The organism is Nocardiopsis halotolerans DSM 44410 (genome assembly GCF_000341065.1).
Taxonomy (GTDB): Bacteria; Actinomycetota; Actinomycetes; order Streptosporangiales; family Streptosporangiaceae; genus Nocardiopsis; species Nocardiopsis halotolerans.
This window is the reverse complement of the sequence record NZ_ANAX01000154.1, coordinates 1-43679: the sequence shown is the minus strand read 5'-3', so window position 1 is coordinate 43679 and position 43679 is coordinate 1. Positions and strand designations below refer to the sequence as shown.

Genomic DNA, 43679 nt, shown 5'->3' with positions numbered 1-43679 from the left:
CCCCCCCCAGCCGATCGCGGAGCGCCTGGTAGTGCGCCTGCTCGGTGGCGGCGAGGGCGGCGAGCTGCCCCTTGGAACGCAGGGACGGGGCCAGGACCGCGTCGTCGGCGAGGCGGAAGAAGGAGCCGAGCTCGGCGTAGGCGAGCAGGCCGAGCAGGTCGATCACGCCGGGGTCTGCGGAGGGGCCGTGGGTCATGCCCGTCAGGGTATCGCCCGGCCGCCCGGGGACCGAACCGGGGACTAAACGGCCCTTCGGCACGGTTGCACACGCTGGGAGCGGGTACGGTCCATGCCGTCCACAGCCCGGTGAACTGCTATGTCCACCAGGCGAATCACCAGCTAGACTCTGCGTGATGACCGGCGTGTGCGTCCGACGCGAACTCTCCCTCTCACACGCGGGGATCTCCCACGCACCGGTGCCGCGCAGGCGGCGCCCGCACAGGCGCGGACCCCACCGACGGTGGGCCGGACCGCGCGAGGATAACGACGAACCACGGATGCTCCCCGCCCCGGGCGGGGGCGGTCCCGCTACGCGGCGGACAACTCCTGAGCCGCACGGGTCCTCACGGCAGCGCCACCGCACCGTTCCACGAGCGGAACGAGCGATGAGCCGCGCCCCCGCGACGGCCAGGGGTCGACCGCGAACGCATCCCGCCGCGGCCACGCCAACGTTGCGGCCCGCCAAGATGGAGGCTTGAGCCCTGAGCAGCACAGAAGAGACGACGACACCGAAGACGACCTTCCGCGACCTGGGTGTGCGCACCGAGCTCGCCGACGCCCTGGAGGCGGAGGGGATCATCGAACCCTTCCCCATCCAGGAACTCGCCCTGCCGATCGCGCTGAACGGCAGCGACATCATCGGGCAGGCACGTACAGGCACCGGCAAGACGCTGGCCTTCGGCCTCCCCCTGCTCCAGCGGGCGCTGGAGGCCCCGGGGTCGGCCAAACGGCCGCGCGCCCTGGTCGTGGTCCCCACCCGTGAGCTGGCCATCCAGGTCGCCGCGGACCTGACCACCGCCAGCAAGCGCAGCGGNCGGCCGTTCCTACGAGCCGCAGGTCAACGGCCTCAAGGAGGGCACCGACGTCGTCGTCGGCACCCCGGGCCGCCTGCTGGACCTGGAGAACCAGAAGCACCTGCGCCTGGACGGGGTGTCCGCGGTGGTGCTCGACGAGGCCGACAAGATGCTCGACCTGGGCTTCCTGCCCGACATCGAGCGCATCCTCACCAGGATCCCCGACGAGCGCCAGACCATGCTCTTCTCGGCCACCATGCCGAGCGAGATCGTCTCCCTGTCGCGCAGGTACCTGAACCGCCCCACCCACGTGCGCGCGGGCGACGACAACGAGATCGACGGCTCGACGATCACGGGGCGGATCACGCAGCACGCGTTCCGCACCCACCAGATGGACAAGATCGAGATGCTCGCCCGCCTGCTCCAGGCGGAGGACCACGGTCAGAGCATGGTGTTCTGCCAGACCAAGAGGACCTGCGACCGGGTGGCGGGCGACCTGAAGACGCGCGGCTTCGCCGTCGCGGCCGTCCACGGGGACCTGGGCCAGAGCCAGCGCGAGCGCGCCCTGCGGGCCTTCCGCAACGGCAAGATCAACATCCTGGTCGCCACCGACGTGGCCGCCCGGGGGCTCGACGTGGACGACGTCACGCACGTGGTCAACTACGAGACGCCCGAGGACGAGAAGACCTACACGCACCGCATCGGCCGCACCGGCCGGGCCGGTCGCAGCGGCACCGCCGTCACCTTCGTGGACTGGCAGGAGATGCCGCGCTGGAAGCTGATCAACGGCGCCCTCGACCTCCCCTTCTCCGAACCGGAGGAGACCTACTCCACCTCCGGGCACTTCTTCGAGGCGCTGCGGATCCCGGAGGGGACCAAGGGCAGGCTGGCCGCGGACAAGCGCACCGAGCACGCGGGTCTGGAGGCCGAGGAGGTCGAGGACATCGGCGACACCGGGGCGCCCCGCGGCGACCGGGGCGACCGGCGGGGCCGGGGCCAAGGCCGTAACCGAAGTGAGGGGGGACGCGAGCGCGGACGCGGCCGCTCGCGCCGCCGCACCCGTGGCGGCCGGAACGTGGCCGGCGCCGAGGGTTCGTCGGCCAAGGCCGACGGCGGCGCCTCCGCTCCCGCGGACTCCGCGCGCGAGGGCGCGAAGGCCTCCGACGAGGGCACCCGCAGGGTACGGCGCCGCCGCCGTACCCGGGGCGGTGCCAGCGCGGCCCGCCGGGACCCCGAGAACACCTGACCTCCCTCCGGCGCTCACCCGTGGTGGGCGCCGCGGCCGGTTCCCGTGAGCGGAACCGGCGTGACCGACGCCCGCGCCAGCCGCTGGCCGTCGATCACGGCCCGGGTTCACCCGGCCCGGGCCACCGATCGTCTAGGGTGACCCGACGTGAGTACACCTCAGTTCATCGATCTGCCACCGGGCGTGCGACGCGCCGACCTGAACCTGTCGTACGGTCCGGTGGCCGCCCTGCGGGCACTGCCCACCTCCGGCGGCCCCGAACTGGCCCCCGCTGTCCTGGTGCACGGATTCACCGGCAGCAAGGAGGACTTCATCGCCCTCTTCCAGAGCCTGGCCCAGGCCGGGCGGGAGGTGGTCGCGATCGACCTGCCCGGCACCTACGAGTCGCCGGGTCCCGAATCCCTCACCCCTCCGGCGGGCGTGCACCGACCGGACTACAGTCTCGCCTCCCTGGGCGAGGTCGTCTCCGAGGTCATGGACCAGGTGGGCGACGGCGGCCCCGTCCACCTGCTGGGCCACTCCTTCGGCGGGCTGGTCTCCCGCGAGGCCGCGCTGGTGGAGATGGCGCCGCTGGCCTCCCTCACCCTCATGTGTTCCGGCCCCGGCGCCCTGAGCGGACCGGGCGCGGGTTCGGCGAGCAACCTCATCGCCGCGGTGTCCATGAACCCCACTCCCGAGAGGCTCCGTGAGCTCTGGGACGAGCAGTTCGACGCCATGGCGCGTGCGCGCAGTCCACGGTCCGAGGTCCGCGACTTCCTGCGCGAACGGCTGCTGACGAGCAGCGTCGTGGGCCTGATGCACATGGCGGAGGAGTTGGTGGCCGCGCCGGACCGCGCGGACGAGGTGGCCGGGCTGGACGTGCCCAAGCTGGTCCTGTACGGCGAGAACGACGACGCGTGGCCGCTGGAGGAACAGGACCGGATGGCCGAGCGGCTGGGCGCCAAGCGCCTGGTGGTGCCAGGTGCCGGTCACTCCCCCAACGTGGAGGCTCCCGAGACCACGGCGAGCGCGCTGACCGCCTTCTGGAACGAGGCGGAGTCGGTGGGCCGCCGCTGATCGGGCGCCGCGCCGCCGGGGGTCGGCGGCGCGGCGTCCGCGCACGGAGGCGGCTCCGGACGAAGGCCCTCCGTCGGGGGGCGACGACACGGGCACGGGGCGGTCCACCGTGGGCGCCGCCGTACCTCCCCGAACCACTTCCCGCCGGGCGCGCGGGCGCGGGAGAGGACCGCGCGTGGCGTCCGGTGGGTGGCGGGTGGGAGGACGGAGCCCGGGAAGGCGCCGCTCAGACCCAGGAGTCGAAGTTCTTGCTCTCGGCGGCCGAGGTGGTGGCTGGGCCGCGGTCGGGCAGGATGCGGGTGTCCGGGGGCAGGGACAGCAGCGCCTCGCCGATGGAGGCGAGCTGCGCCGTGTAGTCGATGTAGGTGTTGCCGACCATGCCGGGCTCGCCCTTGAGCAGGGTGTCGCCGCTGAAGACGACGCCGCGCTCGCTGACGTAGTAGCCGACGGTGCCGGGGGAGGAACCGGGCAGCGCCAGGACGTCGATGTGCAGGTCGCCGATGTCGAGGGCGCCCTGGCCCTCCACCTCGATCTCGGGGCGGTGCTCGGCGCCGTGGTGGCGTCGCCAGGAGCGCATCTCGCGGGGGTGCAGCGCGATGGGGGCCTCGAACTCCTCGGCGATCCTGATGGCCGACTCGATGTGGGGGCTGTAGGCGTTGGTGCAGGCCACCAGGTAGACCTCGCGCTTCCCGACGGCCTCCAGGACGGCTTCGGCGTCGTGGCCGGGGTCGATGACGACGACGCCCTCGTCGTCGGCCTCGATGATCCAGGTGTTGCTGACGACGTCGTACTTCTCGCCGTCGAACTCGAAGACGCCGACGGTGCGCACGCGCGTGATCCCGTCGTCGTCGGGGCCGGTCACCCCGGCCTCCTCGCCCTCGTCGTCGAAGACGTCGACGGGCCTGTCCTCCTCGGCCTCCTCGGAGTCCTCCTCAGCGGTCGCGTCCTCGGGCTCGTCCGTCTTCTCGGCCCCGTCCGTCTCCTCGGACTCGTCACCGTCCTCGGCGGTGTCGGCCGCCTCCTCGGTTCCGGCGTCCTCCTCGGCGTCGGCCTTCTTCCCGGCCTTGTCCGCCTCGGCGTCCGCCCTCTCCGTGGTCTCCGCGCCCTCGTCCTCGCTGGCGGAGGCGGTCTCCTCCTTCTCCGCCGCGACCTCCGCAGCGGAATCGGTGGCCTCCTGGCCGTCCTGCTTCTTCGACTTCCGCTTCCAGAACACGGATCAGACCTTTCGACTTCGTCCGGGTGTGGATGGTTGCGTCGCGACCATTGTCGCGCTCCCGCACAGTGGTCGGTACCGTACCGGACGCCGGGGGGACGGCACGCGCTTCACCCCCGGAGAAGGGGCACGCCCGTCGCGGGTTCCACGAGCCGCTCGAACGCCTCCGGAGCGGTGGTCCTGCACCCCAGTCGGTGGCTGGTCAGACTTCCGTGGTCGTCACTGGAACCGGTGACCACCACTCCCAGGTCCGCGGCCACGCCGCGCCACTCGCGGGTCTGCTCCCGGTTGTGTGAGGGGTGATCGGCCTCGATCCCGCCCAGGCCCGCCTCGGCCATGCGCTCCACGAGCTCGACGGGGACCGCGCCGTTGAGGGAGCCCTCCGCCCGCGCCGGGTGGGCCAGCGAGCACACCCCGCCCGCCGCCCGGACCAGCTCCACCGCGCGGACCGGATCGATCGCGTACCGCGAGACGTAGGCCGGGCCGCCCGAGCCGATCCACCGGTCGAAGGCGTCCTGCACGTTCCTGGCCGCGCCCGCCTCCACGATCGCGCGGGCCAGGTGCGGACGGCCGATCGTGTTGGCGTCGGCGTACTCGTCGTGACCCGCGCCGGCGATCTCCAGCACCCGTTCCCAGGTGACGTCCACTCCTCGCTCACGGAGCTTGCTGACCATCTCCTCGGCGCGGGAGGCCCGGTCGGAGCGGACCCGGTGCAGTTCCCCGGCGAGCCCGGGGTCCTCGGGGTCGAACAGGTAGGACACCAGGTGGACGCTGGATCCGGCGTAGGCGCAGGAGAGCTCCATCCCGGGAACGAGGGTGAATCCGGGCGGCAGGTGCTTGGCCGCCTCCCCGATTCCGCCGACCGTGTCGTGGTCGGTGAGGGCGAGCACGTCGAGACCCGCGGCGACCGCGTGCTCGACGACTTCGGCGGGGGTGTCGGTTCCGTCGGAGACCGAGCTGTGTGCGTGCAGGTCGATACGTGTCACCGGGCGATTGTACGTAAGTACGCGCCGCCCGTGCCCGGACGGGACCTAGTCCGTCTCCCGCCGGGGCGCGAGGACGCGGCTGAGGAAGGGGCTGGGAGCGCCGAAGGGCGGCTCCAGGGCGATCCCGCCGTTCCTGATGTCGCGCAGGTCCCGCAGGGAGTTGATCTCGCACATGAGCATGCCGGTGTCGGCGGCCGCGAAGACCAGCCACAGCCAGTGGGCGAGCGCCTCACCGGCGTAAACGGCGCGGTCTGGGCCCACGTCCAGGTTCCACAGGGCGACCTCGTGGCCGTCGAAGCGCACCTTGGCGTCGGCGGCGGAGCTGTCGAAGCCGCCTCCGGGGTCGGGCCCCTCCAACCCGGCGAGGCGGGCGCCGAGTCCGATGCCCGGGTCCTCGGCGACGATGACGATCTCGCCGACACCGCCCATCGGGTCGGGCCCGGACAGGGCGACGGCCGTGGCGAGGGCACCGCTGCGCTCGTCACCGGCCTCGGCGAAGCCGGTGACCACCCAGCTGGTCGGCAGCGGCCAGGGAATCCACACCGGAACGTGCGCCTGGGGCAGGAGCGCCTCCAGGGTGGCCGTTCCGGGGGCGCGCACCGGTTGCAGCGGCGCCACCGGCCCGTGGGCGTCACACTGCCAGGCGCTGGTCCACAGCCCCGGAGGCTGGACCGCGCGCCCGCAGCGGGGACACGTGGGATCGGACTTCATGCTGCTCACGGGTCTACCCGAGCCACACGGACGGAAAACGCGTGTGGGCGGACCGCCGACGCGGCCCGCCCACACGGTGGCGTGTCAGCGCTACCGCTGCTGACGCTTCTTGTTGGCCGCCATCCGGCCGCGCTCCTTCTGGTCGAGGACGACCTTGCGGATGCGCACGTGCTCGGGGGTGACCTCGACGCACTCGTCCTCGCGGCAGAACTCCAGGGCCTGCTCCAGGGAGAGCCTGCGCGGCGGCACCAGGCGCACCAGCTCGTCACCGGTGGCCGAGCGCATGTTGGTGAGCTTCTTCTCCTTGGTGATGTTCACGTCCATGTCGTCGGAACGCGAGTTCTCGCCGACGATCATGCCCTCGTAGACCTCGGTGCCCGGCTCGACGAAGAGCGTGCCGCGCTCCTGGAGGTTGAACATCGCGAACGCGACGGCGGCACCGGAGCGGTCGGCCACCAGGGACCCGTTGGGGCGCGTGCGCAGGTCACCGAACCACGGCTCGAACTTCTCGAAGACGTGGTGGGCGATACCGGTGCCGCGGGTCTCGGTGAGGAACTCGGTACGGAAGCCGATGAGGCCGCGGGAGGGCACCAGCCAGTCCATGCGCACCCAGCCGGTGCCGTGGTTGACCATGTTCTCCATGCGGCCCTTGCGGACGCTGAGCAGCTGGGTGATGGCACCCATGTACTCCTCGGGGGCGTCCACGGTGAGGCGCTCGACCGGCTCGTGCACCTTGCCGTCGATGACCCGGGTGACCACCTGGGGCTTGCCGACGGTCAGCTCGTAGCCCTCGCGTCGCATCTGCTCGACCAGGATGGCCAGCGCCAGCTCGCCGCGGCCCTGGACCTCCCAGGTGTCGGGGCGCTCGGTGGGCAGCACGCGCAGGGAGACGTTGCCGACGAGCTCCTTGTCGAGGCGGTCCTTGACCAGGCGTGCGGTGACCTTGGCGCCCTTGACCTTGCCGACCAGCGGCGAGGTGTTGGTGCCGATGGTCATGGAGATCGCGGGCTCGTCCACCCTGATCAGCGGAAGCGGGATCGGGTTCTCCAGGTCGGCGAGGGTCTCACCGATCATGATGTCCTCGATCCCGGCGATGGCGACGATGTCGCCGGGACCCGCCTTCTCGGCGGGCTTGCGCTGGAGGCCCTCGGTCATGAGCAGCTCGGTGAGCTTGACCTGCTGGACGCTGCCGTCGGTGCGGATCCACGCGACCTGCTGGCCCTTGTGCAGCTCGCCCTGCTGGATGCGGCACAGCGCCAGGCGGCCCAGGAACGGGGAGGCGTCCAGGTTGGTCACGTGGGCCTGGAGGGGCGCGTCGGGAACGTACTCGGGGGCCGGGATGGTGTCCAGGATGGTGCTGAACAGCGGCACGAGGTTGTCGTTGTCGGGCACGGACCCGTTGGCGGGGCGCTCCAGGGAGGCCTTGCCGTCCCGGGCGCAGGCGTAGACGATCGGGAACTCGATCTGCGACTCGTCGGCGTCCAGGTCCATGAACAGCTCGTAGGTGTCGTCCACGACCTCGGCGATGCGGCTGTCGGGCCGGTCGACCTTGTTGATCACGAGGATGACGGGGAGTTTGGCCTGGAGTGCCTTGCGGAGCACGAAGCGGGTCTGCGGGAGCGGGCCCTCACTGGCGTCCACGAGCAGGACCACACCGTCGACCATCGACAGGCCGCGCTCGACCTCGCCGCCGAAGTCGGCGTGGCCGGGGGTGTCGATGATGTTGATGACGACGTCCTCGCCCTCGGGCGTGGTGTAGTGGACGGCCGTGTTCTTGGCGAGAATGGTGATGCCCTTCTCGCGCTCCAGGTCGTTGGAGTCCATCACCCGGTCGTCGACGTCCTGGTTCTCACGGAACACACCGGACTGCCAGAGCATGGCGTCAACGAGGGTCGTCTTGCCGTGGTCCACGTGGGCCACGATGGCGACGTTGCGGAGGTCGCTGCGGCGTGCGGAGCCCTCGACGGGCGTAGCGCTGGACATGGAAAAGTCTCGATCTCCTGGTACTGGGAAGAGACCGCAGAGTGCCACGGCCCGTTGCCAGTTTATGCGGTGATAGGGGCATGGTGACGAAACGTGCAGGTCATGGTCGCTCCACGACCCGCTCGCGGAACCCGTTTCGCACCTCCGTGCGGATGCTCGTGACGCGGCCGGAGCCCGGCGAACGCGCGTCGCCCGTGAGCGGCGGAGGACCCGTACCCTCACCGACCTGGTTGCCCACGGTGGTGCCGCACTTCCGTGCGCGGCGATCCGCGGGCGCCCCTCGGGGAGGGTTGGGCGGTGTCTCCCCGGAACACGGTATCCGTACGGGCGCCCGCGGGCGGCTGCCGCGTCGCGGTGTCCGCGCGGACGCGACACCGGTCGATGGCTCCCGTCCGGCGCGGATCAGGGACGGACGGCGGCGCTCGGGGTGAGCAGCGGTTCGACGGCGTCGAGGAGGGGCACGTCCGCGGGAAGCCAGTCCGGGTCGCGCAGCTCGCCGGCGGCGAGCCAGCGCAGGGACAGGTGCTCCAGGGCCCGGGGTTCCCCGGAGACCAGCTCCGCGCGCCAGAGCCGCAGTACGGCGGGACGCGTGTGACGGCGGGCGGGCGCGGGGAAGGTCGCGTCCACACCGAGCTGGTGCAGGGGACGGATGGTCACGTCGAGTTCCTCGCGGCACTCACGGACCACGGCCTCGGCCGGGGTCTCCCCCGGATCGACCTTGCCCCCGGGGAACTCCCACCGTCCGCGGAGCGGCTCCGGATCGGCGCGTTGGGCGGCCAGGACGCGGCCGTCACGGATGATGGCGGCGCCCACCACGATCAGGGTCTGCTGTTCCACGGTTCCCCAGCGTAGTCACGGCCTACGACATTCGGCGCGAGGTGTCGGAGGGAACGACCGGACGGAGGCGGAACCGGATTCGGGCAGCCGTGGGACGGAACACGGGGCGACCGCCGGGGCTCCTTCACCCCCTCCTCCCGGACGGGCGGTGAGGGAGCACACGATGACCACTCGGGGGACGGCGAACCGCCGGGAGGAGGGCACCCGATGTTCACCCCCTCTTCGTTCCCTCGGCGATGGTGTCCTGGGCGGCGAGCCCCTCCGGAGCCCCCTGGGCGGCGCGGAGCCGGTGGGCCAGGGCGGTGTGCCTGCGCCCTGAGGAGGCGTTGCGGACCGCCTGGGCGAGCGCGCGGCGGGAGCCGACGAGGACGACGAGTTTCTTCGCCCTGGTGACGGCCGTGTACAGCAGGTTCCGCTGGAGCATCATCCACGCGCTGGTGGTGACGGGTATGACCACGGCGGGGTACTCGCTGCCCTGGGAGCGGTGCACGGTGATGGCGTAGGCGTGGGCGAGCTCGTCGAGTTCGGCGAAGTCGTAGGCGATCTCCTCGTCCTCGTCGGTGCGCACCTGGATCTCCTGGGCGACCGGGTCGATCCCCGTGACCACGCCGAGCGTCCCGTTGAAGACCCCGTTCTCACCCTTCTCGTAGTTGTTGCGGATCTGGGTGACCTTGTCGCCGACACGGAAGACGCGACCGCCGAAACGGCGTTCGGGAACGTGTTCCCCCGAGGGCGTCACGGCGGCCTGGAGCGCCGTGTTGAGGTTGGTCGCACCGGCGGGCCCGCCCTTCATGGGGGCGAGCACCTGGACGTCCCGGCGCGGGTCGAGGCCGAACCGGCGCGGGATGCGGTGGGCCACCACGTCCACGGTCATCTCGGCCGCGTCCTCGGACTCCTCGCACGGGAAGAGGAAGAAGTCGGACATGCCCTGGAAGTGCGGCGACTCACCGCCGTTGATCCGGTGCGCGTTGGTGACCACCCCGGAGTGCTGGGCCTGGCGGAAGACGTGGGTCAGGCGCACGCTCGGGATGGGCGAGTCCTCGGAGAGCAGGTCGCGCAGCACCTGGCCCGCGCCGACGGAGGGCAGCTGGTCCACGTCGCCGACGAACAGCAGGTGGGCCCCGGGCGGGACCGCCTTGACCAGCTTGTTGGCCAGGAGCACGTCGAGCATGGAGGCCTCGTCCACCACCAGCAGGTCGCAGTCGAGGGGGTTGTCGCGGTCGTAGGTGGCGTCGCCGCCCGGACGGAGTTCGAGGAGCCGGTGCACCGTGCGGGCCTCGATGCCGGTCATCTCGGTGAGGCGCTTGGCGGCGCGGCCGGTGGGCGCGGCCAGGATGATCTTCGCGTGCTTGGCCATCGCCAGGGTGACGATCGAGGCGACCGTGAAGGACTTGCCGCAGCCGGGCCCTCCGGTGAGCACGCAGACCTTCTCGGAGAGGGCCAGCCGCACGGCCTCGCGCTGGGCCTCGGCGAGGTCGGCGCGGGTCCGGGAGCGCAGCCAGTCCAGGGCCACGTCCCAGTCCACCCCGGCGAACGCGGGCATGCGGTCGGCCGGGTGGTGGAGCAGGGTGCGCAGGCCGGAGGTGAGGCCGATCTCGGCGCGGTGCATGGGCAGCAGGTAGACGGCGCGCACGGGCTCGTCCTCGGGGCCGGGCACGGTCTCGCGGACCACGCCCTCGGTGGCCACGAGTTCGGCGACGCACTCGATCACCAGCCCGGCCTCCACCTGGAGGATCTTCACGGCCGCCGAGATGAGCTTCTCCTCGGGCAGGTAGACGTGCCCGTCGCCGGTGGACTCCGAGAGGGTGAACTGGATGCCCGCCATCACGCGCTGCGGACTGTCGTGCGGGATGCCGACCGCCTGGGCGATGGTGTCGGCGGTCTTGAAGCCGATCCCCCACACGTCGGTGGCCAGCCGGTAGGGCTCCTTCTGCACGACGTCGATGGAGGCGTCGCCGTACTTCTTGTAGATGCGCACGGCCAGGGAGGTGGTGACCTCGACCCCCTGGAGGAAGACCATCACCTCCTTGATGGCCTTCTGCTCCTCCCAGGCGTCCGCGATGAGCCGGGTGCGCTTGGGCCCCAGGCCCGGAACCTCGATGAGCCGGTCGGGCTGCTCCTCGATGACGTCCAGGGCGTCGGTGCCGAAGTGCTCGACGATCCGCTCGGCCATCCTCGGACCGATGCCCTTGATCAGTCCGGAGCCGAGGTAGCGGCGGATGCCCTGGACCGTGGCGGGCAGGACGGTCGTGTAGTCGTCCACGTGGAACTGTCGCCCGTACTGCGGGTGTGACCCCCAGCGACCGCGCATGCGCAGCGCCTCGCCCGGTTGGACGCCCATGAGGGAACCGACGACGGTGAGCAGGTCGTGCGCGCCCCGGCCCGTGTCGACCTTGGCGACGGTGTACCCGTTCTCCTCGTTGGCGTAGGTGATCCGCTCCAGGACTCCCTGGACGACGGCTGGTCGGAAGGTCGTGTCGGACACGCGGGGCTCACACCCTTTCCGGGGTCGGTCCGCCGGTCCGCGGCGCGTCGTCGCCCAGGACCGCGAGCACGCGGTCGCGGTCGGCCCGGCGCAGGCTCCCCGCCACCAGGACGTAGGAGTGTCTGAGCATCTCCAGGATCTCGTCCTCGGGCACCGTTCCGTCCAGGAGCACGGAGTTCCAGTGCCTCTTGTTCATGTGGTAGCCGGGCGTGACGGCGGGGAACTGGTCCCGCAGCTCCAGGGCCAGTTCGGGATCGCACTTGAGGTTGACCGTGGCGGCGCCTCCATCGCCCTCGCCTCCTCCCATGAGCAGGGCGAACATCCTCTGCCCGCTCACCTTGTAGACCAGGGCGCCCGGGCCGAAGGGCTCGGTCTCGGAGGCCTCGGGGAACCACAGGGCGGCGTCGATGAACTGTCCGGGGGTCATGGGAACTCCCTTCCTCTCGTCTTCGACAGTGCCAGAGACGGCCGACGTTCGGGAGGCCCCGCGTCAACCTGTGGAGAATCCGTCCGGGGGCGCGGTCAGTCCTGTTCTCCGTCCTCCGCCAGGGCGGCGACCCGCAGGGCGGTCTCCTGGGCCCGCACCAGGGAGTCGAGCATGGCGTAGCGCTGCTCGTGTACGGCGCCGGGTTCGGCCGCCTCCGCGGCGATCGCGTCGAGCTCCCGGGTCGACCTGCGGTCCTGGTCGTCCAGTTCGGCCGCGCGCACGCGGTCCGCGTAGTCCTCCAGCACCGCGATCCGCGCCGTCACCTCGGCCGTCTCGGCGTCCAGGACGGCACGGGCCCGGGCCGCGGCCTCGCGGCTGCGTTCCCCGGGTGTGGGTGTCCGGTCGATCCGCTCCCTGGCCCCGCTCTGGTGGAGGAGGCTGAGGGCGACGGACCACTCCACGTCGGCCAGCACCACACGGTTGCGCACGGTGTCCAGCAGGAGTCCCCGTTCGTGGAGCGGGGACTCCAGGACCGTGTCGACGGCCCGTTGGGTGCGTTCCAGGAGGGCGCGGGCCTCCTCGTCGAGCACTCCGGGGGACACGAACCTCCCCTCGGAGGACTGGACGATCCACGCCGGGTCGCGTTTCCTCTCCGCCCGCTGGTGGCGCGCGCGGGCCCNNNCCCCGCCACGAGAGCGAGTTGGGCGACGGGGGACAGGTCCATGGCCATCCAGGACATGGTCAGGGCCCAGGCCAGCGCGTAGGACACGAGTATGAGCGCCTTGTTCCGGACGTTCGGACGGTCGGTGCCGCGAGGGAGTCCTCGGCCGCGGACCTTGTCCAGGGCGGCGCGCAGCGCTTGGGCCCGCTCCTCGGGAAGGGAGGGGTCGAGGGTGGGCCTGCCTCGCTGCTCGGGCTCGCCGACCAGGTCGAACAGGGGTATCAGCACAGACCGCGCCTCGACCCCGCGCTCGGTGAGGACGAGCACGCCGTGGGCGTCGCGCTCGGCCAGGCTCTGGGCGATGAGGGGAGTGCCGTCCCCCGTCTCGACGTCGGGGCACCACACGTCCCGGCGGTCGCCGAGGGGCGTGGCACGACTGACGGACCGGATCATGGCGGAGGTGAGGCGGACGGTGTACCCGCCGGAGAGGGTCAGCTCCATCGCGTCCTTCCCGTGGCGGGCACGCGCCGCGCGTGCGCTCCGTGGCCTCCGTGTATCGGAATCCCCTACTGTGACGGGGTTCGCGCCCGTGTGGTTCCCTCGGCGCAGCGCCGGTGACGGGTAGGATCCGGCACAGCAGCGTCCTGACCCCCCGGCGAACCGGAGTCTCCATGAAGGCGCGAGGCGTGCGCAGGCTCGGCCCCCTGGAACCGGACGATCCCCGCGAGATCGGCGGGCACCGGGTGCGGGGGCGGATCGGCTCCGGCGGCATGGGGACGGTCTACGCCGCCGACTCCCCCGGTGTGCACGGCTACCTGGCGGTCAAGGTGGTCCACGCCGAACAGGCCGCCGACCGGCGCTTCCGGGAGCGCTTCGCGCACGAGGCGCGCCTCCTGGCCAGGGTGAACAGCCCGTCCGTGGCGCGGTTCGTGCGCGCCGACGTGGAGGCCGAGCGGCCGTGGATGATCACCGAGTACGTGCCGGGACCCACCCTGCGCAGCCACGTGGAGCGGTACGGCCGCCTGCGCCGGGGGATGCTCCTGGGGCTGGCCGTGGGCACGGCCGAGGCGCTGCGGGCCGTCCACGCGGCCGGTGTGGTCCACCGTGACCTCAAGCCCGGCAACGTGGTGCTCTCCGACCGGGGACCCAAGCTGCTGGACTTCGGGATCGCGCACCCGGTGGAGGACCCCGATCCCACCAAGTGGATCCGTCTGCGGAAGATGCGCCGCGCCTACCGGGACCTCAGGCTGCCCTCCCCGGACACGCTGCCCGACGAGCGGGTCGGCGGGCGGGTCGACAAGCTGGGCACCCCGGGGTGGATCAGTCCCGAGCAGTACCGGCGCGAACCCACCACGCAGGCGGCGGACGTGTTCCTGTGGGGGGCGACGGTGGCCTTCGCGGCGGCGGCGCGTGATCCGTTCGGGCGGGCCGGGACCAAGGAGATGGCCCGGCGGGTGATGTTCGAGGAGCCGGACCTGGAGTACCTGCCGCCCGGCCTGGAGCGGCTGGTGCTGGCCGCGATGGCCAAGGACCCCGGTGAGCGGCCCGACGCCGCGGAGCTGCTGCGTGCCGTCCTGGCGCTGGAGGGCCCCGAGGGTGGTGTGCGCGTTCCCGAGGGGTCCGAAGGGGTCGGTGGGTCCGTCGCGGTGTCGGGGACGGCGGCCGTGCGGCGGTTGCTGGAGCGGCAGTGGACGGAGGTGGCGGTGCGCCCGCCGCAGCCCCCGCGTGCGGGGTTGTTCGGCCGTGGCGCGGACCCCGGACAGGAGTGAGGGGAGCCGCGCGGGGAACGGGCCGCGACGCCGTGAGCGGACCGCCCCGACGTGAGCGATGGGGCGTGTGGTGCGGCGTGCTCGGCACGGGGGCGGCACGAGGTGGGACGGCCCCGGGACCCCCGGTCACCAGGAGACCGAAGAGATCCGGGCGCTGGTGGGGGGCTGTGGACAACCCTCCGGTCAGAGGAGCCCGTAGTGGGCGCGGCCCTCGCGGGAGAGCATGTGCGCCACCATCGTGACCGCGAAGCCCAGCGGGACGATCGCGAGGAGGTCCCCGGAGAACAGGCTCCACAGCAGGAGCGCGCCCGCGGCGCCCTGGAAGACCACGACGCCCCAGAACACGCCGACCGTACGGCGGCGGATCCGGCCCGCCAGGAGCGTGGACAGCAGCCCGTACACACCCGTGATCACCGCCATGACGACCATCATGGAGCGCATCGCCTCGATGCCGAGGGAGAGCTCGACGCCCTGCTCCGCGGCCATGTCGGCCTGCTGCCGGAGGGCCTCGGCCATGGCGTCGGGCGGGGCGCTCAACCCCATGAGGAAGAGGGCGGAGAGCGCCATCCCGCAGACACCGCCGACGAACATCAGCACGCGGACGATCGCCACCTTCCTGGGCAGCGGGGCGTCGGGGTGGAGCGCGTCGAAGTGGGCCCCGAAGTCGGGCATCCCCCGCGGCGGTACGTCGCCTCCGCCCTGAGAGCGGTCGTACGGGTCCTGGCCAGAGGGAAACACGGACGTCCTCCGAGGGATATCGAGCCGACGTGATCCCACCCATGGTAGAGGCCCGGAGCACGGAAGGCGCGGGGCCGGGCGGACCGTTTCGGCGGCCTCCTCCGCCACGGGGCACGGCGGAGCACCGGGCCGGGAGTCACGCAGTGCGACCACAGGGGCCACACGGTCACTCAACGTGTTACGGACAGGCCAGAATTCGCTATGAGAACCGCAGATTCTGCAAATCGTTAGCCCCGGGACACGTGGTTCCCCACCCTCCCGCGTCTATGGTGAACCACCCTGGTCCACGTCCGCCCACGGCGGCACCTCCACCCCCGTGCCCCCGTCCCTCCCCCGAAGGAGTCCCGGAAAGATGTCCAGATTCGTGCGCGCCTCTGCCGCGCTGGTGCTGACGAGCGCCCTGGTGGTGCCGTACGCACCCGCGGCGAGCGCGTCCGCCCCCATGAACCCCGGGGGCGACGCCGACTTCACCCTGACGGTCCTGCACGCCAACGACCCCGAGTCCCAGCTGCTGTCCGCCTCCGGCCAGGAGGACTTCGGCGGCGCCGCCCGGTTCACGACGCTGCTCGAACAGCTGCGCCGGGACGAGCGCGCCGGTGCCGGCGCCGGGGAGGACGAGGCCGACGAGCACGGTGTCGTGACCGTCAACTCCGGCGACATGTACCTGCCGGGTCCCGAGTTCGCCGCCTCCCAGGAGGAGGGCGCCCCCTTCTACGACGCCCTCGCCGCCACCCAGGCGGACTACGACGCGGTGTCCATGGGCAACCACGAGTTCGACTTCGGGCCGGACGTGTACGCGGACTTCCTCGAACAGCTGGGCGGGGACACCACGGTGGTCGCCGCCAACGTGGACGTGTCCGGTGAGCCCCGCCTGGACGCCCTGGCGGACGCGGGCCGGATCGCGCCGAGCACCGTGGTCGAGGTCTCGGGCCACGAGGTCGGCGTCGTCGGCGCTCTGTACCCGCCGTTGGACACCGTCACCAGCCCGCGCGGCGTGGTGGTGGACGAGGTCGTCGCCCCGGTCCAGGCCGAGGTCGACCGGCTGACCGCCGACGGCGTGGACAAGATCATCCTGATCTCGCACCTCCAGGGCATCACCTACGAGCAGCGCGTCGCCCAGGAGCTGACCGGGGTCGACGTCATCGTCGCGGGCGGCGGCCACGAGGTGATGGCCAACCCCGACGACGCCCTGGTGCCCGGTGACGAGGTCACCACGCATCCGGAGACCGGCGAACCGCTGTCCTACCCGCTGCTGGTCACCAACCCCGAGGGCGTTGGGGTGCCCATCGTCACCGCCGGGTCGAACTACAGGTACGTGGGTCGCCTGGTCGTGAACTTCGACGGCGGCGACCTGGTGTCGGTCTCCGACCGCTCCGGCCTGGTCCGCGCCTCCGGCGCCGGTGACGACGCGGTCGCGCCCCACACGGAGGTGGAGGCCCAGGTGACCAAGCCCGTCTCCGAGTACGTCGACGGCCTGGCCGAGACCGAGGTGGCCCGCAGCGAGGTCGACCTGAACGGCGTGCGGGACCCGGGCGTGCGTACCCAGGAGACCAACCTGGGCAACCTGATGGCGGACGCGCTGCTGGACACCGGTGTCCGCAACGCCGAGGAGTACGGGGTTCCCGAGNGGCGGCATCCGCAACTCCTCGGTGATTCCGGCGGGCCCGCTGACCGCGCTGGACACCTACTCGATCGCCCCGTTCGCCAACCAGGTGGCGGTGGTCCCCGACATCCCGCGTTCGCAGGTCAAGGAGCTGCTGGAGCAGGGCGTGGCCGCCGCGCCGGCCGCCAGTGGCGCGTTCATGCAGGTCGCCGGGGTCAACTTCGCCTACGATCCCGAGCGCACCGCGCAGGTGGTCAACGAGGAGGGGGAGGTGCTCACCCCCGGCGAGCGGGTCCGCAACGCGATCCTGCACGACGGCACGGTGATCGTCGAGGACGGCGAGGTCGTGGAGGGCGACCCGATCACGGTCGTGACCAACGACTTCTCCGCGCGGGGCGGCGACATGTACCCGTTCCGTGGTGCGGACTTCACCGTGGTGGGCGCGACCTACCAGGGCGCCCTGGAGGACCTGCTCACCGGAACGCTGGAGGGCCGGGTCACCGAGGCCTCCTACCCGGAGGGCGGGTCCGGTCGCATCGTGGTGGGTGAGCAGGCCACCGTGCCGGACGGCGACGGCGACGGAAACGGGGACGGGGACGGTGAGCCCACCGCCCCGCCCTCCGACGACCCCACGGACCCGGGCGACCCGACGAATCCGCCGAGCACGGACGACCCCGACGACCCCGACGACTCGGACGGCTCCGATGACTCGGGCGACGGATCCGGCAAGCCCGACGGCGGCGCGGACGGTTCCCTGCCCACGACCGGTGGCGCGCTGCTCGGGCTGGTCGTGGCCGCCGTGGTCGCCGTGGGAGCCGGTGGCGCCGCGCTCTACATGGGTCGTAGGCGTGGGAGGACGGCCGGGGAGGACTCCTCGGAGCCGACCGCCTGACTCCGCGTGAAGCGGCCATGACGTCGGGAGCCCGTCCGGAGGGCGGATTCCGGAGGGCTTCGCGACACCGGTGANCGCCCGGCCGGGGGCGCCCCCGGCCGGGCGTTCCGCGTGAGCGCCCGTTGGTCGGGGCCACCCCGGTGACCGTGTCGGCCCGTCCGCGCCCCGCTCGTGCGGCGTACGTCAGGAGCAGCCCGCGATCTCCCGTGTGGCCTCGGCCATGGAGTCACGCTGGGCCTGGTCCAGGCCGTTGTGGTCGAACCACAGCAGCACGAAGTGGCAGGCCTCCTGGACGTCCGCCGCGGTGTTCTCCTCGCTCTCCCGCATGGCGAGCGCGACGATCATGGCGACTCCGGAGTTCTCGAACGCGGCCACCCGCACCAGGTTGGTGTCCATCGAGGAGGTGCACCGGAGGGGATCCTCCTCACCTCCCGCGCCGCAGACCTCCTCGGTGATGTCCTGCCGGGCGTCGATGTCGAAGTCGCGCCGGAGCTCGTTGATCAGCTCCTCGGAGCTGATGGGGTTCTCGGCGGTCGGCTCGTCCACGGGTTCCTCCGACGGCTCCTCCGTGGGCCCGTCGGTGGACGCGGCCGTGGGCTCCTCGGTCGGCGGGGACTCCTCGGCGGTGGTCGGCGCCCCGGTCGGTGTCTCCCGCGTGGGTTCGCCGCTGGGCCCGGCCGAGGGATCGGGGCCGCCGTCCGCCGCGACACGGCCGGTCATCATGCCGCCGAGGGCGATCCCTCCGCCGAGGAAGGAGGCGCCCGCCAGCACGGCGATCACCGAGAGCACGGCCAACAGGCCGGTGCCGTAGCGTCCCGGCGGGGACGGCCGCGGCCGCTGATCGTGGGATCCCCGCCCCGTCCGGACGTCCGGGGGCGGCGGCTGCCCGGGTCCCGCCGTCGGGGGACGCGCGAAGCCCCGGGGATTCTGGAAGGGCTGGGGGTGCCGGGGTTCCCGCGGTCCCTCGAACCGCGGATCGTCTCCGCCGCCCTGCCCGGATGTGGGGTTCACGTACGGTCTCCTCGCTTTCGGGGGCGGCGCGTCGGGCGGACCCGCGCTGGAGGAGACCGATCGGTGGCCGATGACCACCCGCCACGTTCCACCGTCCTCCCCACACCGCCCCATCACATACTTTGTTGCTGACCGTCCCTTTTCTCCATCGCGCCGCCCACCAGGAGGGGCATGCGCATCCGGCCAGGACGATGTCCGCGCGCACGCACCACAAGCTTCCCGGTATCACCATGTAAGTGTAAAGAAAAGGCCTAAGTTAGCCAATTGGACGTTTTGCCCGGTATGTGATTAGCGTATTTTCAGCCAACCTTGGGACATCCGGCGCGCATAATAGGGAAATGCGCGTCCCCGGACCTACGATCGGCAACATGACCTGCGTTTTGCTGGCCGAAGACGATGTCTCGATCTCCGAGCCTCTCGCGCGCGCACTCCGACGCGAGGGCTACACGGTGGACGTGACCGTCAACGGCATTGAGACACTCGACCGTGCCCGTGCGGGAGACATAGACCTCATGGTCCTGGATCTCGGGCTGCCCGAAATGGACGGGCTTGAGGTGGCACGTCGGCTCCGCGCCGAGGGTCACGGAACGCCGATCCTCATCCTGACCGCGCGCGCCGACGAGGTCGACACCGTCGTCGGCCTCGACGCGGGCGCCGACGACTACGTCACCAAGCCCTTCCGGCTGGCCGAGCTGTTGGCCCGCGTCCGCGCCCTGCTGCGCCGGGGCGGCGCCGAGGTGCCCGTCGTGCACGGCGTGCGCATCGACAACGACTCCCGCCGGGCGTGGCTGGGAGAACGCGAACTGCAACTCACCACCAAGGAGTTCGACCTGCTGCGCGTGCTCGTCCGCGACGCGGGCAAGGTGGTCACCCGCGAGCAGATCATGCGCGAGGTGTGGGACACCAACTGGTGGGGGTCCACCAAGACCCTGGACATGCACATCTCCTGGCTGCGCCGCAAGCTGGGGGACGACGCCAACCAGCCGTCGTACATCACGACCGTCCGGGGTGTGGGCTTCCGGTTCGAGCGAGACTGACACGGCCCCGGGTTCGAGGCGCTTCGCGCCGGTCGACCACCTCCGGGTCGAACGGAAGGTGACATGCGCAGGCGGATGGTTTTCTCCACCCTGGTGGTGACCGTCATCGCCGTCATGCTGCTCGGGCTGCCCCTGGGCGCGCTCACGTACAAGCTGGTGTACGACGAGAGCACCCGCCAGCTCCAGGCCGAGGCGGAGCTGATCGGTGCCGAGAGCGACACCATGCTGGAGCTGCACGGCGAGATCAACCTGGACCGGTTCGACCACGAGCACCCGAACCGCTTCATCAGGATCACACCCGCGGGCGAGGCCGCACCCGTGACCGCGGGCGATCCCGCACTGAACCCCGAGGCCCCCGGTTCCCCGGGCATGCTCAAGGCGACGGCCACCACCGGCCGCGGCACACTCGCCGAGGTGTGGATGAGCACCGAGAGCGTGCAGCAGAGCGTGGTCCGCGCCTGGTTGGGGATCGCTTCACTGTCCCTGTTGGCCATCGGCGTCGCCGTCGGGCTGTCGATGTTCCAGGCGCGCAGGCTCACCCTGCCCCTGCTCGACCTGGCGGCCACCGCCGAGCGCCTGGGTTCGGGGGTGACCACACCGTGGGGCCACCGGTACGGGATCCCCGAGGCCGACCGTGTGGCGGAGGTCCTGGACCGCAGCGCCGAGCGCATCGCCGGGCTGATCGCCACCGAGCGCCACTTCGCCACCGACGCCTCCCACCAGCTGCGCACCCCGCTGACCGCGCTGACGATGCGCCTGGAGGAGATCATCGCCGAGGCCGACAACCCCGAGGTGGTCCGCGAGGAGGGCGAGGCGGCGCTGGCACAGACCGAACGCCTGGTGGAGACGGTGGAGAGCCTGCTGGGGCGGGCCCGCAAGAGCCAGAACCCCGAGGTGGAGGCGGTGGAGATCGACCCCGTCCTGAACCACGTCCGGGACGAGTGGCGGCCGGTCCTCCATTCGGAGCGGCGCGAACTGCTGGTCACCGGGGACACGGGGCTGACCGCGATGACCGTCCCCACCGACCTGGCCCAGATCATCGCGACGCTGGTGGAGAACGCCTACAAGCACGGAGCGGGAACGGTCACCATCCGGCGCCTGGACACCGGGCACTCGGTGCGCATCGAGGTGAGCGACGAGGGCGACGGTGTGCCCGAGCACCTGGCGGGGCGGATCTTCGAACGCGAGGTGAGCGGAGGCGGCGGTACCGGACTGGGACTGGCCCTGGCCCGGCACATCGCCGAGTCCGAGGGGGCCCGGGTCGAGCTGGTCCAGAGCAGGCCGACCACCTTCGCGCTGTTCCTGCCCGCCGGGGCGGGCGGTCTGTCGAAGATGACCGGACCGGTCTGAAAACCCCCGGCGAGGGCCTCGTCCACCCCTCACGAGAGGTCGTCCGAGACCTCCGGTCACGGCCGCCGTCGGCCCCGGCCGCCGCGCCGGGGCCGGGTCCCCGGCCCGAACGGCGGACTTCCCCGGGAGTGTTCCGGGGCGTCCCGCGGCCTCCCGGACCGGAGGCGCCCCGCCCCGCTCCCGCCTCAGGTGCTCGCCGCGGCGGGCTGCTGCGCGGGTGTCCGGCCGCGCACCACCAGGTCGCTCCACAGCGACCGCACCCGGTCCAGGCCGTAGGCCGTGGTGACCTCCTCGCGGGCGCGCGCGGCCTCCGCCTCGAACCGGCCCTCGCTCACGGTCGCGTGGATGGCCTCGGCCATCGCCACCGCGTCGTCGTGGATCCAGTGCGGGTCGTAGATGGTGTCCGCGCCCGGCCACGGCAGCAGCGCGGGCACGCCTCCCGACGCGGCGCACTCGGCCGGGGCCAGGTGGAAGGACTCGTCGTCACTGGTGGAGAGCATGAACCCCACACGTCGGAGCCACGTGGCCACGTCCGGGCCGAACGGGTCGAACACCACTCCGGAGGCGAGGAGCCCGTCGCGCTGGATACGCCGGTACACGCGCTCGAAGTAGGCCCGCTCCTCGGGCCGGTTCCAGATCCACCAGTACTCCCACGGCTGCTTGGTCTTCACCGACAGCGTGTACCGCGGGTCCATACGCCGCAGCTCCGCCAGGACGTCCAGGCCCCGGTCCAACCGCTTGCGCGACGGCGCGATCCCGACCATGCCCAGGGAGAACTCGGCCCCGGAGAGCTTGGGGCGGGACAGCTGACCGTCGTCCACCCAGTTGGGGAGCACGACCACCTTCCCGGCGGGCCACCCGGTCATCTCACGGGTCAGGTCGGCGTAGTGGGGGCTCACGCACACCACCGCGTCGACCTTGTCGATGTCCAGCTTGCGGGGCCACTCCGCGTAGAGCTCGAAGCGGTGCAGCCGCACGATGAGCCGCTGGTCGGGGCGCTTCCACTTGGAGTAGAACAGCGCGTTGGGTCCGCACCACTCGCAGATCACCACGTCCGCCCAGGCCGCCAGCTCCCGGGACCGGTACTGGTCGTGGGTGCTCAACCCCTCCCACTCGTCCATGCGCACGTCGAGGCCGGGCAGCGAGTCCAGGTACTCGGCCAGACGGGTGAAGAACTTCATGTCGTGCCCGGCGATGACCACCTTGAGGGGCCGGTCCGGGTTGGCTCCCGCGGGCGCGGGCGGCAGGGCCTCGGTGAGGTAGCCGCGCAACCGCTCGGCCGCGCGTTCCAGGGTGTGGTCGGCCGCGGCGGCGCGGCAGCGCGCGGCGGCGTCCGCGTAGACGGCGCGGTCGCCGTGCGCTCGGGCGACCACCTCCGCGACCGAGGCCACGTCGGCCCCGGCGAACAGCGGATAGTCGGCGCCCAGCATCGTCTCGTGCATGGGCGTGCGGTTGAGCACCACGGGCAGGCCGAGCGCGCCCAGTTCCAGCACCTTGGTGGACAGCTCCAGGCTGGCGTCCATGGACGGGTCCCGCCAGGACAGACCGAAGCCGCACTGGGCGGCCTGGCGGAGCGCGTCGGCGCGCGACATCCCGCCCCGCCAGTCCACCTCGTCGAGGGCCCGGCGCATGCGTTTGGCCCAGTCCGCGGGTTCGGAGTGGATCTTGTCGCCGATCATGACCAGTTCGGCGTCCACCCCGAGCTTGGCCAGCTCGGCGGGCAGCTCGGTCATCTCCAGGGTGTTCCACCGCGGCGCGAACTTGCCGGTGTAGGCGAGGCGGGCGCGGGCGTGCGCCTCACCGTCGGCGCGCGCGTCCTCGGGCACGACCACCACGGGCGGGAACAGGACCGACCGGCCGCAGGCGGCGGGCACCGACGACTCCAGGAAGGCACGCAGTTCCTCGGTCTGGCAGAGCAGGAACCGGGAGGCGAGCGCGATCTCGGTGAGCTCGGCGGTGGCGGTCGCGGACAGCTCCCCCACGCTGTGCGGGAAGTCGGTCAGGTAGGTCCACAGGCGCCCCGCCAGCGCCTCCTCCTGCGCGGCCAGCCCGGCCAGACGGCGCCCGCGCACGACCACCAGGTCGAAGGGCCTGCGCTCGTGCTGCCTGGTCATCAGGGTGACGGCCTGCTCCGGGGTGAGCCCCCGCGGCCCCAGGTCGGGCAGCGCCTTCTCCTCGTAGGGGCGCAGCAGCCGGACCCCGGGCACCCTGGTGAGGGGCTCGGTGAGCCGGTCGGTGCGCACGGGCGCCTTCAACAACAGGGTGACCTCGCATCCGGCGGCTGCGAGGGCCTGCGCCATCGACTGCGCCCAGATCGCGGAACCGTCGATGATGTTGAGGTCCACGTCCCCGTACAGGAGTGCGCGCGGTGGCGGTGTGCTCACGTTCTTCCCTTCGGATGCTTTCTCGTTGCCCGTGCGGCTCAGCCGACGGCGGAGGCGTTGGACACGGAATCCTCCGCGTCGGAGTCGTCGCCCGTCCCGTGGTCCGGCCCCAGTGCCAGGAGCCTCGTGCCACGGCGGTTCCACTCCGCCGGGTCCCAGCCGCGCCGCAGCAGTGCGGTGCGGACCAGTTCGGGGGCGACCGCGTCGACGAAGACATACTGCCGTCCGTCGGTGCCCCGGTCGAAGAACCCACGCGCGGTGGTCTCCGAGGGCTCGTCCTCCTCGTCCGCGGTGCCGACCGCGTCGGCGTCCGAGCACTCGACGGCGCACACCAGGTCGGCGAGGCGCCTGCGGCCGACCGGTGCGGTCCACAGGTGCGACCAGGGCGAGGTGGCGCGTTCGGCCAGGGCCGCCCAGCGCTCGGGTTCGAGCCCGCCGATCCGGACGTGCCCGTCCCGGGTGAGCTCCTCGGGCGTGTCCGGGGCGCTGAAGCGCACGGTGCGCACGGTGACGCCCTCGGCACGCAGTCGCTGGATGCCCGGCAGCTGGGAGGCCGTGCCGGGCACGACCACCTCGGCGGGCCTCAGGGCGGCGGTCAGGAGGTCGTCGGCGAGCCGTTCGGCGTCGGCCTCCCCCGCGGGGTCGGCGAGGACGGCGACGGAGCGCCCGCGCAGCGGGAGCTCCGGCCCTGGGGTGCCGGACGGGAAGTCCAGGCCGTCCAGGATCTCGGCGAGGCGGACCGGGGTGGCCTCCCGTTGGAAGACCTGCCGGAGCATGCCCCTCTGCTCGGCCGGGGTGGGCCCCTCGGCGCGCATGCGCGGCACCGTGACCGCGAGCCCCTCGGTGTCCGCGACCGCCGTGTGGGTGACCACCCGGGTACCGCACGCCCAGGCGCGGCGGCGCAGCCGGGTGTCGTCGGAGGCCGGGACGACCGCGACGTTGGCGGCGCGCAGGGCGTCGGCCAGGCCGGGCGAGTCGGCCTCCACCACCCCGGAGTCCAGTTCGGCGAGGGCCTGGGGGACGGCCTCCTCGTGGTGGCCGCGCACGAACACCGCCTTGGGCCCGGGGGCCAGTTCGGCGGCCACCGGGTTGAACAGGTGCAGCGGGACCCCGGCGTCGCCCCGGTGGATCCTGTCGAAGCCCAGGTCCCGCAGCGCGGGCGGCGCGGTGGCGTCGTCGAGCAGGACGGTGGGTATACCGCGGGCCGCGGCGGACTCCAGCACCCAGTGCAGGGCGCGGGTGCGGTCGGCGACCGCGGGGTCGCCCACGTGCGCCCACGGGGACCCCGGGGCGGCGGCGGAGGCGGAGACCAGGACCAGGTCCACGTCGACGCCGTCCATGACGATCTGGGCGTCGTGCGGGCGCAGGGGCACCGAGCGCACGTACGGGCCGATCGCCTCCGCGATGGAGGGGCCGACGGCGGTGGCGGCGATCAGCAGGTCCTCCCTGCCACCCGTCAGGCCCGTGAGCAGACGGGCCTCCTGCCGGTNCGCCACGGCGGCGTGCGGTGTGCCGGGTGGTCCCGCTGCGCCGCCAGAGCCGGTAGAGGTCACGAGGGAGCCGGACCAGGGAGCGGCCGGGCCGCTTCGCCGCCGCCGTGAGCGCCTTGCCCACCTGGAGCGATGTGGAACCCTCCAGGGCCGCGAGCCGGGCGCGCGCCTCCTGGAGCTGGGCCTCGCGCTCGGCCAGCGCCTGGCGGAGCTGTTCGGTCTGGCTCTGTTCACGCCGTTTCACGGTCTGCCACCTTGTGTTCGGGTCGGTTGGGCGCAACCACCGTCGGGTCCGACGGATGTGCCCGGCGCGTGCCCGGCCGGGTCCGGATGCCCTTGGCGAGGCGTGTGGCGGGCCCGGCGGGGCCTCTCTGCGGGGGCGGGGCGAGTGGATGGACGTGTGCCATGGTGGATCACCTGGACCGCTGCGGGGGAATCGGGTTCCGGCGTGTCTGTACCGGGACGGCGTGCCTCCCTGCGCCCTCGTGCCTGGGCGCGGGGACGGGTGTGCGGGGTTCGTGCGTCATCGGTTTCACCTCGACCACTGGGTGAGGACGGAGGCGATGCGTTCCCCCGCGCGGCCGTCCCACAGGGGCGGGGTGCGGTCGCCGGTCCTCTCGGGGCTCTGCCCGTGCAGGACCTTGGTGACGGCCTGGAGGAGGTCGGCCTCCGTGACGAGCTGGTTGGTGCCGTGGGTGATGGTGACGGGGCGTTCGGTGTTGGGGCGCAGGGTCAGGCAGGGGACCCCGAGGATGGTGGTCTCCTCCTGCACGCCGCCGGAGTCGGTGACCACGGCGGCGGCGCCGCGGGTGAGCGCGACGAAGTCCAGGTAGCCCAGGGGTTCGAGGAGCCGTACGCGCGGGTGGTCCCCGAGCCCGGCGCGGTCGAAGGCGGCCTTCCCGCGCGGGTGTACGGGCATGACCACGTCGGCGAGGTCGGCGATCTCGTGTAGGCGCGCGGCGAGGCGCGCGACGGTGTCGGGGTCGTCGACGTTGGCGGGCCGGTGCAGGGTGGCGGCGACGTAGCGCTCGGGCAGGTCGAGCCGGGCGCGCAGGGCGTCGGCGTCGAAGCGGTCGAGGTTGCCCAGGAGGGTGTCGATCATGGGGTTGCCGACCAGGTGGACGCGGTCGGGCGACACGCCCTCGGCGGCCAGGTGGCCGATGGCCTCCGGGCTGGTGGCGAAGCACAGGTCGCTGAGCTGGTCGGTGACCCTGCGGTTGATCTCCTCGGGCATGGTGTCGTCGAAGGAGCGCAGGCCCGCCTCCACGTGGGCGACGGGGACGTGCAGCTTGGCGGCGACCAGGGCGGCGGCCACGGTGGAGTTGACGTCACCGTAGACGACCACCATGCCGGGCTGGCGCGAGGTGAACTCCTGTTCCAGACCCACCATGAGCGCGGCGGTCTGCGCGGCGTGGGAGCCCGAGCCGACGCCGAGGTCGACGTCGGGTGTGGGCAGGCCCAGGTCGCGGAAGAAGACGGCGGACATGCGGTCGTCGTAGTGCTGGCCGGTGTGCACGACCGACTGGTGGGCGCCGCGCCCGCGCAGGGCGGAGACGACGGGCGCGGCCTTGACGAAGTTGGGGCGCGCGCCGACGACGTGCACGATCCCGGTGTCCTGGCTCCCCGCGGGGGCGCTCGTTGCCACGGCTCTCACGTTTCCTTCTGTTGGGATGGTGTTCCCGCCGTGATCGGCGGGACTGGTGTGGTTCGGCGGCGTTCCTTGCCCAAGCCGTCCCGTCCGTGTCGCCGAGGTGTCACCACGCGGTCACGTCGGCGTGGTTGTGTGACTGACCGTGCATGACACCCGAGTTCTCGAATCCCAGGTTCCGCGCCCGCGCACCCGCTGGCCGCGGGCGGTGACGTTCACCCTCTCGTTGGCCTGGCGACACCTGCGGTCCGATCCGGCCCGGCTGCCGCTGCTGGCGCTGCGGTTGACGCCCGGTCCGCCGCGGCGCGCGGTGCGCGCCCTGGCCGCCCGGGCGGGCGGCCTGGCCCGCGCCTACGCCCTGTGGGACCAGGGCCGGCGCGGTGACGCCCGCGAGGCGGTGCTCGCCGCGGCGAGCGGCGCCTCCCCCCGCCGGGTGAACCGCCTGGTGGCGGCCTGCCTGGCGGCCGGAGACGCGACGACCGCCCGTGAGCTGGTCGATCAGCTCCCGGAGGGTGCCCTCCGGAAGACCGCGGAGTACCGGACGGCCCTCGCCACGGGACGCGCTGTCGCCGCGCCCACGTCCACGTCGCCTGACCGTCACGCCATCACGTTAACCCGCGATCCCCGAACGCCGCCCGACGCCACGGTGAACGCTCGGCGACCGGAGGTGCCCGTGGGTGAACGGCGGCGTGCGGCCTGGGGTCCGCCGTCACCCGGGACGGGGACGCGGGTGCTGCACCTGGTGACCAACGCGCTGCCGCACACCAACGCGGGGTACACGCAGCGCACCCACCGGATCGCGGTCGCCCAACGGGAGGCCGGGATGGACGTGCACGTGGTGACCCGGGCGGGATACCCGCTCACCAAGGGGATCCGGGACCCGCGCACGCTGGTGCGTGTGGACGGTGTCGCNCCCCTGGACGGCGCCCGCCGACTCCGCACGGGAGCTGGAGGTGGGCGTGCGGATGGCGTCGGCGCTGGTGGAGGCGCTCCGGCCGGACGTGCTGCACGCCGCGAGCAACCACCACAACGCCGCTCTCGCCCTGGAACTGGGCCGCAGGTTCGACCTGCCGGTCGTGTACGAGGTGCGGGGCTTCCTGGAGGAGTCGTGGCTGTCCCGCGACCCCTCACGCAGTGTGGACGACGCCTTCTACCGGGCCGAGCGCGCGAGTGAGACCGCGTGCATGCTGGCCGCCGACCTGGTGGTGACCCTGGGCGAGGCGATGCGCGCCGACATCGAGGCGCGTGGGGTGCCGCGCGAACGCCTGCTGGTGGTACCCAACGCGGTGGACGCCTCCTTCCTGGAGCCGCTGCCGTCGGGCGCCGGGGTGCGCGGTGAGCTGGGGATCGGCGCGGAGGAGTTCGTGGTGGGCACCACCACCAGCTGCTTCGGTTACGAGGGGCTGGACACCCTGTTGGAGGCGGTGGCCCTGATGCGCGAGCGCGGGGAGGCGGCGCACGCGCTGGTGGTGGGGGACGGTCCCGAACTGCCCTCCCTGCGTTCCCTGGCCGCGTCGCTGGGACTGGAGGACACCGCGCACTTCACCGGCAGGGTCCCCGCCGCGCGGGTCCGCGAACACCACGCCGCGCTGGACGTGTTCGCGGTGCCGAGGAGGGACGAGAGGGTGTGCCGCCTGGTCACTCCGCTCAAGCCCGTGGAGGCCATGGCGGGCGGACTTCCGGTGGTGGCCAGTGATCTTCCCGCGTTGCGAGAGATCGTGGAACCGGGGGTGACCGGAGAGTTAATTCCGTCGGGCGAATCGGCGACTCTAGCCGATGTGCTGACAAAACTCGCTTACAGTCGTGAAAAGCGGATCTCCTACGGCCATGCAGGTCGCAGCCTTGTCGGCGCGGACCGAACCTGGACCGAGGCCGCATACCGCTACAACCAGGCGTATCGGGTTCAGATTCAAAAAATGACCGAACCAGGCCAAAACCCGTAAGCGCGGGCAACACCTGCCTACACTCGGACGTCCAACGCACTGAGCAATGGCAATCCCCGCTATTTACGCCCGTTCACCACATGAATGCGAGTGTGACCACGAAGTGGATGCCGCAGCCTCCAACCCAGCCTCTGTTTCCGAGCAGTCCGCCGGCGCGGTCAGCGACCTCGTCGTCCNCGCTGGCGGCCGAGGCCGTGGCCGCGGGCCTGAAGGTCACCGGCCTCGACGTGAGCGGTCACGTCGTCGACGGGCTCAACAACGCCGTCTCGCACGTGGACGACCTCTCCTCGGAGGACGTCCGCGGGATGCTGGACCGTGGTTTCAGCGCGACCACCGACCCGGCGTGTCTGGCCACGGCCCGCACCATCGTGATCTGCGTGCCCACACCGCTGTCGCCCGAGGGCGGCCCCGACCTGGGCGCGGTCACGTCCGCGGCCGAGTCGATCGCCGCCCAGTTGCGGCCGGGCACCCTGGTCATCCTGGAGTCCACCACCTACCCCGGCACCACCGAGGAGGTGGTCCGCCCGCTGCTGGAGAAGTCCGGCCTCGTCGCGGGCGCCGACTTCCACCTGGCCTTCTCGCCCGAGCGCATCGACCCCGGCAACCCGACCTTCGGCGTGGCCAACACGCCCAAGGTGGTCGGCGGCCTGACCGAGGCGTGCGGGGAGGCCGCGGCGGCCTTCTACTCCGCCTTCGTGGGCACGGTGGTGCGGGCGCGCGGCACCCGCGAGGCGGAGATGGCCAAGCTGCTGGAGAACACCTACCGGCACGTCAACATCGCCCTGGTCAACGAGATGGCCATCTTCTGCCAGGAGCTGGGCGTGGACCTGTGGGACGCCATCGCGGCGGCGGCCACCAAGCCGTTCGGCTTCCAGGCCTTCTACCCGGGTCCGGGCGTGGGCGGTCACTGCATCCCCATCGACCCGAACTACCTGTCGTACAAGGTCAAGACCCTCGGCTACCCGTTCCGGTTCGTGGAGCTGGCCCAGGAGATCAACGGCCGCATGCCCTCCTACGTCATCCAGCGGGCGCAGGAGCTGCTCAACGACGCCGGTCTGGCGCTGTCGCGGTCCAAGGTGCTGCTGCTGGGCGTCACCTACAAGGCCGACATCGCCGACCAGCGCGAGTCCCCGGCCCGCCCGGTCGCGCGCAAGCTGGCCGCCAAGGGCGCCACGCTGACCTACCACGACCCGCACGTGGAGTCCTGGCAGGTCGACGGGGTGGACGTGCCCCGCTCCACCGACCTGGAGCAGGCGCTGGCCGAGGCCGACCTGGTCATCCTGCTCACCGACCACAGCGAGTACCGGCCCAAGCGGCTGGAGGAGTACGCGCGGCTGCTCCTGGACACGCGGGGCGTGCTGCGCCGCCCCGAGCCCGAGACCGAGGCCGCCGCGCCGGTTCCGGCGCAGGTCCGGCGCCACGTCCCACGCGAGGGGTTCCAGGTCCTGTGACCTGAGGCGCCCCGGGAACAGGCACGCCGATCCGGACACACCGTGTCCATCGGCGTGCCTTTCGGCGTTCACCCTCCCCTGACCGAAGGTTCACCTCCTGCACCCCGCACGGCCACCGGGCTTTTCTCGGCGCGTCTTCCCCGCTGAATAGCGTGTCGCAAGGCTGGTACCGCCCTACCAGGAGCGGACGAGGCCTCGCTGAACGCCCGACGGTGACACAGGTAGGTGAACTCGATGCACGCGCTTGTGGCCACGGTTGTGCACCACCCGGAGGACGCCCGGATCCTGCACCGGCAGATCCGCGCCCTGCTGGACGCGGGGCACACCGTGACCTACGTGGCGCCGTTCCGCGAGTGCGGGGTGACCCCGTGGTCGGAACTGCGCTCGGTGGACGTGCCGCGCGCCTCCGGTCGCGAGCGGCTGTCCTCGCTGCGCGCCGCCCGCGCGGTCCTCGCCGAGCAGGCGCCCCAGGCCGACCTCCTCCTCTTCCACGACCCCGAGCTCCTGATGGCCCTGCCCTCCGAACGCCCCGTGACGGTGTGGGACGTGCACGAGGACACGGCCGCGGCCCTGCTCACCAAGGCGTGGGTGCCCCGGCCGCTGCGGCGCCCGCTGGGCACGGTGGTGCGCTCCTTCGAGCGGCGCGCGGAACGCCGGATGCGGCTACTGCTGGCCGAGGAGGGGTACCGCTCCCGCTTCCGCCGTGAACACCCCGTGGTCCCCAACACCACCGAGGTGCCGGAGTCCCCCGGGCGCGAGCCGGGCGACGACCGGGTCGTGTACCTGGGCCAGGTGTCCGAGGCGCGCGGCGCGCACGAGCTGGTGGAACTGGGGCGCATGCTGAGCCCGCACGGTGTGCGCCTGGAGGTGATCGGCGGTGCCGACGCCGGTGTGCGGCCGCTGCTGCGCGAGGCCCAGCAGGAGGGCGTCCTGCACTGGTACGGCTTCGTGCCCAACGACCGGGCGTTGCGGATCTGCGCTGGCGCCACGGCGGGGCTGAGCCTGCTGCACGACACACCCAACTACCGGCACTCGATGCCGACCAAGGTCGTGGAGTACATGGCGCACGGCCTGCCGGTGGTGACCACGCCCAACCCGATGGCGCAGGGCCTGGTGACCGGCCGCCCCGAGGGGCCGTCGGGCCTGGTGGTGCCCTTCGGGGACGTCTCGGCGGCGGCGGACGCGGTCCTGCGGCTGCGCCGGGACGGTGGGCTGCGCCGGAGCCTGGCCCGCACGGGGCACGGGATCGCGCGGTCGTCCTTCCACTGGCCGGTACAGGCCCGCCTGTTCGTGAAGCGGTTGGAGGCGTGGGTGGACGAGGCGGCCGGTCCGGTCCCCTCGGTGCCCTGCCCGAGGGGCGACCAGCGCGCCCCCGTGCGTGATTGACCCCACAGCTACCCCCTCAGGAAATATCTTCCTCGATAAGTAGTGTTGTGGACCATGCCGGAACCGATTCCGGGAGGCCCCCCGCAACGCCACGAGCACGACCGAGGAAACACATGACTGACGCGCTGGTTCTCGACAAGGTCGCCCAGGACCTGCTGTTCCGCGACGCCCGCACCGCCAACAGCTTCACCGACGAACCGGTGACCGACGAGCAGGTCCGCGCGATCTACGACCTGGTCAAGTACGGGCCGACCGCGATGAACAACCAGCCGCTGCGGGTCACCGCGGTGCGTTCGCCCGAGGCGCGTGAGCGGCTCGTGCCGCACATGGCGGGCAACAACGGCCCGAAGACCTCGACGGCCCCGCTGACCCTGATCCTGTCGGCGGACTCCGACTTCCACGAGCACTTCCCGAAGACCTTCCCGGTCGCGCCCGACGCCCGGGACAACTTCTCCGGGATGCCCGTCGAGGCCCGCGAGTCCATGGCGCTCCAGAACGCCTTCCTCCAGATCGGGTACCTGATCGTCGGCGTGCGCGCCGCGGGGCTGGCCGCCGGGCCGATGACCGGCTTCGACGCCGACGGCGTGCGCCGCGAGTTCTTCGGTGAGGACTCCACGCTCCGGCCGCTCGTGGTCATGAACGTCGGCAGGCCGGGCCCCGACGCGTGGTTCGACCGCCTGCCGCGCCTGGAGTACGACGAGGCCGTCACCGAGATCTGATCCCTTCCGGGATCCGACGTGGGGCCGGGCACCGTTCGTGCGTCGGCGGGGCTCCGGAGGATTCGTGGGCGGGACGACGGACGCCGCGGCCGCAGGCCGTCGTTTGAGGGTGGTGGCGGGCGGCGGCGTGGGCACGAGCCGTCACACCGGAGGATCCGAAGGTTCCCGCCTTCGGGGACGCCCGAACAGGGAAAGTACTGCGCGGAGCACCCGTCGAGGGTGGAAGCCCGCCGAGGCGCGGAGCGCCCCGGCGGGCGATGGTGGGCGACGGGCGGGCGGAGCGGAGCCCCAAGGTAGACACCGACGGGGGCGCCCGGCCCCACGTGCGTTCCAGGCACCGCCTCACGGACCGACCGGACACGTCACCGGTGTGACGAGGTGCTCGCACCCCGGACGAGGCCGGTCCGGGGAACCGTCGCGGTCACCGCACTACCCGGAGTCGCCCCGCCTGGAAGAGCGGGAGATCGGCCCAGCGCTGGGCGATCTGCTCCCGGCGGCGCCGGAGAACCCCGGACACGGCCTCCGTTCCCGACCGGGAGGGGCCGGACGCTCCGTCAGTCATGGATCTCCTCGTGAGTCATTCGTGGGCAGCGTCACGACGCGTTCGTTTGCCGCATGGCAACTGTCTACCAAACCGGTGACGGAACCACGCAACCGCTGGCAACGGAACGGTACGTAGCGTCTCCCCTGATGAGCGGTGTCACCGGACGGAACCCGCCCCCTCCGCCGGAGGCCCCCCGTCAGCTCCTGCCCCGCCAGTCCAGGCAGACCACGAGCGCGTCGTCGACCGGCTCGTTCTCACGCCGGTACTCGGACAGCTGGCGCAGGATCTCCTGTGGAACGGACGCGCTGGGCACCAGCCTGGTGGCCAGGATGGCGTGGGCCAGGGCCCTGTCGCCGAAGGTCTCCTTCTCCGATTCGCCCCGGGCGTCGAACACCCCGTCGCTGACGAACACCAGCCGGTCACCGGGTTCGACCGTGAAGCACTCCTCCGTGTACACGGTGTCCTCGGCCATGCCCAGGGGCAGCTGTGCCTCGAAGGGCAGCTGGTCGACCTGGTCACCGCGCAGCCGGTAGAGGAGGGGCGAACCGGCGTCGACCACCTGCACCCGTCCGGTCTCGGGGTCGAAACCGAGCAGGAGGACGTCCAGGTAGCGCTCGCCCCGATAGTGGGCGTAGACGGCCTTGTCGGCGAGGGCGACCTGGTCGGCGAGCGGGATCCCGCCGCGTCGGGCGTTGCGCAGGGCGTTGACGGCGAGGCTGCTCAGGAGCGAGGCGTCGATACCCTCGCCCATGCCGTTGGTGATGCTGAGGGTCAGCCGGTCCGGCGCGGCCGACCAGTCGAAGTTGTCACCGCGGATGGAGTAGGCGGGTTCGAGCTGGGCGCCGATGCTGTACTCGGAGCACTCGTAGCCCCGGCCGGGAAGGAGGTCCCACTGCACCTCGGCGGCCAGGGTGAGGCGGTCCCTGCGGCGCAGTGAGCGGTAGACGTCGGTGTCGCGTTCGGCCACGAGGAGCTCGTGGCCGAGGGCCCTGGCGATCTCCCCCAGCTCCTCGAACACCTCCTTGGAGGAGTCGCCCGCCTTCAGTTCGACGGTGAGCACGCCCAACCTGTCACCGCGCGAGGTCACCGGGAGGTGGGCGGTCACGGCCTCGGAGCCGAAACTGTCCTCGACGTAGGTCTCCTGGGCGCCGAAGACCCTGCCCACGACGCTGTTGAAGACGGAGTACTCCCCCGCGCACTCCTCGGGCGGATCGGGGACGTGGCAGAGTACCTTGAGTCCGTAGTCGGCGAGGAAGAGTTCGGCGGACACCACCGCGTAGTTCTCCGCGAGCGCCTCGCGGAGGACCGCCATGAGCCCGTGGGGTTCGGCTTCACGGAGGGACCGCACTACGGTCTCGGATCTGTTCACTGGATCGACCTGTGTTCTCTGTGCCTGGTGGAAGGTACCCGCGCACCGGCACGGGTACGGTCGGCGGGCACGGAACCGGGTGTTCCGTTATGGTCGTGGAGGTACCCGTTTTCCGATCACGGACGGGTACGACTCACAGACGCGATTTGTGAGAGTGGAAAGTGAGTCCTGAATCGCAGGAGCAGACGGCCGAGGCGGCCCGTGCGGCCTCCACCGTCACCGAACTCATGGAAGTGCTCTGGGGGCGTGGCCGCGAGATCGCCTCCTCGCCGGTCTCTCCTCCACAGCTCAAGGTGCTCTTCATCCTTGAGGAGGAGGACGGCGTGAACCTGCGCACCGTGACCGAACGCCTGGGCTCCACCCCTCCGTCCGTGAGCAGGCTGTGTGACCGCCTCCAGGCGGTCGGCTTCGTCAACCGGACAGCGAGTCCGAACAGTCGCCGGGAGCTGAGGCTCTGGCTGAGCGAGAGCGGCCGTTCCTTCCTGCGTGACCTCAGGGCCCGCAGGGAGGCGGAGCTCCACGAGGTCATCGCCCGCATGCCCCCGCGTAAGCGGGCGATGCTCCTGGAAGGACTCGCGTCCTTCCGCGATGCGGCGAGCCGCTCCGACGAACGCTCCGACAGCTCTGGTCAACCGAACTTCCGCACGGCGTGAGACCGCTGGCGCGCGGTTCGGACGGAAAGCTCGACGCCACGCACGGGTGGAGCCTCCGCGTCCCCGCGCTGCCCGGGGCCGCGACCGCCGCTGGGGCGGGCTTCCCAACCGCAAACAATGCCGATAAGGACAACTATTGTCAAGCGGCAACAGTTGGCGATCTGATAGCCCCCTCCGCCCTCCGGTCAGTGCGTACGCGAAGGGCCGGACACCGTCGAGTGTCCGGCCCCCAGTCACGTCACGTCCTGTGCGGCCACAGGACGACCTGCACGATCACGATCTCCCGTAGGCGGTGTGCGGCCGGACAGGAGGAGAACCCCACCTCGTTACCCGGGGGAAACCGTCTCAGCCCTCCTGGCCGGCCCTGCGGGCGTCCCACGTGGTCGGCCTCAGCACCCCATGGCCGCCAGTTCCGTCGCCAACCGTTCGGTCTCGGCGACCGCTCCGACCGGTAGGCCCTCATCCAGGTCGGCGGGCTCGAAGCACCAGGAGCATTCGTTCACTCGTCCAGCCCCCGTCAGCCCAGGCCAGGATGCGGGAGATCTCCACGGCGGCCCTCCGCGTGTCCGAATGGCCCCGTTCGACCATCGCCAGCAGTTCCTCGTGCCTGCGGGCCACGTCGGGATATCTGTGGACCTCCACGAACTGGGCCCACGAACGACGGAACAGCCACAGCGGGCCCAGGGTCCGTCCTGTCTGGGCGTTGGTGCTCGCCTCGACGAGCTGGCGGTCGAACTCTCTGACCCGCGGGGGAGTGATGCGCGCGACGGCCTCACGCAGGGCGGTGGGACTGGGTGCCGGGCGCGGGACGACGGGACTCTCGGACGCCTGGACCAGAGGCTGCCCGGACATGCTCATCGCCCCGCCCTCGGATCTGGAAACCGCTGTTCCGCCACCAGCGACCCACCGCTTTCACCGGTGCCCCGGGGCGGCCTTCCTGCGGCGTGGGAAGACTACCGGGGACCGGGAGGCGGCGGGCCCCACTGGCCCCGGGGCGGCTGCTGGGGACCCCACTGGCCCTGCGGGGGCTGCGGACCCTGCGGTCCACCCTGGGGCGGTTGAGGCTGCTGGGGCTGCTGTGGACCCCACTGACCATCCTGGTAGGGCGGCTGGGCCTGGCGTGTGGACCTACCCGACCTGACGGCCAGGAAGATGATGAGGCCGACGACCCCCACCACGAGCACCAGAACCACCAGGATGCCGATGATGAGGAGCAGTGAGGAACCCACGTCTCTCCTTCGGATAGTGACGTCGGCCGCGCCGGGGAGGGCCGCGCCGTCACGTCCGTGCCCGGTCCCCGCCACCCGGCCGGGACCGGCCGGGAGAGTCAGATGATCGGTGGGCGCCCGGCTCGGGTCATCCGCCACGCGGTCGACCAGCGGATCGGGGTACGCGGACCGGCGTCCTCACGCCAGCCCTCGCGGAAGCCCGCGAACCAGGAGCGTAGCGCGCTCCGGTCGCGTTCGCGCAACACCGTCAGCCCCACCCAGGTGCCCAGGTAGACCGCNTGGGGGGGGCCCAGCCACACCCGGTTGCGGGCGTTGAGCCGGTAGAAGTTCTCGTGCCGCGTCGGCACCACGGCCGGGTGGTACATCACCGCGTCGGCGTCGTATTCGATCCCGTAACCGGCGTCCATGATCCGCCAGGCGAGGTCGGTCTCCTCGTGGGCGTAGAAGAAGTCCCCCGGCAGGCCGCCGCCCTCGTCGAATGCGGTGCGCCGGATCGCGCAGGCCCCGCCCAGGAAGGTGGTCACCACGCTCGACCGGCGGGAGTCCCCCACGCGCAGGCGCGGCACGTGGCGGCGCTGGTCGGGGCCGCCGTCGGGGTCGGCGATCCGGAAGGACAGGGCGCCCAGCGACGGGTCGGCGGCGAAGCGCTCGCGCACGTGCCGGGCCAGGTCCGTGGAGCGGTACCAGCCGTCGTCGTCCAGGAACAGGATGACGTCACCCTTGGTCGCCCGCACCCCGTGGTTGCGCCCCTCGGGGATACCCACGTTCTCCGGCAGCCGCACCCGCGTGACGCCCTCGGGCAGTTCCGGCAGGTCCGCGCCGTTGCCGACCACCACGACCTCGACGTCCGCGTCCTCCTGCTCGAACACGCTGGTGATCGCCCGGCGCAGTTCGGCGGGGCGGGTGCCCATCGTGAGCAGGACACAGGACAGGGTGGGCGCGGACACCTGGGGACGGCTCCGTTCGGCTCTGGGCGCTGTGGCACCCTCCACCGCGGGCTGCTCCGGGCTCGACGAGGGCGGAATCACGGGTGTGGCCATACTTGCGACCGTTCAGTGGACGACGTGTTGCTGGAAGGTTGACACACGCCAACACTCGCAGAAACAGACTAACGAAAGAATAAAAGAAAGGTGCACGGGACCGTGAACAGGGTAACCTGCACGGCCCCGTTTGTGACGTCAATGTCACCAGCGCGTTGCCCGCACCGCTTCTCCCGGAACCTCCCGGGTCCGCGCCCCGCGCTCGGGGACCTACTCGAGGCGCCTCGACGCGACCACGCTCACGAAGTGCGCGGCGCTCATCAGCACCCCCACGGCGGCACACGCCGCCACGAGGACCCGGGTGGCCGTCAGATCACCGAGGAGGGCGTCCACGACGGCCGCCACCACGAGGATCAGGGACAGCTCCACCGCCTGGATGAGGCGGTGGACCTTCAGCGCCGAGGCCAGGCGGCGGGCCAGGCTCAGCCCGGACGAGCGCGGACGCATCGCCTCGTCCGTGATCTTCTCCGGCAGGCCCGCCTTGGCACGGGCCACCACCACGTTGTCGGTCTCGGCCTTGATCAGCGCGACACCGATCGCGGCGGCCATGCCCAGGACGACCCAGCCGCCCGCCTCCCACTCGCCCTGGGCGCGGAGGCCCAGACCGATGAGGAGCGCGATCTCCGACACGTAGTGGCCGATCCGGTCCAGGTAGATCCCGGCCACGCTGGTGCGGCCGGTGTAACGGGCCACCTCACCGTCGGAGCAGTCCAGCAGCAGGTAGATCTGCACGAACAGCGCCGCCACGATCGCCGACCACAGGCCGCCGAAGGCGACCACGACCCCGGCGAGCACGCCGAAGGCCATCATCAGGTAGGTGATGGGGTTCGGGGGGACGCCGAGGCGGACGAAGAACGCGGTCAGGTACGGGGACAGGTCGCGCATGTAGAGGCGGCCCGCCCAGTGCTCCTCGTTCGTCCTCTCCTTGATACCGGCGGGCTGGCCGCCCGCGCGGACCTCAGCGACCGACGGCTTCGACATAGTCCTTGACGCTCCGTCCGATCTCGTCCTCGGAGAGGTTCAGGTGTTCCAGGATGGTGAACCGGCCCGGACGGGTGCCCGGAGCGTGGACCACCGCCCGCGCGAACTCCGCCTCGTCGAGTCCGACGTCGGAGGGCACGACGGGCAGCTCGTGGCGGATCAGGCAGTCGCGGATCTCGTCCATCCGCGACTGCGACCAGTCCAGGTGCCGCACCCGGAGGAAGGACGCGTACAGCGCGCCCAGTCCGGCGAGTTCGCCGTGGTTGCTGACGCCCGGGTGGAGCTGGGTGACCGCGTGCAGGATCTCGTGGCACGCGCCGCTGGCCGGGCGGCTGGACCCGGCGACCGACATGGCCATCCCCGAGAGCACCAGGCCCTCGGCGAGCACCGTGAGGAAGGCGTCGGACTCCACGGAGTCGGGGCGGTTCAGGACCGCTTCGGCCGCGACCCTGGCGAAGGTGACGGACATGCCGTCCACCGGCTCGTCGTTGACCCGGCCGGCCAGGTGCCAGTCCTCGATGGCGGAGATGTTGCTGACCACGTCGCCGATGCCCGAACGGACCAGGTGGGAGGGGGCCGCTCGGACGTAGTCGAGGTCGATGACCACGGCGATGGGCATGGTCACCCCGATGGAGGGCTTGCCGCCCTCGTGCTCCAGGGAGCTGACCGGGGAGGCGATGCCGTCGTGCGCCAGGTTCGTGGCCACGGCCACCATGGGGATGCCCGCCATGGTCGCGGCGAACTTGGTGACGTCGATGGTCTTGCCGCCGCCGATCCCGGCGACCGCCTCGTAGGCGCCCGAGCGCAGCCGCTTACCGAGCTCGGTGGCGGCGTCGACGGTACCCTCCTCGACCTGGAAGACCTCGCAGTTGGGCAGGTCCAGATCGGCGGCGATCTGCGCGCCCTGCCCCGGACCGACGGCCACGGCGATGCGGCCCTCGGTGGCGATCCTCCGGTCGGCGAGCACCGTGCCGAGGGAGGAGACGGCTCCCCGCCGGACGTCGATCGCCAGCGGGGAGGGGAGCATACGGGCTAGTAGCGGCACGCGATCTCCCTCGCCTTGGCCAGGTCGTCGTGGTCGTCGACCTCGACCCAGTCCACCTTGCCGATCGGCGCCACGGCGACCTTCTCCCCGCGGTTGACCAGCTCCTGGTAGCCGTCCTCGTAGTACAGCTGCGGGTCGCGCTCCCAGGTGGCCTTGAGGGCGTCGGCGAGGCGGGCGTCCAGGGAGCCCTCGATGAGGGTGGCTCCGATGTACTCGCCCGCGGCGGTGGCCGGGTCCATGAGCTTGGTGATCCTCCGCAGGTGGCCCTCCTCGTCGAGGGTCACCTTCATCTCCTCTTCAGCGAGGCTTTTGACGTTGTCCACCGCGAGGAGGAGCTCCGGTCCCCGTGCGGCGAGTAGCGTTTCCTCGACGCCCGCGGGGTGAACCGTGTCACCGTTGACGAGGAGGACGCCCTCGGAGAAGAACTCACGCGCGGTCCACAGGGAGTAGGCGTTGTTCCACTCCTCGGCCTTGTCGTTGTGGCTGAGGGTGAGCTTGACGCCGTGGCGCTCCTCCAGGGCCTCCTTGCGCTCCTCGACCGCCTCGGCGCGGTAGCCGACCACGACGACGACGTCGGTGAGACCGGCCGCCGCGAGGTTGCGCAGCGAGATGTCCATGATGGTCGTCTCACCGTCGACGGGCACCAGGGCCTTGGGCAGGGTGTCGGTGTAGGGACGTAGGCGTCGACCCGCGCCTGCGGCGAGAACCATTCCGAGCATGAGGGCGTGTTCCTCCTTAGGTCGGGGAGGCCTCTCACGCCTCCCCGTTCGTTCCGGCGGCCGGTCGGCCCCCGTCTACGTGGCCTGGTCGGGTGATCCGGGGATCGCCCAGGTCGGTGTCGCCATCGCCGGGGGTGGCGCTGGCGCGCACGTTCGCCACCGGTGTCGCGCTCCAGGTGCGCGCGGCCTCGCGGACGAGCAGCACCGCCAGGTATCCGGCGAGTATGCCGTAGGCGGCGGCGAGCGCGTGCAGCGCTCCTCCGACCGCGACGACGAGCATGCGGCCGTCCCAGCCGAGCGCCGCCCCGCGGGCGGGCCGTTCCACGCCGACCGTGGGACGCGTCGCGTCGTCGCCGTGGTGGCAGGCGACCGTCATCAAGAGTACGAACACCAGTGGACCCGGTACGCCGGACGCCAGCCCCAGGACCGCCAGGTACCCGTACTCGGTGACGCGCAGGACGGGTGGCACGAGCCAGTCGAACCGTCCGTCGTGGGGATGGCCCGAGGCCAGTCCGGACAGTAGCAGGGCAGCGACCGGTGCGAACAGGGTAATGCCTGCCAGCCGTCCGTGGCCTGCCGCCAGCAGTGTCGTGGCGACCAGGAGGCCGGTGAGCACGGTGAGCAGGGGTGGCACGGCTCCCGGCGCGATCCTGCCGAGCAGGAGCGAGATGTGTCCATCGTCACGGAGAAGGCGTAGGTCCGGGTCGGTCGGGGTGCGTTCCTCCGGTTCCGGTCCCGCGCCCGTGTCGACTCCGTTCACCGCCGGGCCCCGGTCGGATCGACGAGGTGGGCGGTGGCCGCGACGACGCAGCCGACGATGAGGGTCACGAAGGCGACGCGCGCGTCCCCGAGGGTGGCCGCCACCGCGATGGCCGCGAAACGCACGGGTTGGGGGAAGGCCGCGAGGCGGCGCAGCGGGGTGGGCGCCTCCGTGGCGGAGGGAGCGGAGTAGGCCACCGGTGTGGTCCCGACTCCCCCGGCGCCCCTCGGCCCTCCGGACTTCCCGCCGGGCTCCCCGGCCCCGGTGGCGTCGGAGACGCCGGTGCCGTCCACCGCCGCCGCACCGAACAGGCGCGCGGTCAGCCCGGGATCGCTGTCACGCGACCCCTGGGGCGGCCGGGGCGCGAGACCATCCAGAAAACCGCCAGTGCGCCGCTGGGAGGACGAAAGGGGCGACCGCGCGCTCTGGCCCGTACCGGGGGCGGCCGGGGCGGACCCGGCCAGCAGAAGCGAGTCACGCAGGGCCAGGGCGACGAGCGCGCCCGCGGCCCATCCCCAGGCGCCGCTGATCCCGGTGAGCACCGCACCCGCCGTCAGGCCGAGGTAGACCACGTACTCGCGCAGCTGCGACAGCATCGCCGCGAGCCACAGGGTGAGGGCGTCGCGCCGGTGGGCCCGCATGCGCTCCCGGACCGCGTCGCAGAACAGGACCGTGCCCAGGAAGGCCGATCCCGCCAGGCCGCCGGCCATGTCGCCCCGGGAGAACCAGACCGCCGCGCCGACCGCCGCCAGGACGCTGATCCGGCTCATCCCCGCCCGGGTGACGTGTCCGTGTTCCAACCTCCGCGCGACCCACCGCGCCACCGTGCCGCCGTCGGCCATGGCCGTCCCTCCCCCACTCAGCTGGGAGACACGCTTTCTCACTATGGGTAGTCATTCAACCACTGACACACACAAAGTGAGCGTCACGCCGCGGCTGGGGGTGCACGGGGCCTTTTCCGGACATGCGGGAACAACGACGACGCGCTCCGCCGGAGGACTCCGGCGGAGCGCGTCGTCGACGTGCGGGAACGCGGGTGGCGCGGTTCAGGCGGTCCTGCCGCCGTCGCCGTTCCCGTCCCCGTCGGCCTCCTTGGCCTCGGCCTCCTTGGCCTTCTGCTCCGCGCGCTTCTTCTTCTCCGCGTCGCGCTTCTTGCGCGCGTCGATCTCCGCCTGGGTGTCGTCGTTGTAGGCGGCGAGCGCGGCGTCGATGTCGGTGTCCAGGGCGAGACCGCCGCCCTTGACGTAGAGCCCGCGGTTGCAGAACCGGCGCAGGTCCCTCTCGTTGTGCGAGACCAGGACCATCGTGCGCTGGTTGGCCAGCATGCGGTCGATGGCCTCGTAGCACTTCTTCTTGAAGGCCTTGTCGCCGACCGCGAGCACCTCGTCGACCAGCATGATCGGGTGCTCCAGCTGGGAGATCAGCGCGAACCCGAGCCGCACCTTCATACCGCTGGAGTAGTGGCGCACGGGGGTGTCCACGAACTTCGGCTTGATCTCGGCGAAGTCGACGATCTCGTCGAAGCGCTCGTCGATCTGCTTCTCGGTCATACCGTGCAGGGAGCCGACCAGGTACACGTTCTCGCGGCCGGTGAGGTTGTCGTTGAAGCCGGCGCGCAGCTCCAGCAGCGGAGCGACCTTGCCGTGGACGTGGACCTCGCCCTCGTCGGGGAGGAGCACCCCGGCGATGAGCTTGAGCAGGGTCGACTTACCGGTGCCGTTCTTGCCCACGATGCCGACGCACTCGCCCCGCCCGATCTCGAACGTGACGTCGCGCAGCGGCCAGAACTCGTCGCCCTCGGCGTTGGGGTCGCGCTTGTTCCCGTGGATGAACATCTCGCGCAGGCTGCGCTTGCGGCGGCGGTTCACGGCGAACTTGACGCCGAGCCCCTTGGCCTCGATGACCGGCCCGGTGGTCCCGGCGCCGTAGGTCGTCTGCGCCATCACAGCTCCTTCAGGACGGACATCTCCAGACGGCGGAACGTCCAGTATCCGATGATCAGCATGAGGATCGAACCGACCACCGACGAGGACAACGCGAGAGTGCTCGGGGTGAGTTCCTCGAATCCGGCGAACCACACGGCACGGTGCATCTCGAAGATACCCAGCAGCGGGTTGAGCTGGAAGAGGACCTTGGCCCACTCCGGGACCTCGGTCGAGGAGAGCACCAGCGTGGCCGGGAAGAGGACCGCCGAGCCGTAGAACAGCAGGCGGGAGGCGATGCGCACCAGGCGCTCCACGTCGCGCAGCAGCACGTTGACCGCGGACAGGAAGAGGGTGAGGCCGAGGCCGAAGGCGAACTGGAGCACGACGGCCAGCGGCAGCCACAGCAGCACGCCCTCCCACGAGGGCCTGCCGCCGGAGAAGAACACGAAGAGGATCAGCACCGGCCAGGTGAGCAGGTACTCGACGAACTTCGTGCCGACCGTGGCCGTGGGGAAGATCTCCCGGGGGACCTTCATGGTGGTGATCAGCTTGGAGTGGGTGATCATCGCACGGGGGGCCTCGGACAGGATCGCCCCGAAGGTGTTCCACGGCAGGATCCCCGCCACGAGGAACAACATGAAGCCGCCCTGGACCTGGGCCTCCTCCGGCATTCCGCGTTGCGCGTCGAGGATGACGCCGAAGACGAAGAAGTAGACCATCGTCAGAGCCAGGGGCTCCAACATCGTCCAGGCGTAACCCAGTACGGACTGCTGGTACTTGACCTTCAGGTCGCGCCGGACCAGGAGGCCGACGACCTTCCGGTGCTCCCAGACGGCCAGCGCCCTTGACGCCACCGCCACCTCCAAGGGTTGATCTCGTCCGGTCCGCGCTGCGGCCGGACGGGCGTGTTCGTACTCACCTGCGCGCACCGGCCGACATACGCGGTCCACCCCGCACGGCGTACCGAGGCGGGGGAGCGTGTCCGGGCGACCGGGGGATGTCACGGACCGCGCCCGGTTCGACGACCGCTTCTGGGAGGAGATCGGGACCGGGCACGCCATACAGGCGTCCATAGGTTACCGTCGCGCACGACGGATCGCGCCACCCGACCCGTCACGAATGTACGTTTTGCGCCTCCGCCCCCCGTGACCCCCGGTGTACCGGACGGTCGGCTAGCCTCGGCCGGGAACGCACCGGAGGCACACCGGTTCGGGGCCTGGGACCGCGGGCCGCGGGAGCGTGTGACCGGGGGGTCGCGTCGGTTGGCGAGCCGCGTGGCCGTGGGCCGCGGAGGATCGCGGGCAGCACGGTGTCGGCGGGCCCCGGGAACCCCCCGTACATCCAGGAGACCCGAACCCGGCCGAGCGTGCCAGGG

32 protein-coding genes and 5 pseudogenes are annotated in these 43679 nt (G+C 71.8%); 11 read left to right on the top strand and 26 right to left on the bottom strand.

Annotated features, from left to right (window positions below; genetic code table 11):
* Positions 1 to 196 (bottom strand): ferritin-like fold-containing protein (locus tag D455_RS0111510; RefSeq protein ID WP_026122537.1); only part of this gene is annotated, 196 nt, incomplete at its 3' end.
* 559 nt (positions 197 to 755) lie between these two features.
* Here D455_RS0111510 and D455_RS30110 point away from each other — a divergent pair.
* Together D455_RS30110 and D455_RS0111500 are read left to right on the top strand one after the other, a co-directional pair.
* Positions 756 to 2259, top strand: a pseudogene (locus D455_RS30110) (DEAD/DEAH box helicase).
* Positions 2260 to 2406: 147 nt separating this feature from the next.
* Positions 2407 to 3315 (top strand): alpha/beta fold hydrolase, encoded by a 909-nt coding sequence (locus D455_RS0111500; protein ID WP_026122536.1) that lies wholly within the window; start codon positions 2407 to 2409, stop codon positions 3313 to 3315.
* Between the two features lie 226 nt (positions 3316 to 3541).
* Here the strand turns inward: D455_RS0111500 and D455_RS0111495 are convergent, their stop codons facing one another.
* The 8 genes from D455_RS0111495 to D455_RS35325 form a co-directional block, all read right to left on the bottom strand.
* The gene (locus D455_RS0111495) at positions 3542 to 4528 is read right to left on the bottom strand and encodes an MBL fold metallo-hydrolase (protein ID WP_017570874.1); all 987 of its coding nucleotides are present in this window, start codon (positions 4526 to 4528) and stop codon (positions 3542 to 3544) included.
* Positions 4529 to 4638: 110 nt separating this feature from the next.
* Complete coding sequence (locus tag D455_RS0111490) at positions 4639 to 5514, bottom strand: PHP domain-containing protein (RefSeq protein WP_017570873.1); 876 nt, start codon at positions 5512 to 5514, stop codon at positions 4639 to 4641.
* A gap of 45 nt (positions 5515 to 5559) precedes the next feature.
* Positions 5560 to 6225 carry a DUF6758 family protein gene (locus D455_RS0111485; protein ID WP_051064623.1) on the bottom strand — a complete coding sequence of 222 codons (666 nt, stop codon included), beginning with the start codon at positions 6223 to 6225 and terminating at the stop codon, positions 5560 to 5562.
* A 90-nt stretch (positions 6226 to 6315) separates the two neighbouring features.
* Positions 6316 to 8208 carry a translational GTPase TypA gene (gene typA, locus D455_RS0111480; protein WP_017570871.1) on the bottom strand — a complete coding sequence of 631 codons (1893 nt, stop codon included), beginning with the start codon at positions 8206 to 8208 and terminating at the stop codon, positions 6316 to 6318.
* A gap of 402 nt (positions 8209 to 8610) precedes the next feature.
* Positions 8611 to 9045: a (deoxy)nucleoside triphosphate pyrophosphohydrolase gene (locus tag D455_RS0111470; RefSeq protein WP_017570870.1), complete on the bottom strand. Its 435-nt coding sequence runs from the start codon at positions 9043 to 9045 to the stop codon at positions 8611 to 8613.
* Positions 9046 to 9256: 211 nt separating this feature from the next.
* Positions 9257 to 11530 (bottom strand): SF1B family DNA helicase RecD2, encoded by a 2274-nt coding sequence (gene recD2, locus D455_RS0111465; RefSeq protein WP_017570869.1) that lies wholly within the window; start codon positions 11528 to 11530, stop codon positions 9257 to 9259.
* Positions 11531 to 11537: 7 nt separating this feature from the next.
* The gene (locus tag D455_RS0111460; protein ID WP_017570868.1) at positions 11538 to 11957 is read right to left on the bottom strand and encodes an MmcQ/YjbR family DNA-binding protein; all 420 of its coding nucleotides are present in this window, start codon (positions 11955 to 11957) and stop codon (positions 11538 to 11540) included.
* A 95-nt stretch (positions 11958 to 12052) separates the two neighbouring features.
* Complete coding sequence (locus D455_RS35325; protein ID WP_241480233.1) at positions 12053 to 12559, bottom strand: hypothetical protein; 507 nt, start codon at positions 12557 to 12559, stop codon at positions 12053 to 12055.
* Between the two features lie 730 nt (positions 12560 to 13289).
* Here D455_RS35325 and D455_RS0111450 point away from each other — a divergent pair.
* The gene (locus D455_RS0111450; RefSeq protein WP_017570865.1) at positions 13290 to 14387 is read left to right on the top strand and encodes a serine/threonine-protein kinase; all 1098 of its coding nucleotides are present in this window, start codon (positions 13290 to 13292) and stop codon (positions 14385 to 14387) included.
* Between the two features lie 183 nt (positions 14388 to 14570).
* Here D455_RS0111450 and D455_RS0111445 read toward each other — a convergent pair whose 3' ends face one another.
* Positions 14571 to 15125 (bottom strand): hypothetical protein, encoded by a 555-nt coding sequence (locus D455_RS0111445; protein WP_026122535.1) that lies wholly within the window; start codon positions 15123 to 15125, stop codon positions 14571 to 14573.
* A gap of 352 nt (positions 15126 to 15477) precedes the next feature.
* Here D455_RS0111445 and D455_RS30100 point away from each other — a divergent pair.
* Positions 15478 to 17620 (top strand): annotated as a pseudogene (locus tag D455_RS30100) (bifunctional metallophosphatase/5'-nucleotidase).
* Between the two features lie 183 nt (positions 17621 to 17803).
* On the opposite strand, the gene D455_RS32190 reads toward D455_RS30100, so the two are convergent.
* Positions 17804 to 18631 carry a hypothetical protein gene (locus D455_RS32190; protein WP_152487051.1) on the bottom strand — a complete coding sequence of 276 codons (828 nt, stop codon included), beginning with the start codon at positions 18629 to 18631 and terminating at the stop codon, positions 17804 to 17806.
* 368 nt (positions 18632 to 18999) lie between these two features.
* On the opposite strand from D455_RS32190, the gene D455_RS0111430 reads away from it, so the two are divergent.
* Complete coding sequence (locus D455_RS0111430) at positions 19000 to 19668, top strand: response regulator transcription factor (RefSeq protein WP_017570862.1); 669 nt, start codon at positions 19000 to 19002, stop codon at positions 19666 to 19668.
* Between the two features lie 63 nt (positions 19669 to 19731).
* Complete coding sequence (locus D455_RS0111425) at positions 19732 to 21018, top strand: sensor histidine kinase (RefSeq protein ID WP_017570861.1); 1287 nt, start codon at positions 19732 to 19734, stop codon at positions 21016 to 21018.
* Positions 21019 to 21203: 185 nt separating this feature from the next.
* Here D455_RS0111425 and D455_RS0111420 read toward each other — a convergent pair whose 3' ends face one another.
* From D455_RS0111420 to wecB, 3 genes and pseudogenes are all read right to left on the bottom strand, one after another.
* Complete coding sequence (locus D455_RS0111420) at positions 21204 to 23402, bottom strand: glycosyltransferase (protein ID WP_017570860.1); 2199 nt, start codon at positions 23400 to 23402, stop codon at positions 21204 to 21206.
* Between the two features lie 38 nt (positions 23403 to 23440).
* A pseudogene (locus D455_RS30090) lies at positions 23441 to 25136 on the bottom strand (hypothetical protein).
* 288 nt (positions 25137 to 25424) lie between these two features.
* Positions 25425 to 26537: a non-hydrolyzing UDP-N-acetylglucosamine 2-epimerase gene (gene wecB, locus D455_RS0111410; protein ID WP_017570858.1), complete on the bottom strand. Its 1113-nt coding sequence runs from the start codon at positions 26535 to 26537 to the stop codon at positions 25425 to 25427.
* 229 nt (positions 26538 to 26766) lie between these two features.
* Here wecB and D455_RS30085 point away from each other — a divergent pair.
* From D455_RS30085 to D455_RS0111390, 4 genes and pseudogenes are all read left to right on the top strand, one after another.
* Positions 26767 to 28483, top strand: a pseudogene (locus D455_RS30085) (glycosyltransferase family 4 protein).
* 103 nt (positions 28484 to 28586) lie between these two features.
* Positions 28587 to 29934 (top strand): annotated as a pseudogene (locus tag D455_RS0111400) (nucleotide sugar dehydrogenase).
* A 234-nt stretch (positions 29935 to 30168) separates the two neighbouring features.
* Positions 30169 to 31320, top strand: coding sequence for a glycosyltransferase family 4 protein (locus tag D455_RS0111395; RefSeq protein ID WP_026122532.1), 1152 nt, complete (start codon positions 30169 to 30171; stop codon positions 31318 to 31320).
* A gap of 113 nt (positions 31321 to 31433) precedes the next feature.
* A complete protein-coding gene (locus D455_RS0111390) occupies positions 31434 to 32039 on the top strand; it encodes a malonic semialdehyde reductase (protein ID WP_017570854.1) in 606 nt (201 codons plus the stop codon).
* Positions 32040 to 32460: 421 nt separating this feature from the next.
* On the opposite strand, the gene D455_RS34150 is transcribed toward D455_RS0111390, so the two are convergent.
* Positions 32461 to 32601 carry a hypothetical protein gene (locus D455_RS34150; protein ID WP_160167839.1) on the bottom strand — a complete coding sequence of 47 codons (141 nt, stop codon included), beginning with the start codon at positions 32599 to 32601 and terminating at the stop codon, positions 32461 to 32463.
* A gap of 178 nt (positions 32602 to 32779) precedes the next feature.
* Entirely contained in the window at positions 32780 to 33895 is a 1116-nt protein-coding gene (locus tag D455_RS0111380; RefSeq protein ID WP_051064622.1) for a PP2C family protein-serine/threonine phosphatase, read from the bottom strand.
* Positions 33896 to 34113: 218 nt separating this feature from the next.
* Here D455_RS0111380 and D455_RS0111375 point away from each other — a divergent pair, with 218 nt between their 5' ends.
* The gene (locus tag D455_RS0111375; RefSeq protein WP_017570852.1) at positions 34114 to 34605 is read left to right on the top strand and encodes a MarR family winged helix-turn-helix transcriptional regulator; all 492 of its coding nucleotides are present in this window, start codon (positions 34114 to 34116) and stop codon (positions 34603 to 34605) included.
* A gap of 459 nt (positions 34606 to 35064) precedes the next feature.
* Here the strand turns inward: D455_RS0111375 and D455_RS30080 are convergent, their stop codons facing one another.
* From D455_RS30080 to D455_RS0111325, 10 genes are all read right to left on the bottom strand, one after another.
* Positions 35065 to 35457, bottom strand: coding sequence for a hypothetical protein (locus D455_RS30080; RefSeq protein ID WP_152487050.1), 393 nt, complete (start codon positions 35455 to 35457; stop codon positions 35065 to 35067).
* Between the two features lie 101 nt (positions 35458 to 35558).
* A complete protein-coding gene (locus D455_RS0111365; RefSeq protein ID WP_026122530.1) occupies positions 35559 to 35834 on the bottom strand; it encodes a hypothetical protein in 276 nt (91 codons plus the stop codon).
* Positions 35835 to 35932: 98 nt separating this feature from the next.
* Complete coding sequence (locus tag D455_RS0111360) at positions 35933 to 36781, bottom strand: glycosyltransferase family 2 protein (RefSeq protein WP_017570850.1); 849 nt, start codon at positions 36779 to 36781, stop codon at positions 35933 to 35935.
* 303 nt (positions 36782 to 37084) lie between these two features.
* Positions 37085 to 37855 (bottom strand): CDP-alcohol phosphatidyltransferase family protein, encoded by a 771-nt coding sequence (locus D455_RS0111355; RefSeq protein ID WP_017570849.1) that lies wholly within the window; start codon positions 37853 to 37855, stop codon positions 37085 to 37087.
* Positions 37833 to 38882 (bottom strand): iron-containing alcohol dehydrogenase family protein, encoded by a 1050-nt coding sequence (locus D455_RS0111350; protein WP_017570848.1) that lies wholly within the window; start codon positions 38880 to 38882, stop codon positions 37833 to 37835. The genes D455_RS0111355 and D455_RS0111350 overlap by 23 nt, the downstream gene beginning before the upstream one ends.
* A gap of 5 nt (positions 38883 to 38887) precedes the next feature.
* Complete coding sequence (locus D455_RS0111345; RefSeq protein ID WP_017570847.1) at positions 38888 to 39619, bottom strand: phosphocholine cytidylyltransferase family protein; 732 nt, start codon at positions 39617 to 39619, stop codon at positions 38888 to 38890.
* A 34-nt stretch (positions 39620 to 39653) separates the two neighbouring features.
* A complete protein-coding gene (locus D455_RS0111340) occupies positions 39654 to 40379 on the bottom strand; it encodes a DUF5941 domain-containing protein (protein WP_017570846.1) in 726 nt (241 codons plus the stop codon).
* Positions 40376 to 41221 carry a hypothetical protein gene (locus tag D455_RS0111335; RefSeq protein ID WP_017570845.1) on the bottom strand — a complete coding sequence of 282 codons (846 nt, stop codon included), beginning with the start codon at positions 41219 to 41221 and terminating at the stop codon, positions 40376 to 40378. Before D455_RS0111335 ends, D455_RS0111340 begins: the two co-directional genes overlap by 4 nt.
* Before the next feature lie 204 nt (positions 41222 to 41425).
* A complete protein-coding gene (locus D455_RS0111330) occupies positions 41426 to 42322 on the bottom strand; it encodes an ABC transporter ATP-binding protein (RefSeq protein ID WP_017570844.1) in 897 nt (298 codons plus the stop codon).
* Positions 42322 to 43170 (bottom strand): ABC transporter permease, encoded by an 849-nt coding sequence (locus D455_RS0111325; protein WP_017570843.1) that lies wholly within the window; start codon positions 43168 to 43170, stop codon positions 42322 to 42324. The genes D455_RS0111330 and D455_RS0111325 overlap by 1 nt, the downstream gene beginning before the upstream one ends.
* Positions 43171 to 43679 lie beyond the last annotated feature (509 nt).

Coding starts and splice junctions, on each gene's coding strand:
- D455_RS0111485 (WP_051064623.1), bottom strand. CDS start 6,225: ATGAAGTCCGATCCCACGTGTCCCCGCTGCGGGCGCGCGGTCCAGCCT.
- typA (WP_017570871.1), bottom strand. CDS start 8,208: ATGTCCAGCGCTACGCCCGTCGAGGGCTCCGCACGCCGCAGCGACCTC.
- D455_RS0111460 (WP_017570868.1), bottom strand. CDS start 11,957: ATGACCCCCGGACAGTTCATCGACGCCGCCCTGTGGTTCCCCGAGGCC.
- D455_RS0111450 (WP_017570865.1), top strand. CDS start 13,290: ATGAAGGCGCGAGGCGTGCGCAGGCTCGGCCCCCTGGAACCGGACGAT.
- D455_RS0111430 (WP_017570862.1), top strand. CDS start 19,000: ATGACCTGCGTTTTGCTGGCCGAAGACGATGTCTCGATCTCCGAGCCT.
- D455_RS0111425 (WP_017570861.1), top strand. CDS start 19,732: ATGCGCAGGCGGATGGTTTTCTCCACCCTGGTGGTGACCGTCATCGCC.
- D455_RS0111395 (WP_026122532.1), top strand. CDS start 30,169: ATGCACGCGCTTGTGGCCACGGTTGTGCACCACCCGGAGGACGCCCGG.
- D455_RS0111390 (WP_017570854.1), top strand. CDS start 31,434: ATGACTGACGCGCTGGTTCTCGACAAGGTCGCCCAGGACCTGCTGTTC.
- D455_RS34150 (WP_160167839.1), bottom strand. CDS start 32,601: ATGACTGACGGAGCGTCCGGCCCCTCCCGGTCGGGAACGGAGGCCGTG.
- D455_RS0111380 (WP_051064622.1), bottom strand. CDS start 33,895: ATGGCGGTCCTCCGCGAGGCGCTCGCGGAGAACTACGCGGTGGTGTCC.
- D455_RS30080 (WP_152487050.1), bottom strand. CDS start 35,457: ATGTCCGGGCAGCCTCTGGTCCAGGCGTCCGAGAGTCCCGTCGTCCCG.
- D455_RS0111355 (WP_017570849.1), bottom strand. CDS start 37,855: ATGTCGAAGCCGTCGGTCGCTGAGGTCCGCGCGGGCGGCCAGCCCGCC.
- D455_RS0111350 (WP_017570848.1), bottom strand. CDS start 38,882: ATGCTCCCCTCCCCGCTGGCGATCGACGTCCGGCGGGGAGCCGTCTCC.
- D455_RS0111345 (WP_017570847.1), bottom strand. CDS start 39,619: ATGCTCGGAATGGTTCTCGCCGCAGGCGCGGGTCGACGCCTACGTCCC.
- D455_RS0111335 (WP_017570845.1), bottom strand. CDS start 41,221: ATGGCCGACGGCGGCACGGTGGCGCGGTGGGTCGCGCGGAGGTTGGAA.
- D455_RS0111330 (WP_017570844.1), bottom strand. CDS start 42,322: ATGGCGCAGACGACCTACGGCGCCGGGACCACCGGGCCGGTCATCGAG.